At 41.6% G+C, this 57,671-nt stretch carries 39 protein-coding genes and 1 tRNA gene; 11 read left to right on the top strand and 29 right to left on the bottom strand.

Going from position 1 to position 57,671, the window contains the following annotated elements:
* Positions 1 to 24: 24 nt before the first annotated feature.
* Entirely contained in the window at positions 25 to 1,803 is a 1,779-nt protein-coding gene (locus KDU71_RS18690) for an SLC13 family permease (protein ID WP_212192629.1), read from the bottom strand.
* 123 nt (positions 1,804 to 1,926) lie between these two features.
* On the opposite strand from KDU71_RS18690, the gene KDU71_RS18685 reads away from it, so the two are divergent.
* Positions 1,927 to 3,762, top strand: coding sequence for a peptidase U32 family protein (locus tag KDU71_RS18685; RefSeq protein ID WP_212192628.1), 1,836 nt, complete (start codon positions 1,927 to 1,929; stop codon positions 3,760 to 3,762).
* 270 nt (positions 3,763 to 4,032) lie between these two features.
* Here KDU71_RS18685 and KDU71_RS18680 read toward each other — a convergent pair whose 3' ends face one another.
* Positions 4,033 to 6,078, bottom strand: coding sequence for a TonB-dependent receptor (locus KDU71_RS18680; protein ID WP_212192627.1), 2,046 nt, complete (start codon positions 6,076 to 6,078; stop codon positions 4,033 to 4,035).
* Between the two features lie 209 nt (positions 6,079 to 6,287).
* Here KDU71_RS18680 and KDU71_RS18675 point away from each other — a divergent pair, with 209 nt between their 5' ends.
* Genes KDU71_RS18675 through KDU71_RS18655 form a run of 5 tightly spaced genes read left to right on the top strand, consistent with a single transcriptional unit; the run spans position 6,288 to position 12,410 of the window.
* Positions 6,288 to 7,358, top strand: a complete 1,071-nt coding sequence (locus KDU71_RS18675; RefSeq protein ID WP_212192626.1) for a DUF4097 family beta strand repeat-containing protein — start codon at positions 6,288 to 6,290, stop codon at positions 7,356 to 7,358.
* Positions 7,359 to 7,362: 4 nt separating this feature from the next.
* The gene (locus KDU71_RS18670) at positions 7,363 to 9,141 is read left to right on the top strand and encodes an aminopeptidase P family protein (protein WP_212192625.1); all 1,779 of its coding nucleotides are present in this window, start codon (positions 7,363 to 7,365) and stop codon (positions 9,139 to 9,141) included.
* A 3-nt stretch (positions 9,142 to 9,144) separates the two neighbouring features.
* Complete coding sequence (locus tag KDU71_RS18665) at positions 9,145 to 10,038, top strand: glycosyltransferase family 2 protein (RefSeq protein WP_212192624.1); 894 nt, start codon at positions 9,145 to 9,147, stop codon at positions 10,036 to 10,038.
* A gap of 1 nt (position 10,039) precedes the next feature.
* The gene (locus KDU71_RS18660; protein ID WP_212192623.1) at positions 10,040 to 11,449 is read left to right on the top strand and encodes a thioredoxin-like domain-containing protein; all 1,410 of its coding nucleotides are present in this window, start codon (positions 10,040 to 10,042) and stop codon (positions 11,447 to 11,449) included.
* Between the two features lies 1 nt (position 11,450).
* Entirely contained in the window at positions 11,451 to 12,410 is a 960-nt protein-coding gene (locus KDU71_RS18655; protein WP_212192622.1) for a DUF4465 domain-containing protein, read from the top strand.
* A 44-nt stretch (positions 12,411 to 12,454) separates the two neighbouring features.
* Here KDU71_RS18655 and KDU71_RS18650 read toward each other — a convergent pair whose 3' ends face one another.
* The 10 genes from KDU71_RS18650 to KDU71_RS18605 form a co-directional block, all read right to left on the bottom strand.
* The gene (locus KDU71_RS18650) at positions 12,455 to 14,620 is read right to left on the bottom strand and encodes a T9SS type A sorting domain-containing protein (RefSeq protein ID WP_212192621.1); all 2,166 of its coding nucleotides are present in this window, start codon (positions 14,618 to 14,620) and stop codon (positions 12,455 to 12,457) included.
* A 59-nt stretch (positions 14,621 to 14,679) separates the two neighbouring features.
* Entirely contained in the window at positions 14,680 to 15,963 is a 1,284-nt protein-coding gene (locus KDU71_RS18645; RefSeq protein WP_212192620.1) for a cation:proton antiporter domain-containing protein, read from the bottom strand.
* Between the two features lie 77 nt (positions 15,964 to 16,040).
* Entirely contained in the window at positions 16,041 to 17,117 is a 1,077-nt protein-coding gene (gene buk, locus KDU71_RS18640; RefSeq protein WP_212192619.1) for a butyrate kinase, read from the bottom strand.
* Between the two features lie 91 nt (positions 17,118 to 17,208).
* Positions 17,209 to 18,105, bottom strand: coding sequence for a bifunctional enoyl-CoA hydratase/phosphate acetyltransferase (locus tag KDU71_RS18635; RefSeq protein ID WP_212192618.1), 897 nt, complete (start codon positions 18,103 to 18,105; stop codon positions 17,209 to 17,211).
* Positions 18,106 to 18,137: 32 nt separating this feature from the next.
* Positions 18,138 to 19,355: an acetate kinase gene (locus tag KDU71_RS18630; protein ID WP_212192617.1), complete on the bottom strand. Its 1,218-nt coding sequence runs from the start codon at positions 19,353 to 19,355 to the stop codon at positions 18,138 to 18,140.
* A 59-nt stretch (positions 19,356 to 19,414) separates the two neighbouring features.
* A complete protein-coding gene (locus KDU71_RS18625) occupies positions 19,415 to 20,398 on the bottom strand; it encodes a 3-hydroxyacyl-CoA dehydrogenase family protein (protein WP_212192616.1) in 984 nt (327 codons plus the stop codon).
* Positions 20,399 to 20,482: 84 nt separating this feature from the next.
* Positions 20,483 to 21,487 (bottom strand): phosphate acetyltransferase, encoded by a 1,005-nt coding sequence (gene pta, locus KDU71_RS18620; RefSeq protein WP_212192615.1) that lies wholly within the window; start codon positions 21,485 to 21,487, stop codon positions 20,483 to 20,485.
* A 647-nt stretch (positions 21,488 to 22,134) separates the two neighbouring features.
* On the bottom strand, positions 22,135 to 22,764 hold the full coding sequence (locus tag KDU71_RS18615) for an energy transducer TonB (RefSeq protein WP_212192614.1): 630 nt from the start codon (positions 22,762 to 22,764) through the stop codon (positions 22,135 to 22,137).
* A 111-nt stretch (positions 22,765 to 22,875) separates the two neighbouring features.
* On the bottom strand, positions 22,876 to 23,118 hold the full coding sequence (locus KDU71_RS18610) for a hypothetical protein (protein ID WP_212192613.1): 243 nt from the start codon (positions 23,116 to 23,118) through the stop codon (positions 22,876 to 22,878).
* 97 nt (positions 23,119 to 23,215) lie between these two features.
* Positions 23,216 to 23,986 (bottom strand): amidohydrolase, encoded by a 771-nt coding sequence (locus KDU71_RS18605; protein WP_212192612.1) that lies wholly within the window; start codon positions 23,984 to 23,986, stop codon positions 23,216 to 23,218.
* A gap of 188 nt (positions 23,987 to 24,174) precedes the next feature.
* Between KDU71_RS18605 and KDU71_RS18600 the strand changes: the two genes are divergently transcribed.
* A complete protein-coding gene (locus tag KDU71_RS18600; protein ID WP_212192611.1) occupies positions 24,175 to 25,086 on the top strand; it encodes a YitT family protein in 912 nt (303 codons plus the stop codon).
* A gap of 141 nt (positions 25,087 to 25,227) precedes the next feature.
* Positions 25,228 to 26,565 carry an Omp85 family outer membrane protein gene (gene omp85 / locus KDU71_RS18595; protein WP_212192610.1) on the top strand — a complete coding sequence of 446 codons (1,338 nt, stop codon included), beginning with the start codon at positions 25,228 to 25,230 and terminating at the stop codon, positions 26,563 to 26,565.
* Positions 26,566 to 26,567: 2 nt separating this feature from the next.
* Here the strand turns inward: omp85 and KDU71_RS18590 are convergent, their stop codons facing one another.
* The 13 genes from KDU71_RS18590 to KDU71_RS18530 form a co-directional block, all read right to left on the bottom strand.
* The gene (locus tag KDU71_RS18590; protein ID WP_212192609.1) at positions 26,568 to 27,710 is read right to left on the bottom strand and encodes a DUF819 family protein; all 1,143 of its coding nucleotides are present in this window, start codon (positions 27,708 to 27,710) and stop codon (positions 26,568 to 26,570) included.
* A 29-nt stretch (positions 27,711 to 27,739) separates the two neighbouring features.
* Positions 27,740 to 29,110, bottom strand: a complete 1,371-nt coding sequence (gene dacB / locus KDU71_RS18585) for a D-alanyl-D-alanine carboxypeptidase/D-alanyl-D-alanine endopeptidase (protein WP_212192608.1) — start codon at positions 29,108 to 29,110, stop codon at positions 27,740 to 27,742.
* 29 nt (positions 29,111 to 29,139) lie between these two features.
* Positions 29,140 to 30,180 carry a DUF6340 family protein gene (locus KDU71_RS18580; protein WP_212192607.1) on the bottom strand — a complete coding sequence of 347 codons (1,041 nt, stop codon included), beginning with the start codon at positions 30,178 to 30,180 and terminating at the stop codon, positions 29,140 to 29,142.
* A gap of 9 nt (positions 30,181 to 30,189) precedes the next feature.
* Positions 30,190 to 31,353: an iron-containing alcohol dehydrogenase gene (locus tag KDU71_RS18575; protein WP_212192606.1), complete on the bottom strand. Its 1,164-nt coding sequence runs from the start codon at positions 31,351 to 31,353 to the stop codon at positions 30,190 to 30,192.
* 112 nt (positions 31,354 to 31,465) lie between these two features.
* Positions 31,466 to 32,212: a 3-oxoacyl-[acyl-carrier-protein] reductase gene (fabG, locus tag KDU71_RS18570; RefSeq protein ID WP_212192605.1), complete on the bottom strand. Its 747-nt coding sequence runs from the start codon at positions 32,210 to 32,212 to the stop codon at positions 31,466 to 31,468.
* 197 nt (positions 32,213 to 32,409) lie between these two features.
* Complete coding sequence (locus tag KDU71_RS18565) at positions 32,410 to 32,949, bottom strand: DUF2846 domain-containing protein (RefSeq protein WP_212192604.1); 540 nt, start codon at positions 32,947 to 32,949, stop codon at positions 32,410 to 32,412.
* A gap of 118 nt (positions 32,950 to 33,067) precedes the next feature.
* Positions 33,068 to 33,631, bottom strand: a complete 564-nt coding sequence (locus KDU71_RS18560; protein ID WP_212192603.1) for a hypothetical protein — start codon at positions 33,629 to 33,631, stop codon at positions 33,068 to 33,070.
* 137 nt (positions 33,632 to 33,768) lie between these two features.
* A complete protein-coding gene (locus tag KDU71_RS18555; RefSeq protein WP_212192602.1) occupies positions 33,769 to 34,920 on the bottom strand; it encodes an ABC transporter permease in 1,152 nt (383 codons plus the stop codon).
* Positions 34,913 to 35,884, bottom strand: a complete 972-nt coding sequence (locus KDU71_RS18550; protein WP_212192601.1) for an HlyD family secretion protein — start codon at positions 35,882 to 35,884, stop codon at positions 34,913 to 34,915. Before KDU71_RS18550 ends, KDU71_RS18555 begins: the two co-directional genes overlap by 8 nt.
* A 39-nt stretch (positions 35,885 to 35,923) precedes the next feature.
* Positions 35,924 to 37,345, bottom strand: coding sequence for a TolC family protein (locus tag KDU71_RS18545; protein WP_212192600.1), 1,422 nt, complete (start codon positions 37,343 to 37,345; stop codon positions 35,924 to 35,926).
* A 103-nt stretch (positions 37,346 to 37,448) separates the two neighbouring features.
* Positions 37,449 to 38,021 (bottom strand): TetR/AcrR family transcriptional regulator, encoded by a 573-nt coding sequence (locus KDU71_RS18540; protein WP_212192599.1) that lies wholly within the window; start codon positions 38,019 to 38,021, stop codon positions 37,449 to 37,451.
* 227 nt (positions 38,022 to 38,248) lie between these two features.
* The gene (locus tag KDU71_RS18535) at positions 38,249 to 39,091 is read right to left on the bottom strand and encodes a caspase family protein (RefSeq protein WP_212192598.1); all 843 of its coding nucleotides are present in this window, start codon (positions 39,089 to 39,091) and stop codon (positions 38,249 to 38,251) included.
* A gap of 106 nt (positions 39,092 to 39,197) precedes the next feature.
* Positions 39,198 to 39,431, bottom strand: coding sequence for a winged helix-turn-helix domain-containing protein (locus KDU71_RS18530; RefSeq protein ID WP_212192597.1), 234 nt, complete (start codon positions 39,429 to 39,431; stop codon positions 39,198 to 39,200).
* Positions 39,432 to 39,756: 325 nt separating this feature from the next.
* On the opposite strand from KDU71_RS18530, the gene KDU71_RS18525 reads away from it, so the two are divergent.
* On the top strand, positions 39,757 to 41,637 hold the full coding sequence (locus tag KDU71_RS18525) for a methyl-accepting chemotaxis protein (protein WP_212192596.1): 1,881 nt from the start codon (positions 39,757 to 39,759) through the stop codon (positions 41,635 to 41,637).
* A gap of 67 nt (positions 41,638 to 41,704) precedes the next feature.
* On the opposite strand, the gene sucD is transcribed toward KDU71_RS18525, so the two are convergent.
* On the bottom strand, positions 41,705 to 42,577 hold the full coding sequence (sucD, locus tag KDU71_RS18520; protein WP_212192595.1) for a succinate--CoA ligase subunit alpha: 873 nt from the start codon (positions 42,575 to 42,577) through the stop codon (positions 41,705 to 41,707).
* 400 nt (positions 42,578 to 42,977) lie between these two features.
* On the opposite strand from sucD, the gene KDU71_RS18515 reads away from it, so the two are divergent.
* Together KDU71_RS18515 and KDU71_RS18510 are read left to right on the top strand one after the other, a co-directional pair.
* Positions 42,978 to 45,014, top strand: a complete 2,037-nt coding sequence (locus KDU71_RS18515; RefSeq protein WP_212192594.1) for a methyl-accepting chemotaxis protein — start codon at positions 42,978 to 42,980, stop codon at positions 45,012 to 45,014.
* Between the two features lie 114 nt (positions 45,015 to 45,128).
* The gene (locus tag KDU71_RS18510) at positions 45,129 to 46,220 is read left to right on the top strand and encodes a gamma-glutamyl-gamma-aminobutyrate hydrolase family protein (protein WP_212192593.1); all 1,092 of its coding nucleotides are present in this window, start codon (positions 45,129 to 45,131) and stop codon (positions 46,218 to 46,220) included.
* A 70-nt stretch (positions 46,221 to 46,290) separates the two neighbouring features.
* Here the strand turns inward: KDU71_RS18510 and KDU71_RS18505 are convergent, their stop codons facing one another.
* From KDU71_RS18505 to KDU71_RS18495, 3 genes are all read right to left on the bottom strand, one after another.
* Positions 46,291 to 47,223, bottom strand: coding sequence for a PorP/SprF family type IX secretion system membrane protein (locus KDU71_RS18505; protein WP_244828580.1), 933 nt, complete (start codon positions 47,221 to 47,223; stop codon positions 46,291 to 46,293).
* 25 nt (positions 47,224 to 47,248) lie between these two features.
* The gene (locus KDU71_RS18500; RefSeq protein ID WP_212192592.1) at positions 47,249 to 57,397 is read right to left on the bottom strand and encodes a Calx-beta domain-containing protein; all 10,149 of its coding nucleotides are present in this window, start codon (positions 57,395 to 57,397) and stop codon (positions 47,249 to 47,251) included.
* A gap of 199 nt (positions 57,398 to 57,596) precedes the next feature.
* Positions 57,597 to 57,670 (bottom strand) — tRNA-Asp (locus KDU71_RS18495).
* Position 57,671 lies beyond the last annotated feature (1 nt).

Genomic DNA, 57,671 nt, shown 5'->3' with positions numbered 1-57,671 from the left:
AATCGGTCTGTAATGAAAGTTTACCTAGAAGTACATATAGCTTAATACCGCCACTGTTACAAACATATAAATAATGGTAAGCGGAAGACCAATCTTGAAGAAGTCCTTAAAATTATAACCACCCGGACCGTAGACCATCAGGTTAGTTTGATAGCCAATAGGCGTGATGAAATTGGCTGCAGCAGCAAAAGACACCACCAGCACAAATGGCATCGGATCAAGCCCCAAATTTTTAGCGGCAGTAATCGATATTGGAAAAACAATGGCCACTGCTGCTTTATTAGTGATGTAAGCAGCCAGCACCGAAGTTATCATAAATATGCCCAGCAGCATCGATATGCGTCCCAGTGGCATAAACACAGAAATAATCAAGTTAGCTATCATCGCTGCCACACCTGTTTTCATCATGGCTGTACCCAAGGCCAGCGACAGCGCAATGATTACCCCCAGGTTATAGTCAATATTTTTTGGTAAATCCTTGGCCGATACAACTTTTAAGATATTGATGGCGGCCAACACTATCAGCAAACCAATAAACAGCGGCACCAGCTTAACGGCAGCCAGGAATATGGCCATTAGCGTACCGCCAAAGAGTACCCAAATCTTATAGCGCTCTGGTTTACGTAACTCTTTAACCTTGGAGATAACATAGAAATCGATGTCATTTTGGATACGGCTGGTAAAGTTATCACCTGCCAGAAGCAGCAAAACATCACCTGCCTTTAGCTTGAGGTCATCAATTTTACCAACAATGCGCTCACCATTACGGTGAATGGCCAATAAAGCAGAATCATATTTACCTCTGAAATAAATATCCCTCACCTGCTTTGAAATCAGCGTACTATTATGAGAAATAACAATCTCAACCACCTGCGAACGTTTCAGCTTCGACATCATGCCTACTGATGGCAACATCAATTCGCTCGTTTCCGATAGCAAGTTAACTACTTCAGTATTATCACCCGCAAAGCGCAATAAATCGCCTTCCTGCAGCACAAAGTTATCATCAATAAGGCTAATCAGGTGATTATCGCGAATTACCTCTATCAGCAGTAATCCGTTTTCATTCTTCATATCAGCCTCTGCAATGGTAAGGCCTATAAGTTTTGACCCTCTTTTCACCACTGCTTCGACCAAAAACTTTCGATCGTTTTTAATATAGGTATCTATAGCCGTTTTCCTATCTGGCAGTAGCTTGTAACTAAAGAAGTATAAATACAAAAAGCCAATAACCAGCATTGGCAAACCCACCCATACAAAATCAAACATCTCCAAAGCCGGCATATCCTGGATAATATCCTGGTCAGCCACCATACCACTCACAATCAGGTTGGTTGATGTACCAATAAGTGTTACACACCCTCCTAAGATAGCGGCATAAGACAAAGGAATCAGCAACTTGGATGATGATATATTATTTCGTTGGCTCCACTGATGCACATATGGCATCATCACCGCCACCAAAGGCGTATTATTCAAGAAAGCAGAGAATCCGCCCACCCAAATCATCATACGGGCTAAAAAGCCCTTATAGCTGGATGATGTTGGAAAAATTTTAGAAAAGAATATTTCAATAACAGAGGTCTGCCGAATGGCATCGCCCAGCAACAGTAGCATAATAATCACAGCAATCTGCTCGTTGGCAAAGCCTTCGAGAATTTCAGCGGGTGTAAGAATCTTGAAAATCCCCAGCACCATTACAGCGATAAAAAATGTAAAAGCCGCCCCCATCCATTCGCGATACAGAGATACGAGGATAAAAGCAATAACTACAAAAACAACAATTACGTCGATGTACGGCATCTGTTATAAGCGTCAAATAAATGTGCTATTTTTGTCACCAATTCGGCGCCAAGAGCACAAACAAAAATATAAATTAATACTTAAATTACTAATCCGATCGCTTATTAAGCTAAACAAAAATCAATGAACACAGCACCAGTCAGAACCATCGAACTCCTTTCTCCTGCAAAGAATCTTGAATGCGGTAAAGCAGCCATTGACCATGGTGCTGATGCCGTATACATAGGTGGTCCGGGTTTTGGGGCCCGCAAAAATGCGGGCAATTCGCTTGATGACATTGAACAGCTCATAAGTTATGCCCACCTGTTTGGGGTGAAAGTATATATTGCGCTCAATACCCTTTTGTTTGATAATGAGCTGCAGGCTGCCAACGAGTTGGCTCATCAGGTATATCAACTAGGTGCCGATGCGCTCATCATACAGGATATGGGCCTCCTGGAAACAGACTTACCACCCATCCCCATCCATGCCAGCACACAAACGGATAACCGCAGCCTTGATAAAGTTAAATTCCTGGAGAATGTGGGTTTTGACCAGATTGTACTGGCCCGCGAACTTTCGATTAACGAAATAGATACCATCCGCCAGGCTACAACTGTTCCCCTGGAATATTTTATTCATGGGGCGCTGTGTGTATGCTACAGCGGCCAGTGCTATATGAGCGCTGCCATTAACAAGCGCAGTGCCAACCGGGGTGAATGTGCCCAGCCATGCCGGCTTAAGTACAGTTTAAAAACCCGAAACGGTGAAGAGTTGTACCATGATAAGCACTTACTGTCGCTGAAAGATCTGAACCTGTCGGGGCACTTGGAGCAGCTGGTAGATGCCGGTATCTCCTCCTTTAAAATTGAAGGGCGCTTGAAAGACAAAGATTATGTAGCCAATGTGACGGCACATTACCGGCAATTGCTCGACGAAATAATAACACGCCGTAACGATGTGGTGCGTGCATCGTCAGGAACAAGTGCCGCCAGTTACACACCCGAAGTTGGAAAAAGCTTTAACAGGGGCTTTACCAGCTACTTTATCAATGGCCGTTCAACCGGCATCTGGTCCATTGATTCGCCTAAAAACAGGGGCGAACAGATTGGCAAGGTGATACAGGTGGGGAAAGACCATTTTACCATCGCGGGCAACACCCCCATCCATAATGGCGATGGACTTTCGTTTTACACCAAAAAGAAGGAGCTTACGGGCTTAAAAGTTAACCGCACGGAGGGGAATAAAATATACACCAACAGCATGAAGGACATACGGCAGGGCATGAACCTGTTTCGTAATTTCGATAAGGCTTTTACCGACAGTGTTAATAACAACACCACCCAACGGAAGATAAAAGCCAACATTCTTTTGAGTGAAAACGATAATGGCTTTACCCTATCCATAAAAGATACTGATGGTCTTGCGTCGTCCATCACCAGATCATTGGATACACAAACCGCGAATAACCCGGAACGGGCACTGGAGCAGATACAAACACAAATAGCAAAGCTGGGCACCACCATATTTGAGGCCGATAATGTGCATATCAACCTTAAAAGCAACTGGTTTTTTAAGGCGAAAGACTTGAATGGGTTGCGTCGGGAGCTAATTGAATGCCATCTGCAGAAACGTCAGGCGCACTTTAAAGCCAAAGAACGGGTCATACATCCCAATAGTGTGCCATTCCCTAAAAGCGAGCTCAATTTTACCGCCAACATCATCAACCAGAAAGCTCAACAGTTTTATGCCCGCCATGGTGTAACCAGCAGCGACTGGGGCTTTGAGAAGCTGGCTAACACATCAAATGCGGAGCTTATGCGCACCCGCCATTGCCTGTTGTACATGAATAACCAATGCCTTAAAGAACATCCTGAAGCCCGCCGACTTCTGCCACTTACCCTATACAACGATAAGGACAGCTACCTGCTGGAGTTTGATTGCAAAAACTGCGAAATGATCATTAAAAAAGCCAAATAGCGGGCGCCTCAATCATTTGAGAAGCCCTCCTGCCGTCAGCGGGAACACTTCCGCACCTGCGGAAACCTTCCTGCCGTCAGCTGGAGCACTTCCGCACACGCGGAAACCTTCCTGCCGTCAGCGGGAGCACTTGCGCACCTGCGGAAATCATCCTGCCGTCCGCAGGAACACTTGCGCACCTGCGGAAACGATGCTGCCAACGGCAGGACACATAAAAACCCACCAGACCAGTGGCCGGGTGGGCTTCTATATTTCATTTTTAACTGTCTATTAAAGATTAAGGTTCAGCTGCACACCGGCTCGCACCCAGCGTCCGGGCTGTACAACATTTCCCAAATCATAATACTGCTGGTCAAATATATTGGTAGCATCCACAAATACCTTGTAGCGTGGAGCCGACCATTGCAGGCGCAAATCAGCCAGCCAGAAAGGGGCATATTCAGTCGGCACTTCCTCGTAGGAGCCATCTACAAAGCTAATGTATTCCCCTTCCCTATCCTGGTAAGTAACATTAATAACGGCACCCAGCTGTTTGTATATGGTGAGGTTGGCAGCCGCATTAAATTTGTGCTTCAGGTAATCCATTACATATACAGATTCATACTCGTCCGGCACATTTTTATCCTGGTCGATGTAGGCATACCCCAATTCAATACTCTTAAGGGGATTGCGACCAATCAGCTCACTTACATTCACCTTTCCTTGTGCCTGAAAACCCCATGAACTCATCTCCGCTAAATTACGCGTCTGGTATTTTTCTTCGCCATCAAGGCGCCCCCAGTCAATCAGGTTATCGGCTTCGCGATAGTAAAGGCTTGTTTGTCCACTCAACCAGCTGTTAACCACCTTTAGTCCACCTTCAAAGGTTAGTGCCTCTTCCGGCTTCAAGTCCGGATTACCCAGGTTGGTTGGGCCGGCATAAAACAAATCGGTGAAAGTGGGCAGGCGCAGTGTTTTATTGGCACTACCATATACCTTAAGCGCATCGGTGAGCCAGTAACTCACATCCACTCCCGGAAAGAAATCAACACCGAAACCCAGTGATGAATTCCAGTTCATCAACACTCCTGCCGATACTGACAGCTTTTGATAGTTATAAACATGTTCCACAAAAGTAGATACATTGGTGCGATGAAACGATTTGGTGAACTGGGCATCCTCACCTGGCACATCAACAGACGTTTTCATGTCATATCCCAGTACGTTACTCCAAACATTTTCACTACGCACCTCACCGCCTACCGAAGTTTTACCCAAAGCCCAGGGAATAACAGCATTGAAGCTGCCACCAAACACATCGGTAAGGTGATAATTATGTGTTGTGTACCAGCTGGCCGGGTTATCTCTGAATAGCTCAAAACGGTCCTGATGACGGCGCCAGTAAAGGGCGGGTGATATCTTAACAGTTTCACCAGAGCTTAGCTTTACCGAGGCAAAAGTTGTTTTATTCTGTTCAAATTGATTGGGGTATTTTGGGGTATAGAAGGCATTGGCTCCAAAAGCTTTATCGTTGTACCCCAGCTGAAAGTCAAGTTGTTCTTTACCGAAATCCAGCTGTCCCTGATAGAAAAGGCTGTGATTTTTAAAATCGGTATTATTGATATACCCATCACTTGAGGCTTTGTTGGCAGCAATGTAGTTTTTGAGGAAGCCGGTTTTCACCGTGGCGTTGGCCGATGCATTGTACAAACCATGTTGACCACCAAGCACATTAACAGTAAGATTATCCTGAGTTTTAGTGCCGGTAACAAAGTTGATAGCACCACTAAAAGCACCGGGACCATACACGCGGGCTCCCGGTCCCTCAAGTATTTCAACACGTTCAATACTTTGCATATCTACGGGCAAGTTAAGGCTTAAATGACCGGTTTGTGGATCGGTAACATTGATGCCATTAAAAAGGATCATGACCTGGTCGAATGATCCTCCCCGAATACTCACATCTGCCTGAATTCCCAGTGGGCCGCGTTGACGCACATCCACATTCATCGCATATCTGAGTAAATCCTGCACACTGTAAACCGGCAGTTCTTCTATCTCCTTACGCGAAATAACATGGAGTACACGCCCTACTTCGGAATAAACCGATGTTGTGCGACGAGCCGATACCTCGACCTCTTCCAGATTTATTTTTTTATTGATGGATGCAGTATCAATTTGTGCGAATGTTTGCTGATAACCAAAAATAGAAAAGTAAGCTGCGCATAAAGCCCCTATTTTTACCACTTTCTTAATGCTGTTAAAAACGGCATACTTTTCTCCATTCCAATGCTTAAAGCAAAGGTTTTGTTGTTTAAAAAAATTACTTGTTTTCATTTATACTATTTAAAATTAAAATCGCCGCAAAGGTATAATAATATAGAGCCTGATAATGTTTGCAGAAGCCTTTTCCGACAATCTCTATGCAGATTTTTATAGCCGTGCTATTTTGCTTATTTTAGCCCCATCATATTAACTTATTTTTGTCAATATAGTTCAGTGCGAACCTTTAGGATTCACCGCTGTTTCAACAATAAAATAACAACATGAGATCTCTATTCATCTATATGCTTTGCTTTAACTTGTTTGGCCTCGTTAGCCTAAGTGCTCAGGACGAAGCAAATGACTCCACCGTTATAACAAAGGCTCCAGGAAGAACCCACGTCGTTAAAAAAGATTTTGATGCCACAAACATTGATGAGCTAAAAGTGACCAACAAGCATGGCTTTGTTTATGTGTCATCCTGGGAAGAAGAAACCATACAGGTAGATATTACGGTGAACATGGAAACAAGGTATGAGAGTAATCTGGAGGAGTTTCTGTCTCTTGTTTCTTTTGAAGACCGGCGATACAACCGTACCAGCCATCTCAAAACCACTTTCTCGGAAGATTTCTTTTCGAACTACCCCTTTACAATTAATTACCGCATTAAAATTCCGGCCCGGTTAAACCTTGATATCAACAACTCTATTGGTGATGTAAAGATTGACAGCATCAGCGGTGCCATCAAGCTCAAACACAGCTATGGCAACCTGGAATTAACACAAATAGCTCCGGACAAATTGCTTCAGCTGGACTTAGCATTTACCGAGGGACTGATTGATAATTTTGGTGAGATAAAGGCCAATTTAAACAATTGTACCCTTAACATTAATAATGGGCAAAAACTGAAGGGCAAAACTAATTATTGCATGGCAGGCATCACCAATGTTTCTGTCATGGAATTGCAAACTTCAACCGACAGGCTCACCATTAATCAGGTGGATAGCTTAAGTCTGAAAGGTTCACAATTTATTGGCAAAGTCAAAGGCCTGTCCAACTATCTTTTTTGTGAGTTGGAACGAGGCCAGCTGCTGGTTGAAGCCAATCAATCAGTGAAGGAAGTTACCATTTCAAATAAGAGAGCAAAAACCACACTTACTCTCCCATCAGAACTTACATACCTTTTAAATGGTGCAGTAACAAATGGCTCATTTACCCATCCCAGCCCCCAGGATTTACTGCTCTACAAAGAGAATGGCACGGTGTCGTTTTCCGGTACAATTGGAGAAACGGAAACACCACAGGCCAACCTGATATTATTTAATGAAGATGCATCCATAACCATAAAAAACTAGATACATGTCTACGCCCGATCGCTTATTTAAACTCAGAAATCACATGGCTACTCTTGGAGTTGATGCCTGTATTATTACAAGTGCCGATCCGCATTTAAGTGAGTACCCTTCATCACACTGGAAATTCAGAGAATGGCTGTCGGGCTTTACCGGTTCGGCCGGAACAGTGGTGGTTACCAACGAGGAAGCAGGTCTGTGGACCGACTCTCGCTACTTCCTCCAGGCAGAACAACAGCTGGAAGATTCGGGGATGGATTTATATCGAATGGGTACAGAAGGAGTGCCGGACTATAAAGACTGGCTGACAGAAAAGCTAAATGCCGGTTCGGTGGTTGGTGTCAATGGAAAAACCATGACGGTCAATGAGCTACGCGCACTGGCCAGGCTTCTGAAAAAAGCCGACATACGGCTGGATGCCAAGCTATTTATGGAAGATGATATTTGGGAAGCACGCCCCCTAATACCTGAAGATGGTATTTTTGAATTGGGTACCGAGTACACCGGCCTGTCCCGTACCGAAAAAATAGCGGAAGTACGTCGCCGAATGAAAGCGCAGGGAGGCACACACTATATTATCACAACACTTGACGAGGTAGCCTGGTTGCTTAACTTCAGAGGACAGGATGTGCAATTCAATCCTGTATTTCATGCCTACCTGGTAGTGTCGCATAACCATGTTAACCTGTTTATTGACCCTCATAAGCTAACCTCCAGCATTGGTAAGCAACTATCGGAAGAGGATATCAAAATATTCATCTACAATGATTTTTATAATTTTATAAAGGACATGCCGCCTTTAGCCAAGGTAATTGTAGATCCTAACAGAACCAATAGTACCGTATACAGCTCATTACCGCAGCAAAGCACTAAAATTGAAACAACCAGCATTGTTACCAACCTGAAGGCGCAAAAGAACGAAGTGGAGGTTGAGAACTTCAGAAAAGCCATGGTAAAAGATGGTGTTGCGATGACAAAGTTTCTGTGCTGGCTCGATAACACCATTGGTAAAGAAACCATAACAGAATATTCGGCTGCTGCCCGGCTAAGTGCTTTCAGAGCAGAGCAACCCAATTACCACGGTGATTCATTTAACACCATCAGCGGATATGCCGGCAATGGTGCCATCGTGCATTACGCTGTTCAGGAAGAATCGGCTGCAGAGCTTCAGCCCAAGGGTTTATTCCTCATCGATTCAGGAGGTCAATACCTTGAAGGCACAACAGACATCACCCGAACCGTTGCCCTGGGTCCACTCACTGATGAAGAAAAAACTGATTTCACACTGGTATTGAAAGGTAATATAGGTCTGGATATGGCCGTTTTCCCAACAGGCACCAGAGGTGTTCACCTCGATATACTCGCCCGTCAGGCCATGTGGCAGCACGGCATTAATTATGGGCATGGCACCGGTCATGGCATTGGTCACTTCCTATGTGTGCACGAGGGTCCACAAAGCATTCGTCCGCAAGATAATGGTGTGGAGATACAAGAAGGGATGATTTCATCCAACGAACCGGGCATATACAAATCAGGTAAGCATGGTATTCGCATCGAAAACCTGATTTTAACACTTAAAGATAAGAACACCGACTTTGGTAGCTTCCTAAAGTTTGAAACCTTGACATTATGTCCGGTTGATACCCGCGCCATTAAAACTGAACTATTAACAGTTCAGGAAAAAACATGGGTCAACAACTATCATCAGAAAGTGTATGACCTTATCTCGCCACTTCTGGATGGCGAAGAAAAAGAATGGCTGAAGAACAGCACAAAGCCTTTGTAACAGATGCTGAGTATTTGTATCCCGGTATATAATGTAGATGTTAGAGAGTTGGTGGAGGAGCTCAGTAAGCAATTTACTGATACAAAATTAGATGGGGAAATTATTGTACTTGATGATGGCTCAAACAACCATTTCCGTAATTTAAACAAGGACATAATTAGCTTAAAAGCTGTGAGGTACTACGAACAGTTTAATCATGGACGTTCCATAACCAGAAATAAATTGGTTGAATATGCCAAATACGACAAAATTGCTTTTATTGACAGCGATTGCATTGTATCATCAAACTACCTATTCAATTATTGCCAACCTAAAAGCTTATCTCATCAACTCGTAATTGGAGGGCTAGCATATGACAAAGAGAAACCTGATAGAAACCTGAGGTTAAGGTGGAATTACGGAAGAAAAAGGGAATCAACAATTCGATACAATGAAAATTCCATAAGCTTTCTGTCATCCAACTTCGTGATTGATAGAAAACTTTTTAACTCTATAAAGTTTGATGAAAGAATAAAAGGATATGGTAATGAGGATACTCTCTTTGGAATTCTGTTAAGAAGAAGGCAAATTCCTTTTTACACCATTAACAACAAAGTTATACATAAAGGCATAGAGCCTGCAGATATTTTCTTATCCAAAACAAAAGAATCTTTATCCAACCTATGGTATATATATAAAAATACTAAATATATAGAGCTAGAAAGTCACAAAGCTGTAAAAATACTTAAGAGCAAACAACCATCTATTCTTATTAAATTACTTGATTTATGTTATAAACTAACTGAAAGACCGATCGCAATGTTCTTATCAAAAGTATATCCTTCTATTTTTATATTTGATGTATATAAAATGTTATATCTGTTCCATTATAAACAAACTTACGATATAAATCAGTAATATGAAAAATATAATATCCTTAACACTTTACCTAATCTATTATAGCTTAACAGTTGCCCAAACTCACAGCATTACTGTTAGCATTGATAACTATAGCGACTCTACTTTAATACTGGGTTATTACTTTAATAAAAAGATGCTTGTAAAGGATACAGCATACATCAGCCCGAAAGGAAACTACCTTTTTAAAGGCGATGAGAAGCTCGAGGAAGGACTGTATATAGTTTATCTTGAAGACAGAACCTATTTTGACTTGCTTATTGGTAAAGAACAGCAATTTAAGGTCAACACTGCAAAAAGCAACTTGTTGAATCACATGACCATTGAGGGAAGCGCTGAAAGTGCCGATTTTTTAAATTACCAGCAATACCTGGTGACTAAACAAAAGGAGGCTGCCCCTGTGCAAGAGCAGTTGAAAGCTAACCCCGACGCCGCCACCAAAGCAAAGCTACAAAAGCAAATTAACGCCCTGTCGGCTGATGTGAAAGCAAAATATGAGGAAATAACCAGCCAGCACCCCAACAGCTTTTTGAGTATCTTTTTAAAAGCTACTCAGGAAATTGAAGTACCTCAGATGACAGCTCCAAATGGAAGTTCTAATCCTGATTCGGTGGTTCAACGCATGCGCTACGACTATTATAAAGCACACTATTTCGACAATATGCAAATGGATGATCCGCGCATCTTACGCACCCCGTTTTTCACCAATAAGCTCGAAAACTATTTTGACAATGTGCTGCTGCAACTACCCGATACAATTATTAAAGAATCTCACCGCGTAATTGCCATGGCTAACAGCAACTACGACATGGAGAAATACCTGATTCAGCACCTATTTAACCGGGCTAACGAAAGTAAAATAATGGGGATGGATGCTGTTTTGGTTTCGCTGGGAGAAGCCTATTACCTAAATGGCAGGGCTGACTGGGTAGATGAGGAGTTTCTGAAGAATCTACAAGAACGGGTTGATAAGATTAAACCAAATATACTTGGTCACACAGCCGCTGACTTTAAGATGCAGTCCAATACCGATGAGTTTTATCGTTTGAGTGAGATACGTGCCGATATTACCATACTGGTATTTTGGGAGCCCGAGTGTGGCCATTGCGAAAAAGAAATACCAAAGCTCTATGAAGAAGTCTGGAAAAAATATGCCAACCAGGATATAAAAATAGTAGCCGTTTACACCCAGTGGGATAAAGAACCATGGGTAAACTTTATCAACGAACATCAATTACACGAATGGATTCACCTCTATGATCCATACAACAGAAGTAATTTCAGAAATAATTACGACATTTACAGCACACCTGTCATCTACATCCTTGATAAGGATAAAAAAATTCTTGCCAAACGCATTGGCAGTGAGCAAATACCCGGTTTTCTGGACCACCATTTTAAATTGAAATAGCATGTACAAGTACCTATATTGGATTCTTCTATCAATCATTACATTATCAGCCTGTCAGAACAATGAGAAGGTGATACCTGCACCGGAAATATTCCTGCAGATACCTGACGGCGGCTTCGATTTTGATACCGATAGCGTAGAGTATATCGAACCCAAAATAACCTATGACATTGATTCGGAGTACACATGGTCCGAAAATGATCTGGCCATAGACAATGAAAAAATATACACTTTTGAGAACAGGCCACTGGGTACCTATCTGCTTAAATTTACGGTTTTTACGCCCTACGGCGAAGATGCTATGGATATAAGCGTAAACTCATTGGACATAAACAGTTTTGAAGAGTTTGATAACTTAAATGATGATGGCTACTTCAATCAGCCCGAAGAAGGCTTCCACCAGTTTAAATACATACACTATAGCTGTGACTACGATGCAGCGTCACCTGCTGATTGGGGCGGTTTTGCGCTAAGTGATAATACCAATAAAACAGATGCTTCCGAAAAGAATGAGTTTAGCGTATATGCCAGCTCAGGGGCCGATGACTCAGACATCTTTATGGTTTATAAGCAACAAGCAGATAAATCATTCCCCGTTACATTTAACGATGGAAATGCTCATGTAGTCAGAAGCATTGAAGTAAACAATGCTACGCGCAGCTATCTTACAATGCAATCAGGATTTAATAAGAAAGAAGGCAAAGACTATTACTTATTAAGCATTAGTGGATTAGACCAAAATGGCGCGAAGATATCCGGACCTGTTGAATTTCTCCTGGCTGATTATCGTCCTGAATTAACAGCCGATAAATACCTGGTTTCTGAATGGGAACAAGTAGATTTGACATCACTTGGGGCCATTCATCAATTGGTGTTTGAGCTCAGCTCATCCCGCGATGCCGATGAAACATTTGATCTGCCCATGTATTTCTGCCTCGATAACCTGAAGATTATTGAATAAATCAACCATGAGTTCGGAGTTAAATATGATACTCTGAACTCTGCTTAGTCCACAATCAGCACTTTTTTGACAAATACTTCGGTGGAAGAACTAAATTTCAAAAGATAAACACCCTGAGGTATACCGTGCACTGAGAAAGCATCCTTTACAGGATTCTGAATAACGTAAGTCTTAACAATCTGCCCATTAAGTGCATAAACTTCGACAGTACTTAAATCCCTTACATCTGAATTAAATTGTATGGTTCTGTTTTTAATGGGATGATTAAGAATATTCACATAGTTTCTTTTTATAGATGTCGGTTTATCTCCAATACTTACAAATACTGGATCTGCCGCTAAAACATCAACCCAATAGCTGGCTTTTTTTCCAGACGAGTGAACATCGCTAAAAGCAACCCACTGACCATCTGACTGCCTAATATAGGCACGATTAAGCCCCTCCTCTGCAGATAAATCACTCATATAGATGCCAAAAGTATCAACACTGGCAGGATAAGAGAGCTCAACCCCAGCAAAAAATGCATTATTAAGCTCCAGCGGAACAGCCAATTCTATCAATGCCTCACTATTTTCATACAAGCTGTTTAACTGAATATTTTCTCGACTCCACAATACATCACCCGGCTTGCCATTATCATTATCCCAAATGGTTACATTAATAGTCTGGCTTGAACTTTCGACTTTAGCGGGAACAAGATAAACACCACTTACCGTTGCACTTTCAACATCATAAAATGAACTGGCATAGGCCGTGTAACCACGTTCGTTATGCCCCGACCAACTTCCTGTAAACCTATTATCGTACAGAACATTTGCTGTACGCTCTGTATTTAAATGAGAAACGCGTTTGTAGCTGGATAGCTCCCGCCCATTCATTTGTGTTCTGTTTATATCATCGGGCGACAGCCATTGCACCAAACTTTTGTTTTTTTCACTATTATAGTTCCATGCCTGATTAAAACGGACGTAATAATCATTATAAGGGTTTCCGCAGAACGCCTCTCCTCCTGAAAGATTACCAATAAAAAGCTGGTCTTCGGTAAACAATCCGGAACCTGATGAACCACCTTCTGTTACACCTCTATCCCAAAGGGCTATCTGCCAGTGAATATTCTCAAGAAATGACACGCCTCCATATGATTTCGCATTATAGGACGCATTTACTGGTGCTGCCGCCGAGACGGCAATTTTTTTCACATCACCTTGGGGATGATGTACCGAAAATACAGCATTATCAATGGTTTCAGCTCTTGTCCAGCCTGCCAGGTAGGGGCGATAGTTATCTTTAGGTGTTTCTCCCATTTGTAAAAGGGCAAAATCCATGTTTTCAACGTAGGCTATTAATTCGGCTCCCGATACGGTTTGAGCATCAACACCATTAATAACAGGATCGCAACTATATGACTCATAATTAAAAAAGAAAATAATTGTTTGGGCCGTATAGTCAAAAGGCACTCCAGATGTATTGGTGGTGCAGTGACCTGCTGTTAAAAATAATGGATTTCCTTCTTCGACAGAGCTATTAAGCATGGTTCCAGAACACAGGTATACGCCATCGCTGATAATTTTACACACCGATCGTCTTATTTCATCCGAACAAATACTTTCACAGGAAGCATTAATATTACACAGTCCTGAATCGCCAAAATCACTTTTTCTTTTAAGGTAATTATGTACACCTAAAAAATCGTGATTAACTGCACTTACCTCAAGCTCAAAAGGAAAATCAACTGTCTTCTTTGTTTGCAACTCCACTATTAGCTCATCGCCTGCAACGGGAGCCACTGCAAATATTTTCGATGGTTTATTATTTTCTTTTGTGAAAGCTCCTAAAACATGACTTCTCTGTGGATTATATACGAATAACTTATCATCATCAGATAAACAAAACTTGTCGAAAATCAAATTAAGACTTTTGGCTCCTTCTGACTTAATAGCCAGACGCCAAACCTTGTAGCCATTAGCATCCGCTTCCCATTCGCCACTATTCTGAGGCGTAAAATTAGTGTAAATAGCTTCTGCAAATCGCAACGGCAACTTGCCCTGTTCTCTTGATTGAACCTGAGAAGCCATAGCTGTCCTTGCAGGCATTAAACTAATTGGCTCTACCACCTCGTTTAGCAACATGGGTTGACCACCATGTGAAATTTGCGACCAAACATTTACGGAGATTACCCCAAAAACGATTATTAATAGTTGTTTAACCATAGTGTTTCTTACAAAAACAATTGCCAAAAGTTACACAAATTATTGTACCTATCCCTGCTCTAAGCAGCATTCTCTCTATCCTTAGTTTTTCTGTTAATCATTCCCCTGCCTTTTTGCACAGCGTGTAAAATGGATATATAACGTTTCATTCGGCCATATCTGCCTATGCCATTAAGTACCAAAGCCCATGCCATAAAAAGACTTGTGACTACTATGGACAATAATAAAATACCTAATTCAAACTCGTTAATTCTAAACTCTTTGGGTATAGCAAAAAACAATAATATAGATATAAGTCCCCGTGGTGCAATCAAAAACTGAGGAAAGTAATCACGTTTAAAAATGAGCTTAAAAACCAGCCATCGAAAAGCAAACATCCCGACTATAAAATACAGTGTAAGCAGCAATATATCTGGCACAAAAACACCAGCCAACGTGATTGACATCCCTAAAATGAAGAAGAAAAATGTACGAACCACAAAAGAACTCTCACGCGTGAGCAGCTTAAAATCGACAAGCACACGTTTCACATTTTCTTCGTACAGGTACTTACGTAAAAAGCCGCTGAAAAATAACATACGGTTCTCCAGTACTAAGCCAAATACGAGAATCATCAGAAGCGACGACAAGTGGAAAAGCTTACCAATGGCATAAAACAGAATGAGCACTGCAAAAAACAGAAATAGCTTTACATCTGATTTAATCCGCTGAAATGCAATTATCATGGCATACGAAAGAACAACACTTAAAATTAAGGTGCCTCCTATTGTTGTAATCACATTAAACCCTACCTCCGTAGCGCCATTCGTATCCAGATTTTCCACAAGCAGATAAAAAAACATGATGCCCAAAATATCGGATATGGTACTCTCATAAATCAAAAATTCCCGCTTGGCTCGCTCCAGGCGGGTTACACTCGGAATAACAATAGCACTGCTGGTTATAGCCAATGGAATTGCATAAATCACAGCTGTCAGCATGTCAAGATTACCTATAAAATACCTGATACCAAAGGCCAGAAAGAAGGTATTAAAGAATAAAGACAAAGTGGCTATAAGACCCGATAAGCCAATCAACCGCAGCTTTTTCCGCCTTAGTTCCAAATCCAGAGCCGCCTCCAGCACAATCAGTATTAATCCAACTATCCCCAATACTTCGAGCGGTAAGAACCATTCATCTTCGTTAAACTCAAAACCCAAAAACTCTTTTGCCAGGTACCCCGATACAATCAGTAAGATGACACTGGGTATGTTGGTTTTTTGAGCCAATATGTTGTACAAATACGATACAATAATGATGACGGCTGCTCCTATTACCAGATAATACGCACTTAATTCTCCCATAGACAATATTACGAACGGTGAAGATAAAAAAAATCCCGTTCTGCCAGAACGGGATTGATTATATCGTAAAGAATGTACTATTCGTATGTTTTACATTCTACTTCTCCGTTTAATACAGCCCAGCCATTTTCAGCCAATGCCTGCATCTCATCCTCACCAGGATAAACTTTTACCGGAGCTATCCAGCCAACCATATCCTTCAGGTATTCAATCACCAGCTTATCGTAAGCAATACCACCGGTAACAATAATGCCATCAACATCTCCTTTCAACACTGCAGCGCAACCACCAATTGTTTTACCAATTTGGTATGACATAGCCGAGTGAATCAGCTTATAGTGAGGCTCCCCTTCTGCGGCTTTCTTTTCTACTTCATGCGCCTGGTTAGTACCCAAGTGAGCAACCAAGCCACCTTTACCATTCACAATCTTGCGCATTTCCTCATACGAATATTTACCACTGTAACATGCATCAATCAATGCACCTGTTGGCAGTGTTCCTGCTCTTTCTGGCGAGAAAGGTCCGTATCCGTCCAATGCATTGTTTACATCTACAACTTTCCCACGAAGGTGAGCACCAACAGAGATACCACCTCCCAGGTGTGCTACAATCACATTGATGTCTTCGTATTTCTTTTCAATCTCTTTTGCAAAGCGCTTAGCTACCGCCTTTTGGTTTAAGGCATGGAAGATTGAGCGGCGTGGCATTTCAGGGTGACCCGTTACACGTGCAACATCCTGCAACTCATCCACCACAACCGGATCGGCAATAAATGCGCGAGCGCCTTCAATATTCTTGGCTAAATCATCAGCAATTAAGCCTCCTAGGTTACTGGCATGTTGTCCTAACACACCTTTTCTCAGGTCAGCTTTCAATGCTTCATTCACTTCATACACACCTGATGCAATTGGCTTAACCATTCCACCACGACCTACAATGGCATCAAAATCATCAATTTCAATATCTGCCTCTAAAAGCTCTTTCACAATTGTTTCTTTTCTGAACTCAAACTGAGAAGCAATATCTTCAAACTGACCAATTTCTTCAGCCGAATGTCTTAATGTTTTTAGAAAAACAGACTTATCTCCACAATACACTGCAATTTTAGTTGATGTGGAACCTGGATTAATAACAAGGATTTTCTTCTTGTCCATAGTTTGCTTTTTACTAATTGGGATTTTTCACAAAATTATTAACGTATATTTTATAAACACCCGGCCTGAGGAGCAGACCGGGTGCTTTCCATTAGCCCATTGCGGCTAATAGTATACTATTGTATTTAGACTCTTCAGAATCACTTCGCGAAGTAAGTACAATTGGAGCCGATGCTCCAAGTATTACAGAGGCCACCTTAGCTTTTGCAAAGAATACCAATGTTTTATACAGCACATTACCTACCTCAATGTCAGGCATTAACAACAAATCTGTATCTCCCGCAACCTCGCTTTTAATGCCTTTGTGCTTGGCACTTTCAAAGCTTACCGCATTGTCAAAGGCCAATGGACCATCGATGATACAGTTTTTGATCTGGTCGCGCTGATTCATTTTTGACAGCAAAGCGGCATCCAGGGTTGCCTGCATACTTTCATTCACCATCTCAATCGCGCCAAGTACTGCCACCTTAGGTTTGGCAATACCCATTTTATTCATATAACCCACTGAGTTATTAACGATGCCTATCTTATCCTTTAAGTTAGGAGCAATATTCATCGCAACATCGGTTACAGCAATTAACTTATGATAGGTATCTACCTCAAACAGTGCAAAATGCGACAGTAAACTACCTGTACGCAATCCCCACTCCTTGTTAAGCACTCCTTTTAATAGCACAGGAGTAGCCACTTTACCTTTCATCAAGATATCTGCCTTATGATCGTGCACCATACGCACGGCCAATTCCACTGATTTTACATCATCTGGTTCATGAATAAATGTAGCACCATTAAAATCAAAACCTTTCTCCTCAATGATACGCTCGGTATCAGGACGGGAACCGATTAATATGGGCTCGATAATACCTGCCTTAAAGGCTGCATGCACAGCCTCTAAAGAGTGTGAATCTTGCGAAACTGCAAGAGCTAGCTTCTTCTTAACCTTATTTTTTTCAATAAGCTTTTGAAGATCTGATAAGGATTTAAACATTTTATATTGGATCTAAAGATTTAGTCAACCTGTTAGCGGTTAGCCAATTCTTCGACAATAGCCTTGGTATCCTGAGCGATTACCAACTCTTCATTGGTTGGTACCACCATCACTTTTACCTTGGCATTATCCGGGCTAATCACCTGCTCTTCACCACGCATACCTTTGTTTTTAGCTGGATCTACTTCAACACCTAAAAACTCCAATCCTTCGCAAATGCCGGCACGGGTACTGTCGCCATTTTCACCAATTCCGCCGGTGAAAATAATCACATCAACACCTCCCATAGCAGCAGCATAAGAGCCAATGTACTTCTTGATACGGTAATCGTATATTTTCAGTCCTAATAAAGCACCATCATGTCCTTCAGAAGCAGCGCTTTCAATCTCACGCATATCCGAAGAGATACCAGTTAGGCCTAACATTCCACTATGCTTGTTAAACAGCACACTTGCAGAGCGTGTACCAATTAACTCTTTATCCATAATGTATGTAACTGCCCCAAGGTCAAGGTCACCTGCACGAGTTCCCATTACTAAGCCCTCAAGCGGTGTGAATCCCATTGAGGTATCCACTGACTCGCCATTTTTGATGGCACAAATTGAGGCGCCATTACCAAGGTGACATGAGATAATCTTTTGAGTATTGTAATCAACACCTAAAATTTCGCATGCACGCTTTGATACATAACGGTGACTGGTGCCATGGAAACCATATCGACGAATTCCGTACTTCTTATACAATGACTGAGGAATAGCATACATATAAGCCTCCTTAGGCATTGTTTGATGGAAAGCCGTATCAAACACACCACACTGAGGTACACTTGGCAATAGTTGCGTAATAGCCTCAATACCCTTTAGGTTTGGTGGGTTGTGCAGTGGTGCAAGGTCGATACACTCTTCCATTTTACGCACTACATCATTGGTAATGAATACACTTGAATTAAACTCCTCACCACCGTGAACCACACGATGACCTACAGCATCAATCTCTTCAAGTGATTTAATACACCCATGACGCTCGCTCACCAATACGCCAAGGATATAGTCTATACCGGTTTGGTGATCTAAGATTTCACCTTCCAACAACACCTTTTCATTACCTTCCTTCTGGTGTTTCAGAAAAGATCCTTTCAGACCAATTTTCTCAACTACACCTGCTGCCAACACACCCCAATCACTTTCGGCCATGTTGAACAATTGATATTTAATAGATGAACTACCACAGTTCAATACTAAAATTTTCATTTTGCTAATTTCTTTTTGATGATGTACTCATCATCTTGTTCGTTAATGTTTTTACTTAATTAGGCTTTCTTACTTAATATCGTTTCGTCGTCCAGGATGTTTCCTTCCTGATCATAACGATAAAAACCTACCCCTACATGACTACCCAAACGCTTGGCACGTACCAAACGACGAACCAATGGCGAAGGTGCAAATTTCTGATTACCAAACTCCTCATGCAAGTTCTCCATCCAACGAACAACTTTATCCAAACCAATCACATCGGCTGCTTTGAAAGGGCCTAAGCGCATACCTAAACCTATTTCCATGGTTTTATCAATATCGCGCATGGTAGCCACACCTTCCATTAAGGTAGCACAAGCCTCATTAAGCAAGGTGACATATAATCGAACACTAACAATACCAGCTGATTCTTCAACAGGTATTACATCGCGGTTAATTAGCTTTACAAACGTGCAAACACGCTCGTACACCTCATCTGAAGTATATAAACCTTTTACAACTTCAATGATACGTGCTTCAGGTGATGTCACAAAGAAGTGCAGGCTGGCACATCTCTCGCGGAATTGTAATTCAGATGCCAACTCTGTTACAACAATTGTAGTGGCATTGGTAGCAATAATAGCATCGCGGGCTACTACTGCCTCTACTTTTCTGAATACTTCTTTACGGGCATCAATACTGCGAACACCTGTTTTTTCGTCAGCTCTGATTGCCTCAATTACAAAATCACAGTCTGCCAAATCATTAAAATCTGTCGATCCTTTGATACGGCTCATGATAGCACGTTTTTCACTAACTGTTAAGCCCCAGTTTTCAATTCTGCTATCCAATTCTTTTCCGATGTTGTCAAGAGCTGAAGTAATTTTTTCCTCGTTCAACTCAATAAAAACAACTTCCATTCCATGCCAGCTGGCGATGCGAGCAATATTTTGCCCTTCTTTACCACATCCTACAACGCCAACTTTTGAAAACAATGTTTTCCCTTTTTTCTTCTGACCTAATGCATATTGCTCAATAGGTTCTACAAGAATTTCAGCCATCTATCCGTTTTTTAATTTCCTAATGGTTTTTATATTATGTACTTGCACTCAAAAAACAAAAGCCGGTTAAAACCGGCCTTCTTATTACATGTTTCCTGCAGCCTGATTTGCGGTAATGGCAACAAGGTTTACAATATCACTCACCGAACAACCACGCGATAAATCGTTAATTGGCGCAGCCATACCCTGTAACACAGGTCCTATAGCTTCGGCGTGAGCCATACGCTGAACAAGCTTGTAAGCAATATTACCTGTTTCCAGAGTTGGGAATACCAAAACATTGGCTTGACCAGCTATCTCAGACCCAGGTGCTTTCTTTTGACCAATAGCAGGAATAATTGCCGCATCTGATTGAAGTTCACCATCTATTTTTAAATCCGGAGCCATCTGCTTTGCCAATTCAGTAGCAGTAGCTACTTTATCAACCATCTCGTGCTTAGCGGAGCCTTTGGTTGAGAAGCTCAACATGGCAATTTTAGGTTCAAAACCAGCAATAGCTCTTGTTGTACGACCTGTTGCTACAGCAATTTCCGCCAATTCTTCAGCAGTTGGGTTTGGATGAACAGCACAGTCGGCAAACACCATCATACCATCCTCACCAAACTCTTTATCTTTTAAAATCATGATAAATGCACCAGAAACAACGCTAATGCCAGGAGCTGTTTTCACATACTGAAAAGCAGGGCGCAACACATCACCGGTTGCATTATCTGCTCCGGCTACTTCACCATCAGCATCTCCGGCTTTAATCATCATAACAGCTAAAAACAATGGATTTTTGATTAACTCAAGCGCCTGGTCTTTGGTCATCCCTTTGCTTTTTCTTATCTCAACCATCATTTCAGCGTAAGCATCCATTTTATCATGGTTTTCAGGGTCAACAACTGTAGCTTTATCAATATTTTCCAAACCAAAACCAGCAGCTGCTTCATTTACCTTTTGAGGATTACCAATAAGGATAACATCAGCAAAACCTTCGGTTAAAATAGTATTAGCTGCACGCAATGTGCGCTCTTCCAACCCTTCAGGTAAAACAATTCGTTTCTTGTTTTCGCTTGCTCGTTGTTTAAGTTGCTCAATAAATTCCATTTCGTCTTTAAATGTTATAATTATCAATTTGCTGCAAATCTACGGTGAAATTCGCATTATTTACATGTCTTTTATCATTTAATTAAGATGTTTAAAAACAGAAAATAGCAGGCTATTTTCTATGCCAATTTTAGGAAGTTTCAGATTATCATTTAATTTTATATTTACTTCCTTTAAATCAACAAACAGAGCGTCATTATTGGTGAAAAATTGCAAGCCAACTTACAAATCGTAAGTTCATCATGCAAAACACACAGGCTAACAGCCAAAATGCAGCTCAAAACATCTTTGCGCCTTTAAAATAAAAGACGCCATACATGCCAAAACTACCTACGCACTTTACAAACAGAGCGCGATAGTTTCAAAAATTGTTGGATTTATTAACTAATCAGCTTTTGAAGGAGAACACAAAGATAATTGCTTTTCTTTTTATTTGGAAGAAAGAAAGAGTTAATCAAACGTAAAATAGACATCAGGCATCCCGTCTCTATTTATGAATTGGCTTATGTCGTAATTAAAAAAACACTGAATAATAGAGCTTAATCAGAAATATCACCTTCTTTTTAAATCAAAAGGAGTTAATAAGTCTATTAACTCCTTTTGATTTATATATCATGTTTGCTATGGCTTGTAACAAGCATACACTACTAATACAACGGAGGTGTACCTCTCTTTGAAGTCATAACAACAACTCCATCAACCGCCTTATCGCCATATAGTTTGATCGCTTTATCTCCTTTAATGATGCGAATAGATTCCACATTATAATCTTCAATGGCAACCAATCCGTCAACGATTTTATTATCCAAAACAAATAAAGGATGTTTACCCAATACTTCTAATGATTTGATGCTACCTGCCAATTGCCTTTCCCCACTGGATAATTGAAACCTTACCGGCAGTCGCATTTTGGTGTTTACCTTTTCCCTATTTAATACACCAGGCTTCCAATCTTCGGTTGCTTTTATAGCTTCTATTACACGTGCATCCAACTCTTTATCGATGCCCTTCTCGAGCTCAACCTGGGTTACTTCGCCACTCGCAGTTACCACAAAACTTACCCAGACATCACCCTCTACACCTTTTATCTTTAGGTTATCGGAATAATTAACCTGCTTACGAATAAACCGACTTATATCATTTCCTGCCCCTTTCAGTCGCGGCATTTTGTCCACCGTTGTATAAACGTTAAGATCCGCAACATATTCTTGAGCAACACCCAAGAAACCGATTAACAACAATGTGCCAATCAAACGAAATTTGATAGTAATACGCATGCTTCTGAATTTAAGGTTATAATTTGATGCAACAACTCTGATTACAAGCTGCTATCTTGCTTTTTTTGAGTAGCAATAATTATACCATAAACAATAAAAGAAGAAGCTTATTTAAGTTCTACCCTTTCGCATCTCTTCGATGCGGCTAATTACATCTTTCAAACTTTCTTCACGCACTTTTGCTGCCTTTTTACGTGCCTCCTCATCTAGTTCGTATGGTGATGGACGCTCCGGAAGATCATTAATTTCGGCATCAATAGTTCTGCCAAAACTCCAATCCAAACCTAAGTTATCAAAGAGTTCACGCATAAACTTAATTTTTTCGTCAGGCACATATACATTTAATGTTTTCATACCAGTTATATTTAATAGTATACTAAGAGATAATTAAAGTTAATATTAATTCATTGTTCTTTCAAAATAAAACCACCTTGAAATTTCAAAATAAAATTCAGGGAATTAAACGAAATTCATCTGCATCACCAAGGACAGGGAACTTATTACGAAAAGCATTAAGCTCATGCCTGTTCAAAATTACATAAAATAAACCTTCCTGATCCCCACAGTCAAGGGCCACCTGCCCCCGTGCATTAATGGTCTGGCTATCGCCAGCATATTCAAGTTGATTATCTTTCCCTATTCTATTAACGCCTATCACATATGATTGGTTCTCAATTGCTCTGGCTTTCAAAAGGGTATTCCACACATCGCGTCTTGCAGCTGGCCAATTTGCTACATAAACCAACACATCATAATAATCACCAGTATTTCGGCTCCACACAGGAAAGCGCAGGTCGTAGCAAATAAGCGGACAAATGCGCCAGCCCTTAACTTCTAATGTCAAACGCTCCAAACCACGTTGATAGTGCATGTGCTCTTCTCCCATTGTAAAAAGATGCCTTTTATCGTACCAATTGACAATGCCATCATGAACCACATACAACCGATTGAAGTATTTATTTTGAACTTGCACTATCACACTGCCCATTATAGTAACACTAAGTTCATTTGCCGTATCCTTCATCCATTCAAGCACCTCACCTCCATCAATTTGAGCATTATTTTCCGGCGCCATACTAAATCCACAATGAAACATCTCCGGAAGAATAAGCACATCTGTATCTTCTTCCAGGTTCATTAATGCCGTTGTAAGATACTCCAAATTACTACCTGTATCTTCCCATGCAATATCAAACTGGAGCAGTGCAATTTTTATGTTCATCAATTAGTATTTACTACATCTATCACAAGTATAAGCTTTCATCATCAATTATTCAAATGGCCTTTTTGTTTATTTCTCAACATTTATAACTGTTTTGTGATTTTATTAGCTCTATATCGAAATAAGTATCTAATTTTGCACTCCGAAAAAATGAGCAGACTAACCATATTAATCAACCAAATTGAAAAATGAAACAAATCAAAATTCCCTCTCAGCTATACGGCGAGAGCTTGAAACGAACAGTCCTTGACTATTCATTAATAACAATTGGTGCCTTTATTTTAGCAGCTGGATTTGTATTTTTTATTAATCCATATAACATTGTGCCCGGCGGCGTATATGGCATTGGCATCGTTGTTCACCACCTTATTCCGGCTATTCCGGTTGGCACATTCGGTTTAATTCTAAATGTTCCATTAACACTTCTGGGCATAAGGATTTTAGGAGCGCGCTTTGGCCTTAAGACTGTACTTGGCATGATCCTAACAACCATCTTTATGGATGGACTCACGTATTTTATAGGAGAAAATGATCCTTTAGGACTGGCAGACGACCTGCTGCTTTCCTGCGTATTTGGGGGAATTGTAATAGGCTTTGGACTCGGACTGATTTTTAAAGCGAAAGCCACATCGGGCGGCTCGGATATTGTCGCCATGATATTAGCTAAGTTCACAAAAATATCGGTTGGCCAGCTTCTGATGGTGGTTGACTCAGTGATTGTATTGGTTGGACTTATTGTATTTAAAGACTGGAAAATCCCACTTTACTCGTGGATTGTCATATTTATTACCGGCAAAGTCATTGACATCACCATTGATGGCCTCAACTATGAGCGTGCATTGGTAATAGTATCTGAAAAGCATGAGCTGATAAAGGAAAAAATACTCTACACACTTGAACGGGGAGGCACCTACCTTAAGGGAGAAGGTATGTTTAGCGGTGATAATAAGCGGGTCATATTCACCGTAGTAACCCGCCGCGAGGTATCTGCCCTTCAGGCCATGATAAAACACATTGACCCCAAAGCCTTTATGGCAGTAATGGAAACATCTGAAATTATTGGAGAAGGCTTTAAGTCATTAGAAGAAAAAAGTGCTTAGGCACCATCCAAGTCTATGAAAATCCGAAAGCCCACTTACATATTTGTGTAGGTGGGCTTTTTTTTCGTTTTCACCTCATCTTCTATCTTTCCATTGTCAAGCATTGGTATTACCTTAGCAACCTACCTCCATTGAAAATCTATGCTGAAGAACTTTACATTATCACTCTTTCTTTTTAGTCTCACTACTACATTTGGTTTGGCACAAACCGATTCAAGCTATATAAAGGAAGGCTTCACCTTTGGACTACTACCTGCTGTTTCGTTTGATGCCGATTTAGGCTTCCAATACGGCGGACTAACCAACCTTTACTGGTATGGTGATGGCTCAGCTTATCCTGATTACAACCATTCGCTATACCTTGAGTTTTCAAAGTATACGGCCGGCTCCACACTGGCTCGCCTATATTACGATTCCCCGTCTTTGATACGAAATATTCGGACTACTGCTGATGTGACCTGGTTCAGAGATTTGGCCATGGACTTTTATGGATTCAACGGGCGCGAAGCGGTATATAATAATTCATGGGAAGATGACCATTCAATTGACTATAAATCCAGGGTATTTTATCGTCACCACCGGAGCATGTTTCGCATCATGACAAATTTTAAAGGCAGTATACAAGCTGATAAGCCAGCATGGAGCTGGATGGCCGGACTGGTATTCTTTGACTTTACAATTGGTTCTGTAGATATCGATCGGCTCAATAAGAATAAAGACGACGATGAACTTTTACCTCCTATTGACGGATTGTATGACAAATATGTGGATTGGGGCATTATTAATACTGAAGAAGCTGAAGGCGGACGACATGCCTATCTTAAGGCAGGCTTATCATATGACACCCGTGACATTATTGCCAACCCAACTAAAGGTACCTGGACAGAGCTATTCATTGCCCATATGCCTGCGTTTCTTTCTAACCATTCGGGCAGCTACACACGTATTAATTTATTTCACCGACAATATTTCAACCTAACACCAAAGCGCAACCTCATAGCTGCATACCGAATAGGCTTTCAGCATAAACTAAATGGTACTATCCCATTTTACCTTCTGCCACATATGGCCAGCAGTGTGTTAACTTCAGCCACATCGCAAGGACTGGGTGGTGCCAAAACATTGAGAGGCATCAACCGTAACCGATTGGTTGGCAATGGCAGCCTGCTAACGAATATTGAGTTAAGATGGAAAATGTGGCGAACCAAACTCTTCAGACAAGATTTTTACCTCGGCACCAACTATTTTGTTGATATGGGCCTCATCACTCAAGCCTATAAATATGATAAGTCAATGGTTCCGCAGAACGAATACGATTTCTATTTCAATGACGAACAGGACCGCCCACATTTTAGTTATGGTTTAGGTCTTAAAGCAGCATTAAATGAAAACTTCGTTCTCTCGGCCGACTATGGTATAGCAACCAACAAACAAGATGGCACATCAGGGCTTTACATCACGCTTAACTATCTATTCTGACATTAAAAATAGCCTAGCAATATGGCCATTAAATAGCCCAGGTAATTACCCAAGGCATAACCAATCAGCCCAATCGTCAGTCCGGGTACAATAACCGATCGGTTGCGCAATGAACCCGCAACAACAGGCACAAAGGGCGGACTGCAGATTAATGCTGCTGATGTAATAATAACTGTATCTGCATCTATTTTGCGCACGCTGGCCAATAATACATGCAACAACAGACTGATAAACACCACAAATGTGATGTAGGCAAAGATGACCGGATTGATATCAGTCAGATTACCCAGCTGCACCTTTGAGGCAACCACCACACTGAAGATTAGAATCAGGTACATCCCCAGGCTAAAAGTTCCTTTAGTCTGATTGATTGTTTTTATTGAAGAACCGCTAATACCCATGGCCGTTATCAGAAAAATAAACACGACCATTTGCGCACTGACAGGTAATAATAGCATCACACCACCGGAAGCAGCCACCATCAACACCACGAGGCCAAGAATCTTCAAAAGCCTGATCCTATCTTGTTTAGCACATAAAACCACACCCAGGTTCTCTTCGCCCTCTTCCTGCATACTATCATTGCGATCTGATTTACTTTGCGGAAGAACATATGAAAATAATCGCTGACCAAATCCCATCAGCACAAACAGGTAAATAGCACCAATGGCCATATCATACGAATGCACTGCCAGGTATATTTCCTCATCGACATTCAAAATCATTTTGAGTGATGCCAGGTTGGGCGTACCTCCACTATAAATGCCAACCAACAAACCACCTACCTTATTGAAGTCTTCAATAGACTGCCCATGAAAAATCAGATAGCCACTAATAACGGCTATAAACACAGCTAACATCGCAAATACCAAAGAGTAAAAAGGCTGAATGGCCAATTTTTTCCATTCACGCACATTGGAAGAAAACAGCAGTAATGGAATTGCCAGAGGTACAGTAGCCGACATAAGCACTTCCTTTGCCACATCATATTGCTCACCAAGCAGCCCGCTTAGCCCAAGTAGCAGGCCAAAGGCATAAGCCAGCACCACAGAACCAATGCAGTTAAGAAACTGGTATTTATTACACAAAAAAAGAATCAGTGCTGGCAGACACAAATAGACCAACACAACAATAAACTGTACCATCAACTGAAATTTCAATAATTCTAAGGACACTAATTTCGCTCAATCAATTCCTTCATAAGCACTTCCATATTCGCTCGCATTTGACTAAAAGGCTCCGTAAACCGATTGGCCATAATACAAAAAGCCAACTCTTTGCCACTTTGGGTAGTGATATAACCACAATAGCCCAATACCCCATTCATCGAGCCGCTTTTACCTATCAGCGCCCCTTTATAGCCAGGCTCTTTAAGAATACTCTTAAGCGTACCATCCACTCCTGCCACTGACAATGAATGCTTGAACACCTCGCTATGCTCATGAGCGTGCATCCATTTAAGCACATTCACCATATCTGCAGCACTAAAGGCATTAAAGGGCGACAAACCACTTCCATCAAAGAGTGTTGCAGAAAATTCAGGTACCTGTTCCTTCCAGAAACCAATGACCTCTCGTATCCCATTATCCCAATTTGCTTGTCCTTTACTTATCGAAAAGAGCAGGTGGTCTGCAAACAGGTTATGGCTCTTTTTATTAATAACACCTATCATTTGCCTCAACTCAGGAGATGCATGACTAAACAGCAAGTCACCATTTGGCAAGTTGCCTTTATCAGGTTTCTCCACCGATTTCACCTCAATACCATTGTCATTTAAGAAAGTTTTTAACTCACGACCCAAAGTCATTTCAGGATGAGGCAAAGCGCCTTTTATCACAAAAGCATCACGAGCCTTGGGAATGGTCCCACTTACATACCATTTGCCCATATCAGGATGTCCATAGATATACGCACTATCTTTATTATTTGAGGCGCTTTTCACAAAACATTGCAGCTCAATAGCCAGTTCTGGCTCTGTTTCAACTATGCTAACAGACTTTCCGCTTCCTGATGGTGATTGCAATGTCAGGTAAAAAGTATTCTCTTTATAGCTTAATCCATTAGGCACTGCACCATAATAATTACCCATATCTTCCCACAAACGCTTAGAAGAATGACTTATACCAGGCAAACAGCTGTTATCGACAAGTATTGCATTAATTGAAGTAATGTGCCTTTGTTGCAAAGAGCGAAGCACATTGGCAAAGATGACCTCAGCTTTTGACTCATCAAATCTGTCGGAGCCTAAAGTCGGGTCAGCACCTCCCTGAATATATAAGTTGTTGACACCCGACTTAGCCTGTAAATAAAAACGGGTGTTGTACCTATAGTCGGGTCCAAGTAAATCCAGTGCGGCTCCAGTGGTCAATATCTTTGTTAGTGAAGCAGGCGTCATACGCTCATCTGCACGATGAGACATGAGCACTTCTCCGGATGTCAGATCCATTGCCATCATTGAGACGGCACCATGGCGGGTGATATCCACCGAATAAGGCTTGTCCACATTTTCTTGTTCAGCAACATGAGGCGTCATTCTACAAGCCATCAACATTGCTAAAAAAATCAAAGCTACCTTCATTCTACTCCTCCAATTTGCTCATCCAGTTTCTTGACGTCGCGATAGCGCCTCACCATATCCAGGTATAGCTCCTTAGAAGTTTGCCGTTCCTCCACATTACCTGTTACACCCTTCGCCTGAAATGCCTCGTAACTTTTATAAGCCCATTCCATGGCCAGCTTAAGCTCACCGCGCGTTTCGAGTGATACTGCAATGTTATTAGCTGCACGTCCTTTCTCTCTTGAATTGCCATGCTCATAAACAAAGCCCCATAATTTTTCGGCCTCAAAACGATTATCTTTAGCGAGCCATTCAGCTGCATTAACAAAGTGGACATTCCCAGCCGTGTATACCTTGCGGCTAATCTGCTCCCAATAAGGAACCACCTCATCGGCAAACTCATTGCCTAGGTAAGCAGCCACTTCGATGGTTGCCTCCTTTAAAGAAGGGAATGATCCCACTGAGCTATTTACATCGACACCAACACCATCCCAATACAACGTATCTCTTTGCAATTTGGCATGTAAACCTTCGGCTGAATAACCATCAAATAAACGCCAATACACCTGACCGCTTACATCCATGGTGGCATAGTATTCAGCCTCCATATCCTCAACCGTAATAGCTGTGCCATATTCGGCCCCGGCAAGGGATAATACCGCATCTGCGTTGTATTGATTACAGATCTCAACAATTTGCGCAGGTGTCAATTGCCGATATGGCTTACCCGAATAACCGGGGTTATATTTAATTGTATCAACAAATACGGTATCAAAAAAACGTCGTCTTTCCAACTCTTTCTTCAGTTCTGCTATAATGACAGTGGTGAAGGTATCCACCCGCACTGTGTCCAATCTAACCATTTCGCCCATAACACTGGCAACATGAGCATTATCAGGATTAAAAGGATATGCATTATCAACAATAACGACTGATGCAATGGTTGGCGACACAGAATATTGTGCCGGGCGAAGCACATCGAAGTACATCACCTCGTAACTTTTACAGGAAAAAAGGGATAATACAACCAGAATACTAATGGAAATACGACTAATCATAAACTTTACTTACAGGGCTTTGGTTAAAATTGCGGCAACATCTTCTTTACCTAATCGTTTATACATACCAACCGGGCCAAATTTACAAGCTCCTTCGGCCATCGCCTCAATGTTCTCGTTGGTAATTTTGACATCTTCCAGGCTGGCTGGCATATTCATCGCATTGAAAAACTCGCGTGTTTTAGTAATCCCCTGTCGGGCTGCCTCCACATCATCATCTTCTTTTACGCCCCAAACATTCCGGCTATACTGAGCTAACTTAGGCGCTGTCTTCTCATCCAGAATATAGTCCATCCATACCGGAAAGAGTATTGCCAGACCCGCTCCATGGGTCAAATCATAAATAGCACTTACCTCATGCTCAATCATATGAGTAGCCCAATCGCCAGACAGCTTACCAGTAGCCGTCAGCCCGTTAAGGGCCAGGCTCGAAGCCCACATAATATTGGCTCGGGCTTCATAGTTCTCAGGATCCTTAAGAAGGATTGGACCATAGTGAATGCATGTTTTTAAGATGCCTTCAGCCATGGCATCTTGCACAAATGTCCCTTTATCCTGCGTAAAATACTGTTCAAAGATGTGGCTCATCACATCCACCACGCCGGCAGCTGTTTGCCAATTATTTACTGTGAAGGTAATAGTAGGATCGAGTACAGAGAACTTTGGACGCAGACTATCATGTCCGGTGGCTCTTTTTTCCTTTGTAGCATCATTTGAAATGACGGTTCCGCCATTCATCTCACTTCCTGTAGCTGCTAATGTCAATACTGCGCCTATGGGTAAAACACTCTCCATTTTGGCTTTACGAATATAAAAATCCCACACATCACCTTCATAAGCAACACCCATGGCAATGGCTTTGATACAGTCGATAACACTACCTCCACCAACACCTAGAATAAATTTCACATCATGCTCCCTGCATAAACGAATACCTTCCCGCACACTTTCAACCCTTGGATTGGGTTGAATACCCGCCAGCTCAACAAGACGTATACCACTATTATTGAGCACCTCCACAATCTTATCATAGAGTCCTGATTTTTTTACAGAGCCACCTCCATAGGCCAATAAAACACTATTGCCATATGGCAGAATTTCATTCCCAATCTCAACTATGCGGTTTTTTCCAAATAAAATTTTGGTAGATGCTTCGTATGTAAAATTTCTCATGATTTAGAGTTTAACGTTTATTAACAAAAATAATGCCATCGCACTTCAAGCCTATAAAAATAAAAAAGGGTGGCTAAAAAACCACCCTTTCTCGAATATATCAGTTAAATTCTTACATATTCATACCACCACACACATGGATGGTTTGTCCACTTACATAAGCTGACAGGTCAGAGCCTAAGAACACACAGATATTAGCCACATCTTCAGGTGTACCACCACGCTTCAACGGAATCTTAGCTTCCCAGTCTTTCTTCACATCTTCAGGTAATTTACCAGTCATTTCAGTGATGATGAATCCAGGAGCAATAGCGTTACTACGGATACCACGTGAACCCAACTCTTTAGCAATTGATTTAGTGAAACCAATCATACCAGCTTTAGATGCAGAGTAGTTAGCCTGACCAGCGTTACCGCTTACACCAACTACCGAGCTCATGTTAACGATAGAACCTGAACGCTGACGCAACATGGTTGGCTGAACTGCTTTAGTGAAGTTAAATACCGACTTCAGGTTAACGTTGATTACTGCATCCCACTGCTCCTCAGTCATGCGCATCAACAGGGTATCTTTAGTAATACCGGCGTTATTGATTAAAACATCAACTTGCCCGAAATCTTTAACGATTTCAGCAACTACCTTTTGTGTATCTTCAAAATTACTTGCATCAGAAGCATAACCTTTAGCTTTTACTCCCAGTGCTTCAAGCTCCTTTTCAGTTTCCTGAGCAGCTTCGTTAATAACCAGGTCAGTAAATGCTACATTACAACCTTCTTGTGCAAAACGGATAGCGATTGCTTTACCAATACCGCGAGCAGCACCGGTTACAATAGCTGTTTTTCCTTCTAGTAACTTCATATTGTTCTATTTAATAGTTCAGATGGACTATTTTCAATGACCTGTCCATCATTACAATAAATTAATGCGTTAAATTTATAGCTAAGCCTCCACTTAAGCTATCTGTTTCAAACTTAACCCGACAAAAATAGAACAATTCTTAGCTTTTCGCTATTTTTTTTTGAAATACTAATCCCTATGTGATTATGCCCTAATATTTAGAGAGTAGTTGCTTTATGTAAAATCTCTAAATCCGGTGCTCCCGATACCTTTTCATTATAGTGTTGCATACCTTTTTCAATCAAACCTGCATAATCCTTTTGCTCTGCTTCCCTTTTATCCTTGTCGTAAATCAGTAGTTTCTTCTTATTGATGTACTTAATGATTCGTTCCATCTCTTTTTCTGTCGGCTCATTAATGGCTTTTAGTGCTACACTGGCTTTCATGGCCCCCATTTTTGGTTCTGCATTAATAACATAGGTTTGCCCAGCCTCTAATGTTGCTTTTACATAGGAGCGATTTTCTGCCTTTGCCCATATAACATGTTCGCCTGCTGGCACTTCCAATTTAAAATACTTTCCGTAATTGAATTTGCCAAGATATTGGTCATCCATGAAGAATTTGAAATTCATTGCAGCACCAAGGCTTGAAGTTCGAACGATATATAACGTTGATGTAGCTGAAATTTGTTCCTGAGCCGAACAAACGACAGAAATAAAGCTGATTAATACGACGATCAGAAGTTTAACATTTTTCATTCTTCCTGTTTTTTTTGCTCTGATAAAGCATACTTACAATACATTTAGGATAATTAGAAAGATAGCTTTCCAGACAATTTATTTTATCATGTATAATTTAATATTTGGTCAAAACCAATTAATCTAAAGCAAAGCGGTAACCAATTGAAAAGGCAATCGGCCAAAACTTTTGATCGAATTTAACACCATAATCGTCTTCCAATTCATCGAGGTAATCATCCACTTTTGAATTACGAAAAGGAACTAAAATCGCAATTGTCCAATAACCTTTTTTGTACGAGCGCTTACCTGTGTCAATACCAAAACCGACAGACGGGCCATAAAACAATTTATCAAAACGCTCTCCATTTTCGACCTTAACAGCCGCATTATAGCCATACATCCCTATCACATAAAAATTAGTTCTTGGGTTATTCCTTGAAAAAAACCGATACTTCAGTCCGACATTATAGCCCACACCGGCTAAAGCATAACCTGCACCACCAAACAAACCAATATTTTCACTTGGATAGACTAATAGATTGGCTCCTATTCCGCCATAATCCTGCCCCAGGCCAATACCCAGAGAGATTTTATCTGCAATTTTATGAAATTCTGTACTGTCTGTTTGCGACTGGGCAATTAGGTTGCTTTGCGAAATTGCAAGTAGAAACATAGCAATTAACAAGAAGTTTTTCATCATGATGGTTTGGTTAAATATTGATGTGTGATTCTCAAAAATAGATATTTATTCAATACCGGCAATCTGTAAGTAAAAATAAAAAAAAGCTGACCAGGAATACTCCTCATCAGCTTGTTCTTTAATATATTTATCAGATTCTATCTCATGCGCAATCTGGGAATAGTCTTAAACAGGATATAGTTAAGCACCATGAAAAACACTGATATATATAGTAATCCTGACAATTGTGGCCAAATATCATTAAGCGTAGCCCCATAAAACATCAGCTTCCTCAAGCCTTCGAGGAAATGCGTGAGCGGAATGGTGTTAGCCAGCCCCACCACCCAATCGGGCATTTGTGATAAGGGCCAGGTAAATCCACTTAAAATAAAACTTGGTGTAGCGATAACCATCAGCACTTCGGTTGCTTTTAACTGACTGGGGATAGCCAAACTAACTGAAATACCCATCATCGTGACGGAGAAAATCAAGCCTGCCAGTAAAGCAATCATCCCCAAACCATGCACCTGCATCGGAACTTTGAACAAGGGAAACATAGCCCACAAAGCAGCCAGCACACCAAGGCCCATCAGCCAAAAAGGCAATGACTTGATAAGCATCGCATACCAGGGATTGCGTACCCGAGGATAAAATTCTGTGAGAAAAGTATTTTCTTCCTGCTCGCGGGCAAAGCTAAGGGCCATAGCCAGCATAAACACCTGCTGAAGGATAACGCCAAGTACACCCGGCCACAAAAAGGTCATATAATTAGCCGACTTATTAAAAAACCGGGCATAATTAACGCTAAAAGCTTCATAGCTTTCCTTGGCCGTTGTCAGTGGCATGCCTGTTTTGGTTAGGCTCTGTATTTCAATCCCTGCATTAAGCGTGCCAAGTGCCACCTGTATGGCTTTGGCTGCATAATTGGCCGGCAGTATATTGGCCGTATTCACCTCCACCTGAATTTCAGGGTGGCGCTTTTGAATAATATCTGCTTCAAACCGATAGGGAATGGTAACAACCGCTTCATACCCATCTGTAATGATGCCTTTACGCACCTCCTGCTGATCATAGTGCACTGTTACTGTCAACACCTCTGCATCATTCAACATCTCAATAGCACGATGGCTCATAGGTGAATCGTCCATATCAACGACAAGGATGGGCAAATTATCGACCTTTCCTTTACTGTACACAGCTCCCAGCAACAATCCATAGAGCAAGGGTGCACCAATAAAAATGGCGAGTACCACTGAGTTACTGGCAAAGAGCCGGAACTCCCGCTTGATTAAGTCAATAAAATTATTCATTACCGCTTTGGTTTTTCAGTATGACAGATATATTAGTCAGCAACTCAGTCACATCTTCACCCTGCATTGGAGAAGCCTTTAGCTCATAAACCGATTCACTTAATTCGTATTCCGGAAATGCTGAGGTGACGTCGGCATAGCGTGTCAGTTGCTTAATGGACACAATACGTGCCTGGTATTCCTGCCTGGTAAATGGCGAAATTATCTTGACCTGATCACCGATTGAGAATTCACCCACCCTGCTTTCGGATACTGTAAAACGAAAAAAAGCTTCGCTCAAGCGGTAGCCTGTAGCAATGCCGTAGCCGGGCAGCACCAGCTCGCCCTCGTGCAGGGCAATGGTTTCAATGGTCATGTTCTGAGGTGCTACAATAAAGCGTTCGGCATAAGCCACCTGTGCCTCTTCCAAAGCACCTTTGGCCCGTTCGTAGGTACCCAGCGCCATTTGTACTTTCTCGTCGCGCACGCCTTTCTTCACCTCTTCGTATTTGGCTTTCACGCCATTGTATTGTGCTTTGGCCGATTGGTATTTCATATACACCTCATCGTGCTGCTGCACCGACACCATACTGTCTTTAAACATGTTATTAATACGCTCATAGGATTTTTGTGCGTAGTTATACTGCTCTGTTACAGCGTCCAGCTTAGCCATTACATGTTCCAACTGCTCGTTGGTAGCCCCGTGCAAAGCCATTTGATATTGTGCCTTAGCTGCACTCACTGCCCCATTTGCCTGGTTTAGCTTTGCTTCCACTTCAGGCATATCCAAAAGCATTATTGTATCACCCTTATTCACCTGCTGACCTTCAATAGCGTACATTTCTATTATACGACCAGGATACTTCGATACCACCATCAGTGCATCGCGTTTTACTTTTCCCTGTATGCCTTCAATGGGTTTATTCTGACAGGCCACTGCCAGTAATGCTATCATGGCGAATTGCCAAAAGTGTAAAGTTTTCATGTTATAATATTTTTTCATTAGCTACGTTCAGCAGTTTTGTTATTTTAAGTTTCTAATGGTTTCCAGGTTAAGTTCACCGGTTGCGTTCAACAGCTTAACAGCACTTTGTCGTTGCTCATACACTGTTTGATAGTAATCCAACACCGACTTTTCGTAATCGGTTTGTGCCTCCAGAAACTCACTCACCTTAATTAAGCCGTTCTGATACTCTTTGTAAGAAATCTGCAGGCTACGCTTGGACACCTCCTGCTGCTTGGCCCGCAAAGCCTCCTGGGCGGTTGTCACCTGATAGTTATTAATGGCATTGTTATAGTTTAACATCAACATTTCGGCCGCATCAGCTCGCTTGTTCTGGGTTTGTTGTATCTGAATCTTCGCTTTTTTCCGCTCATCGTGTGTGTGGAAACCATCAAACAGTTCCCACTTAAATCCCACGCCAACAGCATTCAGCGGATAGGCACTTATTTCGTTAAAGCCCACAGGCCCCAGCTCGCCATTTTTAAATCCGGCATACTGATGCGTTGCAAAAGCCTGCACCTTGGGCAGATAGCCGCTTGACTCGCTCTTTAGTTTGTACTCTGATGCCATTATAGCCTCGTCAAGGGCTTTCAGCTCCGGCCGATCCATGTAGCTACCCTGAGTGGCCATGGTTTTCATCGGTATTAAATCCACGTTAATATTGGCCACCTCATCCACCGACAAGCCGGTTAACTGTTGTAGCTTTAACTGCAGCAACTGACGGTTGCCACGTAGCTCAATTTGACGTGATGCCAGGTCGAGACGCGCAATCTCAATCTTTTGATAATCATGCTGCGTGATTAAGCCTTCGCTAAGCGCCCGCTGTGCCACTTCAGCTTCACGATTAAGGCGCTTTTCACTCTCCTTCAATAGCTTTTCTGCCTGTGCCAAAAGGGCTACTTTATCGTAGTAAACTGCCAACTCTTCAATTATATCGGCTTCGCTTTGATTGAGCAGGTGCTCAGTAGCCTGAATCTTATGCTTCATCGCTTTGCCCAGATAGGGTGCTTTAAGGCCGGTGAACAAAGTCCACTTGGCTGTCAGCCCTCCCATCCATAAATTACCATTAAAATCCAAACCCTGATCGATGCCCGGTATAGCCAGGTTCATAGGGGGCAGTTCAACGGGTCCCATGCCAGGTATTGGCAGTGTCATCCCCGGTAAGGTAAACGGAATCGGATCAGTATCGATATTCAATTGACCTTTGGAATAGGCATAAGAGCCGCTTGCTTCCAGCGTGGGTATGTACGTATGGTAAATCTGCTTTTGTGTCAACCCCATCTTCTCTAGTTCAAGCTGCTGGTTTTGCAAGCTTTTATTATGCTCAAGTGCTGCTTCAGCCAGCACCAGAAAATCCGTTTTACCTGTATCTGATTGCAGCGTCTGTCCATTTACCTTTACGGCAAAAAGCATTAGCACCAACGCAATAATTTTTGTTCTCATCAATCTTCAGTTTTGTATTATTATCTGCTCATCAACATTACCTGCATTATAACTTGATTACTCAATAATTTCAATCCTATATATTCAATAGATTTAAATAACATTAGTGAGCACTTATAGCATTCCAGCATGCCTCGGCATACATGGTTACATCAATATCTTTGGTAAGCAAATCGGTATCCCGGCCCATTCGTACAAGTGAAACTAAAGGACCATGTATCAGAGCTATTAGTCCGGTTAAAGGAAAATGTTTAACGATGCCATCTTTACGGGCCTTCTCAATCAGGTCGTACACGGGTGTTAACAGACGCTCTTTTTCGTCACTGTTGTCGCTGGCCGAATAGGCATACTGGTTAATGAAATCGGGCACGCGCTGATCGTTGATATACACCTTTAACACCTCGCTCCATATGCGAATAAAGTTATCCTTAAACAGCTCATTGGGGCGGTACAGTTCCTCCACCAGCAGATTAATTTCACTGGTGATATTACTAAACAGCGATGCCAGCATCTCTTCCTTATTCTTAAAATGTACATAAATGGTTCCGGCAGCAATATCAGCTTCTTCGGCAATCATCTTCATGCTGATGCCGTGTAAACCATATTTGGTTACCAGCGTGAGTGCTGCATTCAAAATCGCACCTTTTTTGTCTTTTACTTTTCCTCTGACCTGCATGGTGTACTATTATTTATCTATTCATTAATGAATGAACGTTCATTTATTTGGCAAATGTAAATATTCTTTCTTAATGAACGAACGTTCATTTATTAAAAATTCTTAAACATACGCAGTTAGGCAAAGTTCACCCTACTAAAATAGCTCTGGGATAAAGACTCAACTATTAATAAAAAAAGGTGCAGCCAATGCCGCACCTCTTTCATCGTCATGTTTACTATAAACCTTTACAAATCAAAATCGCCTGCATAGGAGTCTATATATGAAGGTGCTACCCTTATTTTGTAATACGAAGCCCATAGCTCCATATTATCGATGGCATACCGACAATCAGGCTCCAGATAAATATAGCCTACCTGATCGAATCCCTCCATCATATAATAAGTAAACACGCCATTTTGCATAGAAGCATCGCCATCATACGAATATAATCGGCGGTTGGAAGCAACTGCCACTACTCGACCTGGAGCATCAAGGGCAGTCATCTGACCAATCTGGCAAGCATCAAAACAGAACATCATTTTTGTACTGGCAGCATTGGCAAAAGTCGTCTCGAACCAGCTGTAGTTGATGTAGTATAAATCAGATGAAATGATGTTACCACGGCTACCGTGACCCGAGTAACAAAAGGCTATTTCATTACCGGCTGAAGAGAGGCTGGCTAAGTTGTAAACAGCGTTTTGAATAGCCGAATAGGTAGCATTCTGATCCAATAAAGTAATAACCGTGTAGCCTTCTGTTTCAAGGCGATTCTTCCAGTCGATGGCATCATCGTCGCAATAATTTAAGTCGTTAGCAGTACCATCATAGTCGGAAATACCAATCACCAAAGCATACTTACCTGTAGATTTCAGGGAGTTTAAAGGCACTGGTTTAGTGTGCTGATCTGTAATTTTAAAGTCAGCAATCACCTCATCGGGGCGAGTGTCTAAGGTCGCAAAATCGGGTCTGACAGTAAAGTTAGTTTCCGGTTCTTGTTGAATCGGATCATCGTCGTTCGAACAACTTTGCATAACAAATACAGTCAATGCACCCAACAAGGCCATTCTAATAAAAGCGTTTGTTTTCATAGCTTTTAAAAATTTAGTTAATAAATGGAGAAATAAAACAGACTAAAGCTATGATACTTCACTCCGATTTTTTCGGAGTGGAGCTAACTTCTGACAAAATAAAAATTTAATTGTAAGACTCACCAAAAACAATGGTAAAGTCATTATGAAGAACATACGTTTGCCTACAAGCACAATACTCAATTTGCGCCCCCCGCTCCTTCAACACTCTTATATGTTCATAAAGCGTACTTTCTGAAATATCCAAACGCTTGGCAAGCTGCTCCGGGGTACCAGTAGCTTTTCGTTTAATTAAGAGGATGATGCGTTCATAACGCTCCATTTGCGTGAGAAAATTCATTGTTAGGTTAAGCTATCATTATTTAATCATGCTCAATTATGAGTACATTAATTATAATCTCACATTAACCCGATTAGTAGCCTACTAATGTATACATAATAGACTAATAAATCAACTTCCAACCTTATTTGATATCAACATAACCAAAACACTATAAACCAAATTAAGCTCAGGAAACCTTCACTAACTTTAGAAAAGAAATTCTTACTAAAGCAAGTGCTCCGTCACCATAATTAAAGGGTTTATCAAATTACATTTTGCCACCTTGAGTCATTTTTTACTTTTGTAAACGAGAATCGTTATCTATAATATTGCCTGATCGCAGATGAAATTAAATCTTAAGAAGAAGCTGGCTAGCTTTACTATTATTGCCGTAGGAAGTGTATTCTGTATATTCCTGACTATTTCACTATTATTTATCCGCCGTTCGTTTGTTGAGTCCAATGAGCACCTGCTGATTGAAGAAACGCAAAAAGCAGCCAATGCCATTAATCAACAGCTATCGTCGCATATGGCAGTCGCCCGTGCACTGGCACGTTCTTTTGAAGTTACCTACAGCAACAACTGGGAACAAATGTATCCGCTCTTCAACGCTTCTATGGAGCAAGTAGCAAAGGAAGAGGATGATTTTCTGGCGGTATGGAATTGTTTTCAATATGAATATATACTACCTACGTGGGGCAATAAACCAGGACGCCTAACATCTACCTTATCACGCGAAGAAGGCCAACTGAAACATAAAGAAATTATACGTGATATAGATGGTATAAAACCATCGCCCTATTATGATGCCATTGAATCATTAAATGAAATGATTGTTGAACCCTATTGGTACCAATATGGCGAAGATGAAAGTGATAAAGTCCTTGAAACATCAATTGTTGCACCCATGCAGGCTAGTGGTGCTGGGATAGGCGTTGTGGGCATTGACATCTCTCTGGATGCCTTTCCTGCTTTTGTAGCTGACATTAAACCTTTTGAAGCGTCTACAGCTATTTTATTGTCTACCAAAGGTTCCATCATCGGACATGAAGATGTAGAAAAACTTGGCAAGCCATTAAATAACTTCTATGATTCCATTAACATTGCTGCGTATACACACCTGAATAAAGAAGCGTGCGAAATATTCGAATATAAAATTGATGGTGAGCAAATGGTATTTTCACTGGCGCCCATATATCCCGGTAAAAGTTTGACGCCCTGGTTCGTATTAATCCAGACCCCCAAGAAGGTACTAACAGCTAAAGCCAACTGGATTGTTTCAGTATTGCTGATTATTGGACTGGTGTCTATTGCTGTGATTGCGATACTCGTTTACCTGGTAAGCGGCCGTATTGCAACACCCATTATAAGCTCCGCTAAAATCACATCTACTATTTCATCAGGTGACTTAACCAGCGTATTTAACTACAAAAAGGAAAAAGACGAGTTAGATGTCCTTAATAATTCGCTCCTCGACATGCAGGAGAAGTTATCGGTAGTAGTAAAAATGATTCGCGAAAACTCGCAGCAAATACAAGATGCATCCAACCGCTTAGAACAAGATTCGAGCACCTTATCAAATGCCACGTCATCGATGGCCACCTCATCCGAAGAGGTATCATCGGCCATTGAAGAAATGACGGCCAACATTGAGCAAAATACCGAAAACGCGCGCATCACCTCACAACTGTCACACACAGCACTGGAAAGTGTTAAAAACAGCAATAACTCCACTCAACGCATGCGGCAGGCAATGGGCTCGGTGGCCGAACGCATTTCTATTATACAGGATATTGCATCTCAAACCAATATCCTTTCACTAAATGCAGCCGTAGAAGCAGCACGCGCAGGAGAAGCCGGACGCGGTTTTTCGGTGGTAGCCTCGGAAGTAAAAAAACTGGCCGAACGCAGCCAGGATGCTGCCAAAGAAATAGAAAAGCTATCAAGACGTGCCCTAATGATTTCAGAGAAAGCCGGTAATGATATGGAGGACCTTGTTCCTGAGATAGAGAAAACCTCATCACTGGTGGATGAGATAACAGCTGCCAGCCTGGAGCAAAACACTGGCATTCAGCAAATATCCGGCGCTCTTCAACAGCTGAATCATGGAACCCAACAAAACGCTACACTGGCCGATGCGCTGGCACAAAGTGCTGATGAGCTAAATGCATTCGCCAATGAATTACAGCGCCAGGTATCCTATTTTAAGATAGCGAATCGCTAATCAAGATTTTAAGCAATAAAAAAGTACCATAGTCACATGGTACTTTTCATTATATTCTTGACTACAATTAGTTAGCTAAGGCCTTTACTACAGTTGCTCCCAAATCAGCCGGCGATTCAACCACGTGAATGCCACACTCGCGCATAATGGCCATCTTGGCTGCAGCCGTATCGTCTTTGCCGCCAATAATAGCACCCGCATGTCCCATACGACGCCCCTTAGGAGCTGTTTGTCCTGCAATAAACCCAACCACTGGCTTAGTACCATTTTCTTTAATCCAACGGGCTGCATCAGCTTCCATGGTTCCGCCTATTTCACCTATCATGATGATAGCATCTGTTTCAGGATCATTCATAAACAGCTCCACCGCCTCTTTTGTGGTAGTCCCAATTACAGGATCGCCTCCGATACCAATAGCTGTTGAAATACCCAAACCAGACTTCACTATCTGGTCGGCAGCTTCATAGGTTAATGTACCTGATTTAGATACCACCCCTACTCTTCCTTTCTTAAAAATAAAGCCAGGCATAATACCTACTTTGCATTCTTCGGCTGTTATTACACCCGGGCAGTTAGGTCCAACCAGTATGGCTTCTTTATCTTTTAAATAATCTTTAGCCCTTACCATATCATTGGTAGGAATCCCTTCGGTAATAGCTATAATGACTTTAATGCCTGCATCAGCCGCTTCCATAATAGCATCAGCAGCAAAGGCCGGTGGAACAAAGATCACTGACACATCAGCCTTAACTTTTTCAACAGCCTCAGCAACCGTATCAAATACTGGTAGATTTAAGTGTTGAGTTCCTCCTTTACCTGGCGTCACACCTCCCACCACCTGAGTTCCATATTCAATCATCTGGGTAGCATGAAATGTTCCTTCACTGCCGGTAAATCCCTGAACTATTACTTTAGAGTTTTTATTAACTATTACGCTCATAGGGTAATTCGATTTTAATTAGCGATATCTTAAGAGTTTAAATTGTTATTGTAAATAACCGATAGCTTCGCCTTTTGTTTTCAGTTACACTTATTTCTATCAAAAGTTGCTATTACTGGTCGATTGTTTCCCGCAGACAATCAATAAAAATGCAACTAAACGTGATTTTAGTCATATTTCCTCAAAATATACTGTTAAGTTATAAAATTTAACATTAGAACTCTGAAGATAGCCCAAGCCATTACAGACAAGCTTTAAAGATATTGAGGTCTTTTATTGTTTCAGCAATAAGACTTAACAATGGCAAAATTGATGAAACCAAGCGTATTAGTATACCGTTTCAAGGACAAAAGGATTAAATAGGGAATTCATCAGGCACTGCCTGAAAACAAATTGGGAAATGGGAAATTTTACTATTAGACAAAAGCTAATAGGGCTTATTGCAGCTATCGCTTTTGTACTATTAATCATTGGTACAATGACGTACCTTTCTTTTAATAAGATTGATACATTGCACGATCATCTTGCCTATGCAAAACAACTGCAAGAGAATATGCTTAAAATGCGTAAATCCGAAAAGGACTTTATGCTGAGGGATTTAATCAGTTATGATTATTTTGAAACCGGACAGAGCAAATACCTGAACGCCTTTCATGAGGTAAAGCAAGATAACCTAAAAACACTGCAAACTCTTCAGGACAGCCGTTATATTGAAGAATTCAACCTAGTTAACAACCTTCAGGTATTAAAATCTGACTTTGAAGAATATGATAAGCACTTTGACAGTTTAGTACAACTTCTCACCCAGCGCGGCCTCAAAGACTACGGGCGTATTGGAGAAATGCGAACAGCCGTTAAAGCACTGGAAGAAAATTATAACGACGCTTCATTTATAGCAGCTCAACAATTGCTATTGCGTAAACATGAAAAAGATTACCTGCTTAGAAAGGACATTTCTTACCAGAAAAAGTTAAATGATGCTGTTGATGCTTTCATTAAACAGATAAAAAGCAGTAAGCAACTAACCGAAAGCAAGAAAGATATACTGACCATGCGATTAAAGAACTACCAGCAGGCCTTTAATAACATCATCAGTATTGACGAACGAATTGGGTTAAGCGAGACAGAAGGCATAAAAGGACAATTGCGGGCAACCATCCACAGAACTGAGCCTGCCATTGATGCGATTGTTGTTGCCATTGAGCAGGAAAGTGAAAAAGCCATTAACGCCACCATTCGAAACATCATTGTTCTCATTATCTTCTTTTTGGTGGTAACCATAGCCCTGCTTGTTGTTATCCTTTCAACCATTCAGAATGGATTACGGGCTGCCCAAGAAGCCGTAAACGCAGTGGCCCATGGTGATTTCTCGCAAAACGTTGAAATCAAAAACCAGGATGAGATTGGCAAGCTGCTAAAAGATGTGCAGCTAATGATTAACAAGCTGCGCAAAAGTGTAACGGTTGCCTCCGAGGTGTCAAAAGGTAATCTGCTTGTGCTGGACTCGATGAATGAAGATGAATTTGAGGGAGAACTGGATGATGCGCTCATCCAAATGGTGAACCGACTGAAAATTATTATTGAGGAAATAATGATTGCCTCCGATAATTTTGCAACTGTCAGTAACCAGTTGAGCACCTCATCGGAGCAATTATCTTCGGGTTCTTCGGAGCAAGCAGCTTCAAGTGAAGAGATCTCATCATCCATTGAAGAAATGACCAGCAGCATTGCTCAAAACGCTGATAATGCCAAACGCACCGAGCAAATAGCTAATAAAACTGCCCGGGAAATGAATGAAGGCCAGCTGGCAGTAGATGAATCCAACAGAGCTATTAAACAAATTGCTGAGAAGATATTCATCATCAACGACATCTCACATAAGACAGACTTATTGGCGATTAACGCTGCCGTCGAAGCTGCCCGAGCCGGTGAGAATGGGAAAGGTTTTGCCGTTGTTGCCAGTGAGGTAAGAAAACTGGCCGAACAAACCCAGCGCGCTGCCCGCGAAATTACAGAACTGGCAGCTACAAGTGTGGATATTGCCGAGAAATCGGGTAATATGCTAAAAACACTGGTGCCCGAGATTCAAAAGACGGCACAGTTGGTTGAGGAAATTAACATCTCGAGTGAAGAACAGAGTGCCGGTGTGACACAAATCAATTCAGGTGTGCAGCAATTAGCCAATATTACACAGGAAAATGCTGCATCTTCAGAAGAACTGGCATCAACTGCTGAGGAATTATCTTCACAGGCAGCTCAAATGAAAGAAACAGTTTCATTCTTCAAAACTAAACAAACTCCAACTCGCCAGACTGCAATAAAGGCAGGCGCAAAGAAGTCAGGTAAAGATGCGAGTGATGAAAAAATAGCCAAGGGCATTCAGATTGACATTGAAGAGAATACAAAATCGATAGACGATGAGTATGAATCTATATAAAGATGTACATCCCAATCAATCTATGAAATACTATTAATTATTGTTTGAGGCGACTGTCATGAAATCTATGACAGTCGCTTTTTTTTGTACTTTAGCTGTTCAAAACAGCACATTATGAGAAGCCCAATCCTCCTGTTACTACTCTGCTCCTTCAACCTGAGCGCTCAATTGTTAAGTCCTTTACCCGATCATTTGAATAAACGTTTGCTTCTGGCACATCCAACTACCAGTACCATCGAGGTTATTTCAACACTTCATCAACATCAACTAATTGACCTAAATAGCATTGAACTGGTGGGCGTTTACCATAAGGATGAAACTTATGACTACAGCCAGTCGCAGCTTATGCTGGATACCTTGCAAGGTATTAACATGCAGCTTTACCAACTAACAGATACTCTATTCACTGATAGCCTGTTTTGCCATAATGCCTGCTCTCAAACGTTTCAACAACTATTTGACGAGAGCGAAGGCATCATCTTCTTTGGCGGTCCTGACATTCCACCGGCTATATACAATGAACTTTCGCACGACCGCACTGTAGTTACCGATCCTTTCCGCCATTATTATGAAATCTCTTTTCTGTATCACCTGCTGGGTGGCTACCAAAACAGCGATTATACACCTTTAGTTGAGCAAAACACCAATTACCTGGTATTTGGCATCTGCCTGGGCATGCAATCGATGAATGTGGCCACTGGTGGTACCCTTATTCAGGATATACCAAGTGAAATATTTAATAGCGATGAAACAAAGGGTCTTGAACACCTCAAACCAGAAGAGATACACCGGAATGCCTATGCTAAAATGCCAATTAATGAGGGTAAGCAACTTGCAGGCTCCAGTTTCCACCAAATTGAGTTCAAGGATTACTTTTTTCCCAGTCTGGCAAAGGTAAAACCAGAGCTAAAGCCTTGGGTAAACAGCTACCATCATCAATCCGTTAAGAAACTGGGTAAAGGTTTTGTCATTGGGGCGACCTCCACCGATGGAAAAATCATTGAGGCAATGTTCCATGCACACTATCCCAATGTGTTTGGTGTACAGTTTCATCCCGAGCGTTCACAATTCTATTTAAAATCTAAGAAGTACATCTTTCAACCTGGCACACAACCAAAATTATTGTCGGATTTTCTGAATGAAGAGAGCATGCAGTTTCATGTTCAGTTCTGGCAAGGCATTAATGCGATTCTGCTGGAGTTATAGAATATATCTACGCATAAAAAAAGCCGGCTAAAATTAGCCGGCCGCTATTCATAGCTCCCGATTAGTCGACTTAACGCAGTCGTCTTGTTCGTTTTGATTTTATTAAACCTCCATAGCGGTAACTCAGCATAATTTCGTGACTACCACTATTGTAATTCCCCAGGTTGGATACTGAGAAATCGTAAGAGTAACCAATCATCAACTCTTCAGATACATTGACATTAGCCATAAAAGCCAATGCATCGCCCAAGCGATATGTCATACCAAGCCAATACATATCCTGATACACCATCTGAGCAGTGATATCAGTTGATGGCGGTGCCCCTTCAACAAATTTATTGATGAATGATGGCCTGAGTTTAAAGTCATCATTGATGGTAAACAGATAACCCGCCATGATGTAATAATGACGCTTTAAAACAGCCAAAGCATCTTCCTGTGCCTCCTCAGGATTAATCTCTGATTGAAATAACTTGGGAACGGATATTCCTGCATACAAGCGATCGTCGTAGATGTATAAACCAGCACCCAGGTTAGGCTGAAATTTGCGCTCCACCTGTCCCTGAAAAGAGGGATCGATTGAATTGGCATCGAGCAACAAGTTATCCAACCCTACATGATAGTTATAAAATCCCCCTTTGATACCCATCGACAGTTTTAAATCATCCGTCAGATTCACTCTGTAGGCATAATTTACATTGAAATAAAAGTTATTGACCGGCCCAACTTTATCGGCTACCAAAGCCACTCCAATACCCATATCGTGCTGCGTAAACGGCGTATGCGCGGCAAATGAATAGGTGCGCGGCGCTCCATCAAAACCCGTCCATTGCATACGCGACAGAAACACTGCCTCTAAAGCATCCTGCGTACCCGTATAGGCCGGATTGACCGACATGGCATTAAACATGTACTGTGTATATAATGGCTCTTGCTGGGCTTCTACCTTTGCTGATAAAACAACCAGTAAGCAAGCCAATGTCATCTTAAATAATTTCATCATCTTCATTTCTGTATTGTATTATCAGTTATCGATTTAAGTAGATATACCCTTTCAAGACCTGCTTGGTATCCTTAATGTTAATAATGTAGAAGTATGTACCAACAGGCAACTCATCACCAATGGAGAAACCTGCATTGGATGTGCCATCCCAATCATTCAGATACTTATCAGCTGTATAAACCACATTTCCCCAGCGGTTGAATACCTCTATGCTCACCTCTGTAAACTGACCTAACCATGGTATTTCATACAAGTCATTGATGCCATCCCCATTGGGCGAGAAGCCTTTGGATAGCGGATAATCATCATAGCACAAGTCGATATCCAGATAGTCAGGCACCTCATCATTGTCACAATCGCCAATACCTTCTTCCTTGTCGCTGTAACCATCGCCATCCGAGTCATCATCCAGATAGTTAGGCACACCGTCATTATCCGGATCATCATCACCTTCAATATCGTCCGGAATCAGATCTTCATCACTATCTTTTATCACCACTGAGATCGTTACGGTAGCTGTAGCACATTCGCTCGGACTGCCATCGTCGCAGACCTGGTAGGTAAATGAATCTACACCTACGAAATCGGCATCAGGCATGTAAGCGAATGTTCCATCCACCTCAATAGTTACTGTTCCATTGCCGGGCCTTACCAGGGGCACTGTTGTTACATACAGCGTATTTTCTTCTTTATCTGTATCGTTATCCAAAACAGAAAATCCTTCCAATACTTGGTTACGCCCTGTTTCAAACACATCATCAACAGCGGTTGGAGCTTCATTAACCACCTTCTTTTCTGCAACAATGATTTGAACACTGGCACTTGAGCACAAAGCCGGACTACCATTATCGCAGGCCTCGTATGTAAAGCCATCCTCACCAAAGAAGCCCTGAACAGGTGTATAGGTATAGGTTCCATCGGTATTAATTACCAAGGTACCATTGGTTACATCAACAACCGGTGTTGTATTGATGGTCAATTCATCGTTTTCCGGATCCGTATCGTTACTTAACAGATTGGTACCATTCAGCACCTCGTCCTGATTAACAGTCGCCACATCGGATAACAAAGTTGGGGCATCATTCACCGGATGGATAGTCACCGTCACGCTGGCTGATGCACAATCACCATCGCCGTCACACACCTGGTATTCAAATGATACATCGCCAAAATAGTTATTGCCCGGAACCAGCTTTAGGGTATTATCAGGGTTAACGCTCACCAAAGCATTGGTTGGTTGCGCTATAACTGAAACCACTATATTTCCATCTTCCAGGTTCGCATCATTAGCCAACACATCCATACTTTGTAAAGAGACATCCTCATCTGTTGAGAAATCATCAGCAGTAGCCAAAGGCACCTTATTAGGTATTTCATCATCAGTAATAGTGGCAGTAGCCAATACAGTGGCATCAACCAGTGCATTAACCGATGACAGTTGAAGTGTAAAGGTTTCATCAGCTTCCACTGCATTATCATCAATACCTGCGACTGCTATTACCTGCTCCTCCCCTGCGTTTCCGGCAAAATAAATGGTATTTGGTGCATTATTATAGTCAACCCCACCTGTTGCCGATACATCGGCAAATGAGTAGTTCAACTCAAAACCACCTTCGATGGCTTTATCTGCTACAACAACAAACTGTCCTGTTGCATTCTCTTCAAACGAAATATCCTCCACAGAAAGGGTTACAACACCATCGTTATCGTTAATTGTTGCATTTACGGATGCCACTACATTTACAAGACCACTATATGTTGAAAGCGCTATAGCAAACACCTCATCGGCTTCTACTATGTCATCATCCTCCAGATTAATGGTAATAATTTGTGATTCGAGAAGAGTGCCTGCAAACGCTATATCACCTGATGCAGGTACAAAGTCATCATTGGATGCCGTTCCAGGTGTTGTTTGATAAGCAATGCTGAAACCTCCCTGAACGGCCTTATCAGCTTCTAAAGTAAATATAGCTTGCTGCGACTCATTAACAGTGATATCAGCAACTGTTATTGTGGCTGTTCCGTCATTATCTACAATTGTTCCTATAGCTGAATCATCATCACCCACCAAGGCATTTTGGCTCGCTAGTGACACCATAAATGTCTCGTTGCCTTCCACTACATTATCATCATTCAAATCAACCGTGAATGACTGTGTTTCGTTGGCCCCACCGATAAACGTCAGCTGACCATCAAATATATTGGTGTAATCATCACCTGCGGTGGCCGATTGCGGTGTTAGGTTGTAATCCACAACTAAACCGCCTGCCACCTCACGGTTCAGTGCAACAATGAAGGTCATAGTCTCATCTTCATTAGCCGTCACATCTTCAATTGTCAGGTTAGCACTATCCTCATCAATAATGGTAATAAGTGATGCATCCGGTGCCTGAACTGCTGCAACTGATGGCGTATAAACGATACTAAACGTTTCATTCCCTTCAACCAAATCATCGTTTAAAGCACTCACCTCAAAGGTGACTGATTCACCTGGTGTGCCGTTAAAGACAAGCGGATCGCCTGCTGCTTCATAATCATTCACACCTGATGTTTCGTTATCTAAAAACTGATAGCTAACTTCAAATCCGCCCTGAACAGCCTTATCTACGGTTAATGTAACCAACTGTGAACCACCTTCGGTAACTGACACATCACTAACTGCGAGAGTAGCTGTGCCATCATTATCAGTTATAGTAATCGTATTAAACGCTGGCACTGTCACTAAACCGCTATTGGATGTGTAGTTAACAACGTAATTCTCTGCATTCTCCACCACGGCATCATCGATAGTATTAATTTCAATGATTTGTTCCTGATTGACAGTTCCATCAAAAGCAAGCACATCGACTACCGAAGTATAATCAGAAACAGACATGGCAGTACCATTAGCTGTAGCATAAGAAATATTAAACCCTCCCTGAACAGCTTTATCAACCACCAGTTTAACAATGGCCTTATCTGACTCAATGACATCAACATCAGCAATTGTTACAGTAGCTGTGCCATCATTATTAAGGATAGTACCAATAGCAGTTTGAGAAGCATCAACTAAAACATTGGAGCTGGATAGCTGCACCCTGAAGGTCTCATCTGCTTCCACAACCAGATCATCAGTAAGTGAAACGCTTATAGTATGCTCTTCTCCTTCAATACCTGCAAACACCCATTGCTGTGGGTCATTATCATAGTCCGTACCACCAGTGGCGCTTATATCAACGAAGTTAGATGTTACAGTTGTTCCGCCATCAACTGCCTGCGATAATGTAACAACAAAACTTAGTACTCCGTCTTCTGTCACCTGAGCATCACCAATTACCAATGATGCATTATCATCATCCAAAATAGTAGCAGTAGCATTATCACTGGCATCAACCAATGTACTGGCTGAGCTTAGCTGCATAGTAAATGACTCCGATACCTCAACAATATCATCATCAACAGACGCTACAACCACGTCTTTCATTTCACCCTCAGAACCTGCAAATACGATATTGCCGCCTGCATTATTGTAGTCAACACCGCCAATGGCCGTACCGTCAATAAATGAGTAACTAAGCGTATAACCACCCTGTACCGCTTTATCAGCTCTAATGGTAAATGTTCCTGAACCATTCTCATTCATTGTAATATTCTCGACTGTTACCTTGGCCTGCCCATCATCATCGGTAATATTCACTAGTGATGAAGCCTGAACATTTACTAATGCTGATAATGTTGAGAAGTTAACGGTGAAATTTTCGATTCCTTCCACTACCTCATCAGTCAGACCATCAATAAAGAATGATTGCGTTTCGTTACTCGTTCCATCAAACGCTAAAGTTTCTGCCGATACTTCATAATCAAGTCCGGCAGTTGCTGTTCCATCAGCGGTTGAGCAATCAACAATAAAACCTCCCTGAATGGCTTTGTCAAGCAGCAACACCACTTCTGCGCTTCCTCCTTCGGCGACAATTACGTCAGCGACCGTTACATTGGCTGGTCCGTCATTATCAAGTATATTACCAGTAGCCGTATCCGAATCATCTACCAGTGCATTTGAACTGGTAACAGTTACTGTAAAACTTTCGCTAGCTTCGACTATATTATCATCGCTAATGTTCACATCAAAGGAATGCGATTCCCCGATGTTTCCGGTAAAGGCCAAGGGTATTGATATAGTAGTAAAATCATCATCTCCTGTGGCCGAGCCATTGATAAAAGCATAATCAACCGTAAAGCCACCCTGCACCGCATTATCAAGGGAAATGGTAAAAGTTGCTGTTTCATTTTCATTTACCGTTACATCATCAATGGTGATGGCTGCTGCATCATTATCTATGATCGTTCCTTGTGCTGTACCATTAGCTACAACTAAGCCATTTAACGATGCTAATCGGATTGTAAATATTTCGGGACCTTCCAACAATAAATCATCGACTCCAGCTACATTGATTTCGTGAGACTCATTGGCTGTGCCTGCAAAACTAACCGGCGTCACTTCATCATCGAAATCAACTCCTGCCAAAGCACTGCCATCTTCAAAGCTATAGTTTAGCGTATAGCCACCTTGCACTGCTTTATCAGCAAGAATACTAAAAGTTCCTGTTCCATTCTCATTAAACGAAGCATTTACAATACTGATGGTAGCCTGGCCATCATCATTTGTAATGGTAGCTGTTGCGTTTGCTGCTACACTAACCAATGTGTGGGCCGCAGACAATGCGAGAGCAAAGTCTTCATCCTCCTCCACTACTAAATCTTCGGCAGTAGTTATATTAACAGGCTTCGTCTCACCTGCTGTTCCTGCAAAAACAACAGAACCACTGGCAGCTGTATAATCCTCACCAGCTATGGCCGTACCATTATTGGTCGAATAGTTAATGACCACACCTCCTTGAACAGCCTTATCAAGTGTTAATGTGAATTGTGCATTGTCACCTTCAGCTACACTGATATTATTAACAGTTACTGCCGCTGTTCCATCATTATCTGTAATAGTAGCAGTTGCAACATCATCGGTACCCACCAATGGATTACTTGATGACAAGCTCACTGTAAATTGTTCAACAGGTTCCACAATATCATCATTCTGTGTGGTTACCGTAAAACTATGTGACTCACCTGCAGTACCTGTAAAAGTCATTGTTCTATCAATAGCCTCCAAGTAATCTACTCCTTTTTCGGCTGTATTATCTGTTAAATCATAAGTAATCACCGTACCTCCGGCTACAGCTTTATTAAGAGCCACTGTAAAGATGGCATTTCCCCCTTCTGTTACTGTTACATCGCCCACTGTCACTACGGCCACATCATCATCTATAATGGTTCCGGTAGCAGTGTTACCGCTATTTACCAATGGATTGCCAGTTGATAAATTGATGGTGAAAGTTTCTGAACCTTCTACAATGGCATCGTCAATACCAGTGATATTAAAATCATGAGCTTCCGACTCTGTACCGGTAAATACCAGACTTGAGCCTGTAATTGTAAAATCAGTTCCCAGTATAGCTGAACCATTGCTTGTGCTGTAATTCACTGTAAAACCACCCTGCACGGCCTTATCAACTGCTATTGTAAATGCTGCTGAGCCATTTTCATCAACTGTTTGGTTGGCTATTGAAAGAGTTGCCTGGCCATCATTATCAGTAATCGAACCAGTTGCATTATCTGAGGCATCAACAGAAGGATTAGCTGAGCTTAAGCTAACGGTAAAAGTTTCGGTCGGCTCAACCACATTATCATCACTAAGCGGTACGATTATTTGCAGCGTTTGTCCATCAACTCCCGAGAACACGACTGTTCCACTCGCTCCATTGTAATCGCTTCCACTATTAGCCGACTGGTCGGTAAGATTATAGCCAACGGTTAACCCTCCCTGAACAGCCCCATTAAGCGTTACATCAAAAGCAATCTGTCCGTCACCTTCTGATGCAGAAGCGTTAATAACAGCCAAAGAAGCATTATCATTATCGGTAATAGTCCCAGTTGCAGCAGATGCTACAGAGCCGGCCGACAAGTTATTCAAGGCAACAGAAAATGTTTCATCTGATTCAACAATAGCATCGCCAACAACTGGCACACTAAAAGTGGTTGTATTGCTACCTACTGCAATCATTCCCGAACCGGATTCAATAGTATAATCTATGGGGTAAGTCGCAGTTACTCCGGTAATAGTAAAATCAAATGAAAGATTTGCAGCCACATTCTCTGATGCTGATACCGTAAACACCATATTGCTGGTGCCAGCATCTCCTTCTGTTAGTGAAGCATTAGCTATGCTCAGCACAACATCACTATCTGAATTCTGTACATTGACAGTTAATACGAGGTCTTCAAATCCGCCATTAACATCAGTTGCCCTGATAACCAGACTATAGCTTGTCAGGTTTTCATAATCAATTGCAGAGCTTATATTAACAGCTACTTCACCAGTATTGGCATCCACTTTAAAAGCATTGGATGTATTACCTGACAGAATTGAATAGCTTATTTTTTCACCATCAATATCATTATCTGTTCCAGTCAACTGATCATTAATATTAAATAGTATGATATTGTTAGTGGCATCTTCCGAAACTAAAACCGTTCCATTAATAACTGATGGCGTATCATCCTGGGGTGCTACACTTAAATTAACAGCTGCACTGGTTTCAGAATAAGCTATGCCGTCACTGGCTTTCCACTGAAAAGAGGTCGCACCATTCCAGTTTACTGCCGGTAAAAATTTTAAATTACCAATGGCCGCCAATTCAATTTCCTGATTAAGGACCACGGGATTCCCTGACAATTGAAGTTCACCTGCTACAGCATTGGGTAAGCCAGTAATTTGAATTTTTGCTAAAGGCTCACCTTCTTCATCGGTGTAGGTTGTTGTAAAATCTGCCGCGGTAAAAATATAATCAACATCCTCGGTAGCATTAAGATTTACATTGGATACTACAGGCACATCATTAACAGCATTAACAGTGATACTCACATCAGCAGTCACACATCCATTAGGCGTTTGATCATCGCAAATGCGGAAAGTAAAACTATCCGAACCATTAAAATTCGAATTAGGCGTATAGGTAAAGTTACCATTAGCCAACATCGTTACGGACCCATTAGATGGAGGAGTAACAGGTGTTGTTTCTGCAGTGAGGTTACCACCATCTTCATCAGTAGCCCCTGTTAGCAAGTTGCCAACATAAGGGATATCTTCATCGGTACTAACCACTTGTGACGATATTGTTGGTAATCCATTTACGGTGATACTTGCATTATTAATCAAGTCAACCGTGCAATTGCCGTTATCTCCACTAATGGCAAATACATTAGTGCCTACATTTAAAAATGTTTCTGATACATTCAGGTTTAAATTTGCATCACTGCCTGTTCCCGAGGCCACTGGCGTATTGTCAGAGTCATAAACTGTATACACCACATCCTGTTCTGCGGATTGGATGGTTACAGTTCCTGCAACATTCTCTACTACTTGTGAGCCCTGCACAATCAGGCTGTTGTCAAGAACATTAACAACAGAAATAGTAAAAGGTGCAGAAGCATTGGAACAACCCTCTTTTGTCACTTCCAATGTATAATCAGAGCCATTATCAGCCAACGTTACATCCGTCTTTGCCAATACCTTTGAGCTGCCAATTACCGATGTTCCCCGCTTCCAGGTATAACTGGTTGCTACTGTTTCATCGGCACTCAACGATAAATCTTCACCAACGCAAAGAGCCACATCACCTGTGAAAGAGACGATTGGCGCAATGGATACCTCAAACTGCTTAGTAATCGCACATCCTGCCTTAGCAACAGATAATGAATAGGTACCTGCATCGGCTAATGTCAGATTATTAACGGTCAGATTTTGGGCTGTACTTAACACTGTTTCACCCTTCTTCCATACATAGCTGGCGCCAACTTCCTCGGCAGTTAGTGATAATGTTCCTCCCACACAAACAGATACGTCACCTGTAAATAATACCGATGGCCCAATATGCAAGGCAAATTCCTCTATACTTTGAGAATAGCCATCGTCCACCAGTACATAGATTATAGCATAACCCGATTGATCAGGAATAGGCACCACATTCAGCTGACGACTGGCGCCAGTCCCAGACAAACTGATACCACTATTCTCAACTGCATTTTGGTCATGAGAATAGGCAATCACGGTAAGGTCTTCTGCTGGTGTTTCAGCATCTCCAATGGTAATTGGGAAACTCAATAATCCTTCGTTGGTACAAATAGTTTGATCACTAATGGCATTTATACTTGGTGCCGAATTACTCACCAGGTTAACAATACTTGATTGTAACGCATAGTTTGTACCGTTAGAAGCTGTAAACTCAAAAGTATACTTACCACCAAACCCACTTGGTGGTGTATAAGTAATATTACTTATCTGACTGGCTAAAATTACCTGTCCAGCAGTAATTGGAACGCCAGATAGCCGTAGACTGCCATCTGCCGGCAGCGTTAGTATTTGTATTTCTGTCAGGTCTAAATCATTAGGATCGTAATACTTGTCGGTAAAATCAGTCAGGTTAAAGCTAATAACCTCATCAATACCTGCCACTAAATGGATGTCCCCCAACACTGGAGCTTCACCATTGACACACTTGGTGGTTCCGGTGATGACATCGAAATTGATTAAAGGCATCCCCAGGTCAATGGCATTAAACCATGAATTCATGGTTGTTCCGTTACCATTGTAAGCGGTATTGTTTGAATCATAAATCCATACGCGAGGCATATGATTATTAATGATTAACTGCTTCTGCTGTGTTTCATCCATACTACCGTTACCGGTGGGATCGCCCCATGAGCCAATTTGTGTATCATCCCAGTAAAGAGTAGGCCCCAGCTTATTAAACGGACGAATGGAATAGGTGGATATACCACTTAGCGACTCAACATCGTACAAAGGAAAGTGAGCTGGTCCGCGCCCCAAAAAGGTTGCAGTAGCAGAATAAGAGCCATCAGCCACCTCCACCCCATTATCGTTGGTAAAGTCCCAGAGCACGTAATTAGTACCAATTTTAAGCTCCAATTGCAATGCTTTGTCATTTCCTGCAGTCGAGTATCCATTACCATCCAAATCGAGCAACACTGTGGCGAAACCGTCAATATTAGTCTCTATCTTAAACATGGTAATACTCTCAAACGGACAAGTAACATTATTCTTCTCCAAAACAATTGCACTTGGCTCCAGGGCTAATTCCTGAGGTTGACGATCATAGTCATAATCGTATATCAGATTGTCATCGAACCATACTTTGACCGAAGGAGGCGGTAAGGCTGTATTCTGCCACACAGCCCTGTCCGGATCATTTAAGAAAATTCGATATTCTGATATATCACTGGTATTGGTTAAATCGCCATCCTGGCTTTGCGCCTTCTCGATAACATTATCATTCACATCCAGCGAAACTCCATATGAATTTGCCACAAAATTGAACGAATAGGGCTTCATTTCGTACTGCACCTTATTCACAAACTCATCGGCGGTGAATACAAAAAAATCAGCCTTTACTGGATAGTCGGTATAGCTGGTTGTAGTAAATGCCCAACCCTTAGACCAAAGTCTGCCCGCTGACACATTAGGCTGACCAGGATTTGTAATTACATTATTACCAGCATCCGTTACGGTAACATCAAAAAATTCGAGAGCAAAACGCCGTCGCCGTATTTGGTTATTACCACCTGGCGTGTAATCCCAACGCCATGTTTCAAACTCGATGTAATGATTACCTGTAGATTGTGCCTCATAAATATAAGGCGTGTATCCATTACCATCTGATATGGTTGTTCCATTTATAATAACACCTTCGGGGCCTGTCACTGCTTCTGAGTAACTTGAAATATAACCAGATCCTGATGACGGGAAGCGTCTTTCTGAAAACACAATATTCCCTTGGCCATCCTTGACTCTTAAGGAAGTGCGTGACACTCTTCCTTCTGAATAATTGGCCATGCGCATTCCGAAGTGCATTTTTTCGCCAGCATTCAGGTATACATACAAGCGTTCTTTGTCAGTGGCACTCTGCGTTGCAAACAATTTATCATCAGATCGATAAATTTCTAACCACAGTCTATCGCTTGAGTTGGGCATAAATTGCTTGGTCCCTTCTTGAGAAAAAGCAATAAAAGGATAAAAATAAAGTACAAAAAGTACTGATTTAAGTATAGGTTTAAGTATTCTCATCAATGGTCTAGAATTAATTTAATCTATCGACAATTTGTACGCTCGCACAGAGCTTTAGTTGCTGATACACGCCCACCTTTACATGAATGTCAGCTATTGACACGGTGAAGCATGCATATCCTTTGATGAAATACGATGAGAAATAGAAAGAAAAGGGCTAAAAGCAACAAAAGCCCACCTAATCAGATGAGCTTTTGTGCGGTCTGGACGGGACTCGAACCCGCGACCTCCGGCGTGACAGGCCGGCATTCTAACCAGCTGAACTACCAGACCA

The sequence above is a fragment of the Carboxylicivirga sediminis genome (assembly GCF_018156225.1).
Lineage (GTDB): Bacteria > Bacteroidota > Bacteroidia > Bacteroidales > Marinilabiliaceae > Carboxylicivirga > Carboxylicivirga sediminis.
The sequence above is the reverse complement of the archived record's forward strand: the minus strand, read 5'-3'. Positions and strand labels throughout refer to the sequence as shown.

Bases quoted from the DNA above. Each gene is read 5' to 3' on its own strand.
- KDU71_RS18690 (WP_212192629.1), bottom strand. From the start codon at position 1,803: ATGCCGTACATCGACGTAATTGTTGTTTTTGTAGTTATTGCTTTTATC.
- KDU71_RS18685 (WP_212192628.1), top strand. From the start codon at position 1,927: ATGAACACAGCACCAGTCAGAACCATCGAACTCCTTTCTCCTGCAAAG.
- KDU71_RS18680 (WP_212192627.1), bottom strand. From the start codon at position 6,078: ATGAAAACAAGTAATTTTTTTAAACAACAAAACCTTTGCTTTAAGCAT.
- KDU71_RS18675 (WP_212192626.1), top strand. From the start codon at position 6,288: ATGAGATCTCTATTCATCTATATGCTTTGCTTTAACTTGTTTGGCCTC.
- KDU71_RS18670 (WP_212192625.1), top strand. From the start codon at position 7,363: ATGTCTACGCCCGATCGCTTATTTAAACTCAGAAATCACATGGCTACT.
- KDU71_RS18665 (WP_212192624.1), top strand. From the start codon at position 9,145: ATGCTGAGTATTTGTATCCCGGTATATAATGTAGATGTTAGAGAGTTG.
- KDU71_RS18660 (WP_212192623.1), top strand. From the start codon at position 10,040: ATGAAAAATATAATATCCTTAACACTTTACCTAATCTATTATAGCTTA.
- KDU71_RS18655 (WP_212192622.1), top strand. From the start codon at position 11,451: ATGTACAAGTACCTATATTGGATTCTTCTATCAATCATTACATTATCA.
- KDU71_RS18650 (WP_212192621.1), bottom strand. From the start codon at position 14,620: ATGGTTAAACAACTATTAATAATCGTTTTTGGGGTAATCTCCGTAAAT.
- KDU71_RS18645 (WP_212192620.1), bottom strand. From the start codon at position 15,963: ATGGGAGAATTAAGTGCGTATTATCTGGTAATAGGAGCAGCCGTCATC.
- buk (WP_212192619.1), bottom strand. From the start codon at position 17,117: ATGGACAAGAAGAAAATCCTTGTTATTAATCCAGGTTCCACATCAACT.
- KDU71_RS18635 (WP_212192618.1), bottom strand. From the start codon at position 18,105: ATGTTTAAATCCTTATCAGATCTTCAAAAGCTTATTGAAAAAAATAAG.
- KDU71_RS18630 (WP_212192617.1), bottom strand. From the start codon at position 19,355: ATGAAAATTTTAGTATTGAACTGTGGTAGTTCATCTATTAAATATCAA.
- KDU71_RS18625 (WP_212192616.1), bottom strand. From the start codon at position 20,398: ATGGCTGAAATTCTTGTAGAACCTATTGAGCAATATGCATTAGGTCAG.
- pta (WP_212192615.1), bottom strand. From the start codon at position 21,487: ATGGAATTTATTGAGCAACTTAAACAACGAGCAAGCGAAAACAAGAAA.
- KDU71_RS18615 (WP_212192614.1), bottom strand. From the start codon at position 22,764: ATGCGTATTACTATCAAATTTCGTTTGATTGGCACATTGTTGTTAATC.
- KDU71_RS18610 (WP_212192613.1), bottom strand. From the start codon at position 23,118: ATGAAAACATTAAATGTATATGTGCCTGACGAAAAAATTAAGTTTATG.
- KDU71_RS18605 (WP_212192612.1), bottom strand. From the start codon at position 23,986: ATGAACATAAAAATTGCACTGCTCCAGTTTGATATTGCATGGGAAGAT.
- KDU71_RS18600 (WP_212192611.1), top strand. From the start codon at position 24,175: ATGAAACAAATCAAAATTCCCTCTCAGCTATACGGCGAGAGCTTGAAA.
- omp85 (WP_212192610.1), top strand. From the start codon at position 25,228: ATGCTGAAGAACTTTACATTATCACTCTTTCTTTTTAGTCTCACTACT.
- KDU71_RS18590 (WP_212192609.1), bottom strand. From the start codon at position 27,710: ATGGTACAGTTTATTGTTGTGTTGGTCTATTTGTGTCTGCCAGCACTG.
- dacB (WP_212192608.1), bottom strand. From the start codon at position 29,110: ATGGCTTGTAGAATGACGCCTCATGTTGCTGAACAAGAAAATGTGGAC.
- KDU71_RS18580 (WP_212192607.1), bottom strand. From the start codon at position 30,180: ATGATTAGTCGTATTTCCATTAGTATTCTGGTTGTATTATCCCTTTTT.
- KDU71_RS18575 (WP_212192606.1), bottom strand. From the start codon at position 31,353: ATGAGAAATTTTACATACGAAGCATCTACCAAAATTTTATTTGGAAAA.
- fabG (WP_212192605.1), bottom strand. From the start codon at position 32,212: ATGAAGTTACTAGAAGGAAAAACAGCTATTGTAACCGGTGCTGCTCGC.
- KDU71_RS18565 (WP_212192604.1), bottom strand. From the start codon at position 32,949: ATGAAAAATGTTAAACTTCTGATCGTCGTATTAATCAGCTTTATTTCT.
- KDU71_RS18560 (WP_212192603.1), bottom strand. From the start codon at position 33,631: ATGATGAAAAACTTCTTGTTAATTGCTATGTTTCTACTTGCAATTTCG.
- KDU71_RS18555 (WP_212192602.1), bottom strand. From the start codon at position 34,920: ATGAATAATTTTATTGACTTAATCAAGCGGGAGTTCCGGCTCTTTGCC.
- KDU71_RS18550 (WP_212192601.1), bottom strand. From the start codon at position 35,884: ATGAAAACTTTACACTTTTGGCAATTCGCCATGATAGCATTACTGGCA.
- KDU71_RS18545 (WP_212192600.1), bottom strand. From the start codon at position 37,345: ATGAGAACAAAAATTATTGCGTTGGTGCTAATGCTTTTTGCCGTAAAG.
- KDU71_RS18540 (WP_212192599.1), bottom strand. From the start codon at position 38,021: ATGCAGGTCAGAGGAAAAGTAAAAGACAAAAAAGGTGCGATTTTGAAT.
- KDU71_RS18535 (WP_212192598.1), bottom strand. From the start codon at position 39,091: ATGAAAACAAACGCTTTTATTAGAATGGCCTTGTTGGGTGCATTGACT.
- KDU71_RS18530 (WP_212192597.1), bottom strand. From the start codon at position 39,431: ATGAATTTTCTCACGCAAATGGAGCGTTATGAACGCATCATCCTCTTA.
- KDU71_RS18525 (WP_212192596.1), top strand. From the start codon at position 39,757: ATGAAATTAAATCTTAAGAAGAAGCTGGCTAGCTTTACTATTATTGCC.
- sucD (WP_212192595.1), bottom strand. From the start codon at position 42,577: ATGAGCGTAATAGTTAATAAAAACTCTAAAGTAATAGTTCAGGGATTT.
- KDU71_RS18515 (WP_212192594.1), top strand. From the start codon at position 42,978: ATGGGAAATTTTACTATTAGACAAAAGCTAATAGGGCTTATTGCAGCT.
- KDU71_RS18510 (WP_212192593.1), top strand. From the start codon at position 45,129: ATGAGAAGCCCAATCCTCCTGTTACTACTCTGCTCCTTCAACCTGAGC.
- KDU71_RS18505 (WP_244828580.1), bottom strand. From the start codon at position 47,223: ATGATGAAATTATTTAAGATGACATTGGCTTGCTTACTGGTTGTTTTA.
- KDU71_RS18500 (WP_212192592.1), bottom strand. From the start codon at position 57,397: ATGAGAATACTTAAACCTATACTTAAATCAGTACTTTTTGTACTTTAT.